General features: G+C 71.0%; 56 protein-coding genes and 2 pseudogenes (1 of these 58 only partly in view). 30 read left to right on the top strand and 28 right to left on the bottom strand.

Features of this window, described 5'->3' with window-relative positions; genetic code table 11:
* The first annotated feature begins 272 nt into the window (after positions 1 to 272).
* A complete protein-coding gene (locus ACZ5ON_RS19760) occupies positions 273 to 920 on the top strand; it encodes a phosphatase PAP2 family protein (protein ID WP_465593895.1) in 648 nt (215 codons plus the stop codon).
* 775 nt (positions 921 to 1695) lie between these two features.
* On the opposite strand, the gene ACZ5ON_RS19765 is transcribed toward ACZ5ON_RS19760, so the two are convergent.
* Both ACZ5ON_RS19765 and ACZ5ON_RS19770 read right to left on the bottom strand, forming a co-directional pair.
* Positions 1696 to 2178, bottom strand: a complete 483-nt coding sequence (locus ACZ5ON_RS19765) for an Hsp20/alpha crystallin family protein (RefSeq protein WP_465593898.1) — start codon at positions 2176 to 2178, stop codon at positions 1696 to 1698.
* Positions 2179 to 2450: 272 nt separating this feature from the next.
* On the bottom strand, positions 2451 to 2750 hold the full coding sequence (locus tag ACZ5ON_RS19770; RefSeq protein ID WP_465593901.1) for a DUF4193 family protein: 300 nt from the start codon (positions 2748 to 2750) through the stop codon (positions 2451 to 2453).
* A 1004-nt stretch (positions 2751 to 3754) separates the two neighbouring features.
* Here ACZ5ON_RS19770 and ACZ5ON_RS19775 point away from each other — a divergent pair.
* The 4 genes from ACZ5ON_RS19775 (at position 3755) to ACZ5ON_RS19790 (ending at position 6150) form a co-directional block, all read left to right on the top strand.
* Positions 3755 to 4603, top strand: a complete 849-nt coding sequence (locus ACZ5ON_RS19775) for a slipin family protein (RefSeq protein WP_465593903.1) — start codon at positions 3755 to 3757, stop codon at positions 4601 to 4603.
* Entirely contained in the window at positions 4600 to 4881 is a 282-nt protein-coding gene (locus tag ACZ5ON_RS19780; protein WP_465593906.1) for a dsRBD fold-containing protein, read from the top strand. Before ACZ5ON_RS19775 ends, ACZ5ON_RS19780 begins: the two co-directional genes overlap by 4 nt.
* 151 nt (positions 4882 to 5032) lie before the next feature.
* A complete protein-coding gene (locus ACZ5ON_RS19785) occupies positions 5033 to 5704 on the top strand; it encodes a helix-turn-helix domain-containing protein (protein WP_465594381.1) in 672 nt (223 codons plus the stop codon).
* Positions 5701 to 6150, top strand: coding sequence for a DUF1918 domain-containing protein (locus tag ACZ5ON_RS19790; RefSeq protein ID WP_465594384.1), 450 nt, complete (start codon positions 5701 to 5703; stop codon positions 6148 to 6150). Before ACZ5ON_RS19785 ends, ACZ5ON_RS19790 begins: the two co-directional genes overlap by 4 nt.
* Before the next feature lie 137 nt (positions 6151 to 6287).
* On the opposite strand, the pseudogene ACZ5ON_RS19795 reads toward ACZ5ON_RS19790, so the two are convergent.
* From ACZ5ON_RS19795 to ACZ5ON_RS19810, 4 genes and pseudogenes are all read right to left on the bottom strand, one after another.
* Positions 6288 to 6758 (bottom strand): annotated as a pseudogene (locus tag ACZ5ON_RS19795) (phosphoribosyltransferase); the annotation flags it as partial.
* On the bottom strand, positions 6668 to 6979 hold the full coding sequence (locus tag ACZ5ON_RS19800) for an RtcB family protein (RefSeq protein ID WP_465593909.1): 312 nt from the start codon (positions 6977 to 6979) through the stop codon (positions 6668 to 6670). The gene ACZ5ON_RS19800 and the pseudogene ACZ5ON_RS19795, both read right to left, overlap by 91 nt.
* A gap of 13 nt (positions 6980 to 6992) precedes the next feature.
* The gene (locus ACZ5ON_RS19805; RefSeq protein WP_465593912.1) at positions 6993 to 7439 is read right to left on the bottom strand and encodes an archease; all 447 of its coding nucleotides are present in this window, start codon (positions 7437 to 7439) and stop codon (positions 6993 to 6995) included.
* Between the two features lie 355 nt (positions 7440 to 7794).
* Positions 7795 to 7935 (bottom strand): hypothetical protein, encoded by a 141-nt coding sequence (locus ACZ5ON_RS19810; protein WP_465593915.1) that lies wholly within the window; start codon positions 7933 to 7935, stop codon positions 7795 to 7797.
* 111 nt (positions 7936 to 8046) lie between these two features.
* On the opposite strand from ACZ5ON_RS19810, the gene ACZ5ON_RS19815 reads away from it, so the two are divergent.
* The 5 genes from ACZ5ON_RS19815 (at position 8047) to ACZ5ON_RS19835 (ending at position 12003) form a co-directional block, all read left to right on the top strand.
* Positions 8047 to 8499, top strand: a complete 453-nt coding sequence (locus tag ACZ5ON_RS19815) for a universal stress protein (RefSeq protein ID WP_465593918.1) — start codon at positions 8047 to 8049, stop codon at positions 8497 to 8499.
* Between the two features lie 141 nt (positions 8500 to 8640).
* Positions 8641 to 9756: a baeRF2 domain-containing protein gene (locus tag ACZ5ON_RS19820; protein ID WP_465593921.1), complete on the top strand. Its 1116-nt coding sequence runs from the start codon at positions 8641 to 8643 to the stop codon at positions 9754 to 9756.
* A gap of 43 nt (positions 9757 to 9799) precedes the next feature.
* Complete coding sequence (locus ACZ5ON_RS19825; RefSeq protein WP_465593924.1) at positions 9800 to 10603, top strand: sigma 54 modulation/S30EA ribosomal C-terminal domain-containing protein; 804 nt, start codon at positions 9800 to 9802, stop codon at positions 10601 to 10603.
* Positions 10604 to 10631: 28 nt separating this feature from the next.
* A complete protein-coding gene (locus ACZ5ON_RS19830) occupies positions 10632 to 10868 on the top strand; it encodes a hypothetical protein (RefSeq protein WP_465593927.1) in 237 nt (78 codons plus the stop codon).
* A 37-nt stretch (positions 10869 to 10905) separates the two neighbouring features.
* Positions 10906 to 12003, top strand: a complete 1098-nt coding sequence (locus ACZ5ON_RS19835; protein WP_465593930.1) for a baeRF2 domain-containing protein — start codon at positions 10906 to 10908, stop codon at positions 12001 to 12003.
* A 432-nt stretch (positions 12004 to 12435) separates the two neighbouring features.
* Here ACZ5ON_RS19835 and ACZ5ON_RS19840 read toward each other — a convergent pair whose 3' ends face one another.
* On the bottom strand, positions 12436 to 12684 hold the full coding sequence (locus tag ACZ5ON_RS19840; RefSeq protein ID WP_465593933.1) for a hypothetical protein: 249 nt from the start codon (positions 12682 to 12684) through the stop codon (positions 12436 to 12438).
* Between the two features lie 130 nt (positions 12685 to 12814).
* Here ACZ5ON_RS19840 and ACZ5ON_RS19845 point away from each other — a divergent pair, with 130 nt between their 5' ends.
* The 8 genes from ACZ5ON_RS19845 (at position 12815) to ACZ5ON_RS19880 (ending at position 19924) form a co-directional block, all read left to right on the top strand.
* Complete coding sequence (locus ACZ5ON_RS19845; RefSeq protein ID WP_465593936.1) at positions 12815 to 13504, top strand: hypothetical protein; 690 nt, start codon at positions 12815 to 12817, stop codon at positions 13502 to 13504.
* Positions 13505 to 14001: 497 nt separating this feature from the next.
* Positions 14002 to 14325 (top strand): hypothetical protein, encoded by a 324-nt coding sequence (locus tag ACZ5ON_RS19850; RefSeq protein ID WP_465593938.1) that lies wholly within the window; start codon positions 14002 to 14004, stop codon positions 14323 to 14325.
* A complete protein-coding gene (locus tag ACZ5ON_RS19855) occupies positions 14322 to 15335 on the top strand; it encodes a 1-phosphofructokinase family hexose kinase (protein WP_465593941.1) in 1014 nt (337 codons plus the stop codon). The genes ACZ5ON_RS19850 and ACZ5ON_RS19855 overlap by 4 nt, the downstream gene beginning before the upstream one ends.
* A gap of 485 nt (positions 15336 to 15820) precedes the next feature.
* The gene (locus ACZ5ON_RS19860) at positions 15821 to 16273 is read left to right on the top strand and encodes a universal stress protein (RefSeq protein WP_465593944.1); all 453 of its coding nucleotides are present in this window, start codon (positions 15821 to 15823) and stop codon (positions 16271 to 16273) included.
* Between the two features lie 497 nt (positions 16274 to 16770).
* Positions 16771 to 17070 (top strand): hypothetical protein, encoded by a 300-nt coding sequence (locus tag ACZ5ON_RS19865; protein WP_465593947.1) that lies wholly within the window; start codon positions 16771 to 16773, stop codon positions 17068 to 17070.
* 228 nt (positions 17071 to 17298) lie between these two features.
* The gene (locus ACZ5ON_RS19870; RefSeq protein ID WP_465593950.1) at positions 17299 to 18168 is read left to right on the top strand and encodes a TNT domain-containing protein; all 870 of its coding nucleotides are present in this window, start codon (positions 17299 to 17301) and stop codon (positions 18166 to 18168) included.
* 50 nt (positions 18169 to 18218) lie between these two features.
* Entirely contained in the window at positions 18219 to 18626 is a 408-nt protein-coding gene (locus ACZ5ON_RS19875; RefSeq protein ID WP_465593953.1) for a hypothetical protein, read from the top strand.
* A 200-nt stretch (positions 18627 to 18826) separates the two neighbouring features.
* Positions 18827 to 19924, top strand: coding sequence for a hypothetical protein (locus ACZ5ON_RS19880; protein WP_465593956.1), 1098 nt, complete (start codon positions 18827 to 18829; stop codon positions 19922 to 19924).
* 360 nt (positions 19925 to 20284) lie between these two features.
* Here ACZ5ON_RS19880 and ACZ5ON_RS19885 read toward each other — a convergent pair whose 3' ends face one another.
* A complete protein-coding gene (locus ACZ5ON_RS19885; RefSeq protein ID WP_465593959.1) occupies positions 20285 to 20791 on the bottom strand; it encodes a YncE family protein in 507 nt (168 codons plus the stop codon).
* 689 nt (positions 20792 to 21480) lie between these two features.
* Here ACZ5ON_RS19885 and ACZ5ON_RS19890 point away from each other — a divergent pair.
* Complete coding sequence (locus ACZ5ON_RS19890; protein WP_465593962.1) at positions 21481 to 23217, top strand: methyltransferase; 1737 nt, start codon at positions 21481 to 21483, stop codon at positions 23215 to 23217.
* A gap of 144 nt (positions 23218 to 23361) precedes the next feature.
* Positions 23362 to 23520, top strand: a complete 159-nt coding sequence (locus ACZ5ON_RS19895) for a CbrC family protein (protein ID WP_465593965.1) — start codon at positions 23362 to 23364, stop codon at positions 23518 to 23520.
* A gap of 119 nt (positions 23521 to 23639) precedes the next feature.
* On the opposite strand, the pseudogene ACZ5ON_RS19900 reads toward ACZ5ON_RS19895, so the two are convergent.
* The 4 genes and pseudogenes from ACZ5ON_RS19900 to ACZ5ON_RS19915 form a co-directional block, all read right to left on the bottom strand.
* Positions 23640 to 23882 (bottom strand): annotated as a pseudogene (locus ACZ5ON_RS19900) (saccharopine dehydrogenase); the annotation flags it as partial.
* A complete protein-coding gene (locus tag ACZ5ON_RS19905; RefSeq protein ID WP_465593968.1) occupies positions 23867 to 25432 on the bottom strand; it encodes a hypothetical protein in 1566 nt (521 codons plus the stop codon). The gene ACZ5ON_RS19905 and the pseudogene ACZ5ON_RS19900, both read right to left, overlap by 16 nt.
* Before the next feature lie 276 nt (positions 25433 to 25708).
* Complete coding sequence (locus ACZ5ON_RS19910) at positions 25709 to 25900, bottom strand: hypothetical protein (protein ID WP_465593971.1); 192 nt, start codon at positions 25898 to 25900, stop codon at positions 25709 to 25711.
* 327 nt (positions 25901 to 26227) lie between these two features.
* Positions 26228 to 26830, bottom strand: a complete 603-nt coding sequence (locus ACZ5ON_RS19915; RefSeq protein ID WP_465593974.1) for a hypothetical protein — start codon at positions 26828 to 26830, stop codon at positions 26228 to 26230.
* A 320-nt stretch (positions 26831 to 27150) separates the two neighbouring features.
* Between ACZ5ON_RS19915 and ACZ5ON_RS19920 the strand changes: the two genes are divergently transcribed.
* A complete protein-coding gene (locus tag ACZ5ON_RS19920; protein ID WP_465593976.1) occupies positions 27151 to 27531 on the top strand; it encodes a VOC family protein in 381 nt (126 codons plus the stop codon).
* 563 nt (positions 27532 to 28094) lie between these two features.
* On the opposite strand, the gene ltrA is transcribed toward ACZ5ON_RS19920, so the two are convergent.
* From ltrA to ACZ5ON_RS19935, 3 genes are all read right to left on the bottom strand, one after another.
* On the bottom strand, positions 28095 to 29384 hold the full coding sequence (gene ltrA, locus ACZ5ON_RS19925) for a group II intron reverse transcriptase/maturase (protein ID WP_465593979.1): 1290 nt from the start codon (positions 29382 to 29384) through the stop codon (positions 28095 to 28097).
* A 763-nt stretch (positions 29385 to 30147) separates the two neighbouring features.
* A complete protein-coding gene (locus ACZ5ON_RS19930) occupies positions 30148 to 30597 on the bottom strand; it encodes a hypothetical protein (protein ID WP_465593982.1) in 450 nt (149 codons plus the stop codon).
* Between the two features lie 45 nt (positions 30598 to 30642).
* Positions 30643 to 32016 carry an erythromycin esterase family protein gene (locus ACZ5ON_RS19935; RefSeq protein ID WP_465593985.1) on the bottom strand — a complete coding sequence of 458 codons (1374 nt, stop codon included), beginning with the start codon at positions 32014 to 32016 and terminating at the stop codon, positions 30643 to 30645.
* A 77-nt stretch (positions 32017 to 32093) separates the two neighbouring features.
* Between ACZ5ON_RS19935 and ACZ5ON_RS19940 the strand changes: the two genes are divergently transcribed.
* Both ACZ5ON_RS19940 and ACZ5ON_RS19945 read left to right on the top strand, forming a co-directional pair.
* Positions 32094 to 32651, top strand: a complete 558-nt coding sequence (locus tag ACZ5ON_RS19940) for a helix-turn-helix domain-containing protein (RefSeq protein WP_465593988.1) — start codon at positions 32094 to 32096, stop codon at positions 32649 to 32651.
* A gap of 514 nt (positions 32652 to 33165) precedes the next feature.
* Positions 33166 to 34347, top strand: a complete 1182-nt coding sequence (locus ACZ5ON_RS19945) for a baeRF2 domain-containing protein (protein ID WP_465593991.1) — start codon at positions 33166 to 33168, stop codon at positions 34345 to 34347.
* 139 nt (positions 34348 to 34486) lie between these two features.
* On the opposite strand, the gene ACZ5ON_RS19950 is transcribed toward ACZ5ON_RS19945, so the two are convergent.
* Positions 34487 to 37207 carry a SpoIIE family protein phosphatase gene (locus tag ACZ5ON_RS19950; protein WP_465593994.1) on the bottom strand — a complete coding sequence of 907 codons (2721 nt, stop codon included), beginning with the start codon at positions 37205 to 37207 and terminating at the stop codon, positions 34487 to 34489.
* Positions 37208 to 37563: 356 nt separating this feature from the next.
* On the opposite strand from ACZ5ON_RS19950, the gene ACZ5ON_RS19955 reads away from it, so the two are divergent.
* Together ACZ5ON_RS19955 and ACZ5ON_RS19960 are read left to right on the top strand one after the other, a co-directional pair.
* Positions 37564 to 37743, top strand: a complete 180-nt coding sequence (locus tag ACZ5ON_RS19955; protein WP_465593997.1) for a hypothetical protein — start codon at positions 37564 to 37566, stop codon at positions 37741 to 37743.
* 59 nt (positions 37744 to 37802) lie between these two features.
* Complete coding sequence (locus ACZ5ON_RS19960; RefSeq protein WP_465594000.1) at positions 37803 to 38675, top strand: NAD-dependent epimerase/dehydratase family protein; 873 nt, start codon at positions 37803 to 37805, stop codon at positions 38673 to 38675.
* A 114-nt stretch (positions 38676 to 38789) separates the two neighbouring features.
* Here the strand turns inward: ACZ5ON_RS19960 and ACZ5ON_RS19965 are convergent, their stop codons facing one another.
* Both ACZ5ON_RS19965 and ACZ5ON_RS19970 read right to left on the bottom strand, forming a co-directional pair.
* Positions 38790 to 39605, bottom strand: coding sequence for an arylamine N-acetyltransferase family protein (locus tag ACZ5ON_RS19965; protein ID WP_465594003.1), 816 nt, complete (start codon positions 39603 to 39605; stop codon positions 38790 to 38792).
* 110 nt (positions 39606 to 39715) lie between these two features.
* Positions 39716 to 40351, bottom strand: a complete 636-nt coding sequence (locus ACZ5ON_RS19970; RefSeq protein ID WP_465594006.1) for an alpha-ketoglutarate-dependent dioxygenase AlkB — start codon at positions 40349 to 40351, stop codon at positions 39716 to 39718.
* 145 nt (positions 40352 to 40496) lie between these two features.
* Here ACZ5ON_RS19970 and ACZ5ON_RS19975 point away from each other — a divergent pair, with 145 nt between their 5' ends.
* Positions 40497 to 41549: a PP2C family protein-serine/threonine phosphatase gene (locus ACZ5ON_RS19975; RefSeq protein WP_465594008.1), complete on the top strand. Its 1053-nt coding sequence runs from the start codon at positions 40497 to 40499 to the stop codon at positions 41547 to 41549.
* Positions 41550 to 41652: 103 nt separating this feature from the next.
* On the opposite strand, the gene ACZ5ON_RS19980 is transcribed toward ACZ5ON_RS19975, so the two are convergent.
* The 3 genes from ACZ5ON_RS19980 to ACZ5ON_RS19990 form a co-directional block, all read right to left on the bottom strand.
* Positions 41653 to 42852, bottom strand: coding sequence for an aminotransferase class V-fold PLP-dependent enzyme (locus ACZ5ON_RS19980; protein WP_465594011.1), 1200 nt, complete (start codon positions 42850 to 42852; stop codon positions 41653 to 41655).
* Positions 42853 to 42940: 88 nt separating this feature from the next.
* Entirely contained in the window at positions 42941 to 43441 is a 501-nt protein-coding gene (locus ACZ5ON_RS19985; RefSeq protein WP_465594014.1) for a GNAT family N-acetyltransferase, read from the bottom strand.
* Positions 43438 to 43938 (bottom strand): VOC family protein, encoded by a 501-nt coding sequence (locus ACZ5ON_RS19990; RefSeq protein ID WP_465594016.1) that lies wholly within the window; start codon positions 43936 to 43938, stop codon positions 43438 to 43440. The genes ACZ5ON_RS19985 and ACZ5ON_RS19990 overlap by 4 nt, the downstream gene beginning before the upstream one ends.
* A 234-nt stretch (positions 43939 to 44172) precedes the next feature.
* Here ACZ5ON_RS19990 and ACZ5ON_RS19995 point away from each other — a divergent pair, with 234 nt between their 5' ends.
* On the top strand, positions 44173 to 44370 hold the full coding sequence (locus ACZ5ON_RS19995) for an antitoxin (RefSeq protein WP_465594018.1): 198 nt from the start codon (positions 44173 to 44175) through the stop codon (positions 44368 to 44370).
* 175 nt (positions 44371 to 44545) lie between these two features.
* Here ACZ5ON_RS19995 and sbnB read toward each other — a convergent pair whose 3' ends face one another.
* Positions 44546 to 45601 carry a 2,3-diaminopropionate biosynthesis protein SbnB gene (sbnB, locus tag ACZ5ON_RS20000; protein WP_465594020.1) on the bottom strand — a complete coding sequence of 352 codons (1056 nt, stop codon included), beginning with the start codon at positions 45599 to 45601 and terminating at the stop codon, positions 44546 to 44548.
* A gap of 595 nt (positions 45602 to 46196) precedes the next feature.
* Complete coding sequence (locus ACZ5ON_RS20005) at positions 46197 to 47216, bottom strand: bile acid:sodium symporter family protein (protein ID WP_465594022.1); 1020 nt, start codon at positions 47214 to 47216, stop codon at positions 46197 to 46199.
* Positions 47217 to 47311: 95 nt separating this feature from the next.
* Between ACZ5ON_RS20005 and ACZ5ON_RS20010 the strand changes: the two genes are divergently transcribed.
* Together ACZ5ON_RS20010 and qcrB are read left to right on the top strand one after the other, a co-directional pair.
* Positions 47312 to 48199, top strand: a complete 888-nt coding sequence (locus tag ACZ5ON_RS20010; RefSeq protein WP_465594025.1) for a LysR substrate-binding domain-containing protein — start codon at positions 47312 to 47314, stop codon at positions 48197 to 48199.
* 152 nt (positions 48200 to 48351) lie between these two features.
* Positions 48352 to 49953 (top strand): cytochrome bc1 complex cytochrome b subunit, encoded by a 1602-nt coding sequence (qcrB, locus tag ACZ5ON_RS20015; protein ID WP_465594028.1) that lies wholly within the window; start codon positions 48352 to 48354, stop codon positions 49951 to 49953.
* 4 nt (positions 49954 to 49957) lie between these two features.
* On the opposite strand, the gene ctaF is transcribed toward qcrB, so the two are convergent.
* The 4 genes from ctaF to ACZ5ON_RS20035 form a co-directional block, all read right to left on the bottom strand.
* Entirely contained in the window at positions 49958 to 50347 is a 390-nt protein-coding gene (gene ctaF, locus ACZ5ON_RS20020) for an aa3-type cytochrome oxidase subunit IV (protein WP_465594031.1), read from the bottom strand.
* Positions 50344 to 52044 carry an aa3-type cytochrome oxidase subunit I gene (gene ctaD / locus ACZ5ON_RS20025; protein WP_465594034.1) on the bottom strand — a complete coding sequence of 567 codons (1701 nt, stop codon included), beginning with the start codon at positions 52042 to 52044 and terminating at the stop codon, positions 50344 to 50346. Before ctaD ends, ctaF begins: the two co-directional genes overlap by 4 nt.
* Positions 52045 to 52630: 586 nt before the next feature.
* Entirely contained in the window at positions 52631 to 53143 is a 513-nt protein-coding gene (locus ACZ5ON_RS20030) for a CAP domain-containing protein (RefSeq protein ID WP_465594037.1), read from the bottom strand.
* A gap of 565 nt (positions 53144 to 53708) precedes the next feature.
* On the bottom strand, positions 53709 to 54227 hold the full coding sequence (locus tag ACZ5ON_RS20035; protein ID WP_465594040.1) for a hypothetical protein: 519 nt from the start codon (positions 54225 to 54227) through the stop codon (positions 53709 to 53711).
* 310 nt (positions 54228 to 54537) lie between these two features.
* Here ACZ5ON_RS20035 and ACZ5ON_RS20040 point away from each other — a divergent pair, with 310 nt between their 5' ends.
* Positions 54538 to 55428 (top strand): MBL fold metallo-hydrolase, encoded by an 891-nt coding sequence (locus ACZ5ON_RS20040; RefSeq protein WP_465594043.1) that lies wholly within the window; start codon positions 54538 to 54540, stop codon positions 55426 to 55428.
* Here the strand turns inward: ACZ5ON_RS20040 and ACZ5ON_RS20045 are convergent.
* Positions 55409 to 55668, bottom strand: the end of a protein-coding gene (locus tag ACZ5ON_RS20045) for a GntR family transcriptional regulator (RefSeq protein WP_465594046.1). 499 nt of this gene lie beyond the right edge of the window; 260 of the gene's 759 nt are visible here — the last part of the coding sequence; the start codon falls outside the window, past its right edge; the stop codon is at positions 55409 to 55411. The two genes, ACZ5ON_RS20040 and ACZ5ON_RS20045, sit on opposite strands and share 20 nt — an antisense overlap.

A 55668-nucleotide genomic window follows, 5' to 3' on the forward strand; every position in this document is an offset into this window, starting at 1 on the left:
TCAGCCACGTGATCATTGTGACCGCCCGGCCATGCCCAAGGCAGCAACCGGACGGCACGTCACAACGGGGCGAACGTTGCCTGATGCGGCACTAGTTGTAGAGGTACGGCTCGCCGCCGAGCCGCCATGCGCTCCCCGGGTGCGGGCGCCGAGCGGCGGCCGCCCACCGGGGGAACCTCCCGCACCACTCTGAGCCGCTGCGGCGGAGTGGCTGACGGCCGCGGTCCCACCCGGAGACAGCAGGCCCCGACCGTTCAGGAGAGACCCGCCTCATGACAGCAACCCCCCCGGCCCTGCTCGCCTTCGACGGCTCCGGCATCGACGGCTCGCTGTTCACCACTGTCACCGGCTTCGCGCGCGACACGAAGTGGCTCAACACGCCGATCGCCCTGTGGACCAATGCGGGCCTGGGCGTGTTCGCGATCCTCATGCTGATCGGCTGGTGGAACGCCCGCCGCCGCGATACTCGCACCATGACCCTCGCCCTGGCCGCCCCGGTGGCCGTCGCCTTCGCATTCGCCGTGGCCGAGGTCGCCAAGAAGCTGGTCGCCGAGGTCCGTCCGTGCTACTCGCTGCCGCACGACTTCTTCGTCGACTCCTGTCCCGTCCGCAGCGACTACGCCTTTCCCAGCGGCCACAGCACCACCGCCTTCGCCACGGTGGCGGCGCTGTGGCTGCTCGACCGACGCCTGTCGCTGATCGCCGCGGCATTCGCCCTCTTCGAGGGCTTCACCCGGGTCTACCTCGGCGACCACTACCCCCACGACGTCATCGGCGCCGTCATCCTTGCCCTGCCCGTCGCCTTCCTCACCAGCCGACTCCTCGGCCGCATCGCCGTCCCGCTCGTGGCACGCCTGCGCACCGGAGTTCTCGAACCGATCCTGACCGTCTCCCGCACTGGAGCCCACGCCGCACGCTGAACCAGGACGCGGCAACCACCGACAGCTTCACGGCACCCCAGGCGGGATCATTCGGTGCGCAGAGCGCCGGGAACGACCGGGGGGCGGGACGGGTGGAACGGCGCATGAGCGTGCGACACCGGCAAAGCCCCCGAAGCGCCACCCGCCAACCGACTCGGCCGACGAGGTCAGCATCTGCCCGGACTCGCCGCCGCCGGGCGGTTCGCCAACGACGAACTACTGTCGATCGTCAGACGCCGTGCGGCTGGCATGCGACCGTCCGGCCTGGTGGTCTGTGACTAGTCGCGCTCGATCCAGCCCGGCATCTCCGCCTGGGCCGGACTCGGCCCCATGCCCACGTAAAAACACCGGCCTTCGCCAGTACGGGGGGAGACTGGCGAAGGCCGGCGGGAACGCGCTGAGCTACTCAAAGCGCGCATGCCCGACCTTATTGCACCGACACGCGGCGGCCAGACATTACTGCCGAAAAGATGATCAATCGTGACCATGCCGACGAACACACTCGGGACGGGCGCCCGGGACAGCCCCTTGGGTGTGTCCTGGGCACCGCCGTGCGGTGGGCGCGTTAGGGGCGCCGCCGCTGGCAACAGCCGCTGCATGCATCGTTGACGCCATAGCGGACCAGTCAGCCCACTTGACCAGTCCTGACCGTGATGGGCACCGCTCTCCCGCCGCGAGGCGGTCGCCGTCGTCCGACGTCCTCCCGTCCGCGCACATGCCGCGCGCTGCGCAGGATGGGGCGGTCGGCCGTCCCACCCAACCCTGCGGCGGGACATCACGTTGTGGTGGTCACCTCGACATGCCGCGGCTTGGCGGCCTCGGCCTTCGGGACGGTCACTGTCAGCACACCGTCGGCCAGGCTCGCGCTGACGTCCTCGGCCTTCACCTCGGCGGGCAGCAGGGCCCGGTACTCGAAGCGCCCGGTGCGACGGGTACCGCGGCGCAGCACGCCCTCGCGTTCGCGCTCCTTGTACTCCCCGGTGATGCACAGCTCCCGTTCGCTGATCTCGACGTCGATGTCCTCGTTCCGGATGCCGGGCAGTTCGGCCTCGATCACATAGGCCGTGTCGGTCTCGCACAGGTCGGCCGACGGTGCCCAGAGCATCGGCCCGGCCATGGAGGGCCTGGCGGCGGCCGACTGCAGCAGCCTCTCCATGCGCTCGAACATGTCGTTGAACTCGGTGGCCATAGGTTCGGGCCAGGCGGGCAGCGCCCGCTCCAGCAGCCTGCCGGGCCGGTAGTGCACAGGCAGCGTCATCGCAACTCACCTCCGCGAAACAGCAGTCTCGGACTGCTTCCATGCTGCACACCCCGCGCTCCACCGGCGAGCCGAGCAGGACGCGCCCGAGTCGTGCTTCAGCGCCCGAGAGCGCGAACGACAGGCTTCGGCGGGTTTCCCGCCCGGCCGCCCACGCATGCGCACCCTGCTCGGGGCCGCGATCAGCGTACGCGGCGAGCTCTACCGCGACCTGTACCTGTCCGAGCACCCCGACCATCGGCCCTTGCGGGGGCCCGCCACCGCCAGGCCCGTCATGCCTGGCAGTCGCGGCAGACGAGCTGGCCGTCCGTGGTCCGGCCGACGAGCTGGCTGCGGTGGTGGACCATGAAGCAGACCGCGCAGACGAACTCGTCCGGCCTCGGCGGTTCGACCGGGACGGTGAGCTCCTCGTTGGAGAGATCCGCGCCGGGCAGCTCCACCGATTCGGGTTCCTCGGCCTCCTCGCCGGCTGCCCCAGGGAGCCGCTGCTCTCGACGGTCCTTGAGTTCTTCGAGGCTGTCCGTCTCCTCGTCCATATCGCTGCGGCGCGGGGCGTCGTAGTCGGTTGCCACGGGAACCTCCTCGGGGAGGGCGCAGGATCGGCGCGCCGCCGAAACGGGCTGCGGTGTCGACGGCACCTGATGGGACCGTTCTACCCGGGGCCGGGAAGAACTGCCTGCCCGGAGCAGTCGACTCGCAGCCCGGGTCCGCATCTTGCTCGGCTCGGTTTCCACGTTCACGCAGACCCGGCCGAAGTTACCGGGTTGCGGGCGTACTCGGGCCGCCGTTCCCATCCCGGAGGCTGGGACGGCACCTCGGGATGGAGGGAGTGTGCGTTCGGGTGAGGAGGAGGACGACGATGGCCGGTGAGCTGCTGCGCAGGCGCGCACTGGTGGCCCTCGTTCCCGGACCTGTTCGAGGACTTCCCCTTCGAGCTGCGCGTGTCCCCCGATGAGCAGTTTGCTGACCGTGAAAGCACCCCTGCCCGCGACGGAGACGAAGCAGCCACGCCCGTCGAGATAACCAGCGGCACCTGACGTCCCCGGCGCGACCCGATCGGAACGGACGATGGTGGACGCGGTTCACCGACGTCCGATTGCTCGCCGAGCCGGCCGGACGCCCTTGCGGCGGCGCGCGTAGGCCGGCCTGTGCCGGCTTGCACGAACTTGCCGTCCAGCGGCTGATCGCCACCCCCCACCGGCCGAGAACCTCCGTGCCTTCGCGGCAGAGCCGCCCCAACGGCGGCGTGGGGCCGGGTGCCCGGCCCCGGAGAATGCCTCGGGGCTGAACGCCGGGCCCGCTTGGCTTCCTCAGGACGGGTCTGGGAGGCGGGACCGTTCGCGGACAACGCAAGCCCCCCGGCTACCTCCTGCCGACCTCGTCGCGCACCCGCGCCGCCTTCCACGGTACGGATACAAGTGGCATATCAACACTGCTGGCCCATCCCTCTGCCTGTCCTCGGCCCGTTCGGCATTCGTGCCCGTCCGTCTCGCGGGTTGGGGCCGGTGGGCCCAAGCCCGCTCCGGCGGACCTGCCGCACGCTGAAGACACTCCCGAGTTGTAGAGGGTGGTTGGCATGCCGAATCTGGGAGTCGCGATCGTGCGACAGTACGAGCGGGGCGTGGTGTTCCGGCTCGGCCGACTGCGCGGAGTGCGCAACCCCGGGATCCGGTTCATGATCCCGCTGGCCGACCGGATGTGGAAGGTCAGCCTGCGGACGGTGACCATGCCGATCCCCTCCCAGCAGGTCATCACCCGGGACAACGTCTCCATCGGCGTCGCCGCGGTCGCCTACTTCCGCCGGGTCGACCCGGTGAAGTCCATCGTGGAGATCGAGGACGTCGCCAGCGCGATCGGTCAGATCGCCCAGACCACCGTCCGCAACGTGGTCGGCCAGTCCCTGCTCGACCGGGTGCTCACCGACACCGAAACCCTCAACCAACAGATCAAGGAGATCCTCGACGGCCTGACCCAGCAGTGGGGCGTGCTCGTCCTGCTGGTGGAACTGAAGGACATCGAGCTGCCGACCACCATGCAGCGGGCGATGGCCCGGCAGGCCGAGGCCGAACGCGAGAAGCGCGCCAAGATCATCGCCGCCGAGGGCGAGGCCCTCAGCGCGGACCGCCTCGCCGAGGCCGCCGACGTCATCGCCGACCACCCGATCGCCCTCCAACTGCGCAACCTGCAGATCCTGGCCGAGATCGCCGCCGAGAAGAACTCCACCATCGTCTTCCCCGCCCAGTTCCTCGAGAGTGCAAGGGCCCTGTCCCGCTTCGTCGACCAGGAGCGCCGGCCCACCAAAACCGCCGAGCCCGCACCCGTAGCGACGGCGGCCCCGGTCGGCGACCGCAGGCCGGACGCCGACCGGGCCTTCCCCCAGGACGACACCCTCACCGACCCGCTGAAAGGACAGGCCTGGACATGAGCACGAACACCACGGCCCGGAGGTTCCGTACCAAACGGTGGACCCTTCACCTGGACCTCTTCGAGGAGGACGACGTCACAAAGGTGCACGCCGTACTCGACACCGGCGACAACCGGTTGGAAAGCCGCACCACCGCCCACCGCAACCCGCACGACCCGCCCGTACCGGAGATCGGCGACGAGTACGCCGCCGGACGCGCCCTGGTCGACCTCGGAAACCAGCTGCTCCACGCCGGTACCACCGACGCCGCCGCCAACGAACCGCCCCTGCACGGCTGACCGCCCGGCCCGGTGACAGCGGCTGTCAGCTCGTCGTCACGCCCGTAGCCCGCAGTGAGTCGTCGCGCCCCTGGCCCGCCGTGACGAAGGAGATGGTCTTCATGAAGGAAACGAAAAGAAGGTCGAGCCTCCGCCCACCCAGCCCGGAGACCTGGGCAGGCGAGTCGCCGAGCGCAGGCAGCTGCTGGGACTCAGCCGCAAGGACGTGGCCGACCGGGCGGGCATGGCGGTCGGCTATGTGGAGTACGTGGAATCCTCGCCCAGTGCGCCCGATATCGTCACCCTCACCCGGCTCTCCGGAGCGCTCGGCACGTCCACCCGGGAACTGTTGGGCTGGGGAGTGGATGTGCCACCCGGCCGGGGGTCCTCGGCGGCGCATCCCGAACTGGAGGAGCTTCCGGCAGAGGAATGCTGGGCGAAGCTGGCGCCCGGCGGCATCGGCCGGGTGGCCCTGTCGACCGACAGCGGTCCCGTCGTACTGCCGGTCAACTACCGGATCCACGAGGGCACAGTCGTCTACCGCACCGGCGCCGGGAGCACCCCGGCAAACGCCGCCGATAACCGGGTGTGCTTCGAGGTGGACCACATCGACGAGGCCCTGCGCTCTGGATGGAGCGTCCTGGTCTCGGGCACGGCGGCCCGCATCGACGATACGGAAGCCATCGAGCAGCTGACGCCCCAGTGCGATCCGGACCCATGGGCGGGCGGTGAACGCAACCTGTGGATTGGGATCACACCCTCTGCCGTCACCGGCCGGACCATCCGTCTCCCGCAGGCACCGCCGCCCGCACGTGCGCCTCGAACACCCAGGAGTATGAGATGAAGGCCGCAGTCGGAGACCGGATCATCATAGAGGGCACCCGCCCCGGAACAGCACGTCGTGACGGAGAGATCGTCGCACTGCACCACGCCGACGGCAGCCCGCCGTACGATGTGCGCTGGTCGGACACGGGACATGTCTCGGTGTTCATCCCCGGCCCGACGCGCACGTCCACCACTAACCGCACCCGGGGACCGAGGAGACGTCCGCACGGGGAAAGCCGACCTACCACCACGATCCCCACCGCCCCCTGGGGGATGGCGAGTTGGCCGCCTAGCCGCACCGGTCCCGCTTGCACGTCGACTTCCGGGTCGGGGGCCGGCGGCGCGGCGGTCCGCTCCGGTCTCCGCGGGGCGGGGTCGGGCGGCACTGTGCCACCGGTCCGGGTGCCCGCCTGGTCGAGGCAGGCGATGACCTCGGCGTCGGTGGTCTGGGCGAAGTCCTCGTAGAACTGCCCGATCCTGAAGAACCCCCGTGGTGTTTCCAGTGCCAATAATTCGTCGGCGGTGTCCCCGAGCTCGCTGGTCCAGCCCGGGGGTGCGACGGGGACGGCGAGCACGACCCGGGCCGCGCCCTGGCCCCGGGCGATCAGGCAAGCTGCCCGGGCTGTCGACCCGGTGGCGACGCCGTTGTCGACGACCACCACCGTCCGGCCTCTGAGGTCGGTGCGTTGACGACCGCGTCGGTCTCGCCGCGCCCGGCGGTTCAGCTCTGTTCTCTCGCGCTCCTCGACCTGGGCCAGATCGTCCCGGGAGGTCCGCGTCGCGTGCATCACTTCCTCGTTGATGACGCGCACCCCGTCCCCACCGATGGCGCCCATGCCCAGCTCCGGCTGGAACGGCACGCCGAGTTTGCGGACCACGATCACGTCCAGCGGCGCGCCGAGCACGTTCGCCACCTCCGCCGCCACCGGCACCCCGCCGCGCGGAAGACCGAGGACCACCACGTCCTCACCCGCAAGATGCCTCAGCCGCGCGGCCAGCCGCCGCCCGGCGTCGATCCGGTCAACGAACCATGACCAGCCCTCCTCGGGACTGCGGAACTTGCCCGCGACCACCGCACGGGCACGCGGACATCGCGGAACACCGCCTCTGCGGGCGGCTCTGCCGACCGGATGTCGGCGGCGGCCACTCCGCCGATCGGGAAACCGTAACCCCAGTGCACGTAACGCACGGCGAGGGAGGCGCGGACGATACCGGGCAGGGTCGCCACATTGGCCACCTGTTCCAACGCCCTGTCGCCCGCCGCCTGCGGCAGCAACTCCTTCGAGGCGAACACCTGCGTGGTGTGCTCAGACGTCGAGGGTCACCTGGCAGGTCCAGCCGCTGGCGTCGCCCCACAGGTGCAGGTCGTTGAGTGAGACGGCCTTGGGCACCGCTCCGACCAGGGCGGCGGTGTCGGCGTCCGCCATGCGGAACCGGACCGACAGGCTGCGGCCGCCCGCCGTGTCCTGGATCGCTCCCATCCGCGTGTCCAGGGGGATCTCGCCGTCGGCGTCCATCCGGTAGATGACCTCCTCCAACACGGACACCAGCAGATCCTCGTCGCTCTTCGTCGTCACCGTGCACTCCCGGTCCCCGACCGGCCGGGCCTCGGAAGTGTCGGCGAAGCCGTCGACCACCGCGCGCACCGCCTCACCGATACAGCCCTCCACCGTCGGCGACCACGCCTCCACCCGCATGTCCGCCGTGTGCGGCACAGCCTGGTGGCCGCTACCGGAACGCTGCCGCCCAGTCACCAGCGATGAACCTCCCGCTCCGTCTGCCCCCGAAGGCCGCAGACACACCCCGCTCCTCCAGGCTCGACCCGCCCACCATCGCGGGCAACCCGGTCCCGAGCTGTATCCGATGCGCCTCGGCCCGGCACAACCGCTCGGGATGCGGATGCTCCAAACCCCGAATCAACTGCTTTGCCCCTTCAGTGGTTTCAGGGAAGGCGGCGTACGGCCCTGGTAGAACCTTCACCACGATGCGGCGCCGTCCGGAGCACTGCCGCTGGTCACGCTCCGGCTGCTGGGCGCCTCCACTGAGGGACGGCGATCGCTTCATCGGCGAGCGGTGGCGCTACCACGCGGTCGAACGGACCATGGGTTCTCAGGCCGGCACGGAGCCGAGCATCGGTGCGGCTCCTTCGACGGTCTCGACCACCCTGGTCTGCGATCCGGGCGCCGCCTGCGGGGCCTGCTCGACTGGCAGGCCGGAGGCGCGGCCCAGTAGTCCCGTCCATCCGATCACGAGAAGCCGCCTGGCAGGGCCGAGTGGCCCAGGCAAGGGAGGCGACCGGGCCTTGGACCGGGCCGGACCTGCTGGGCACGGTGGTGGTGTCGAAACGGAGCGAGGTACGACATGGGCAACGCGGCCGGATCAGAACACCGGATCGTGGTGGGCGTGGACGGCTCGGCGCTGTCGAAGCAGGCGCTTCGGTGGGCGATCGAGCAGGCCCGGCTCACCGGGGCCGTCGTGGACGCCGTGATCGCGTGGATCTATCCGACGGTCTACGGCTGGGCCATGACCAAGCGTGATCCGCAGCTCGACCACACGGCCGAGAACGTGCTGGCCGGCGCGGTGGAGGAGGCGGCCGGGCCGGAGCCGCCGGTGGAGATCCGGCAGAGCGCGGTGCCCGGCAACGCCGCCGCGGTGCTGCTGGAGCGGGCACACGGTGCGGACCTGCTGGTCCTGGGCAGCCGGGGCCTGGGCGGCTTCACCGGGGCCCTGCTCGGCTCGGTGAGCCAGCACTGCGTGCATCACGCGACCTGCCCGGTCGTCGTCGTCCACAAGAGCGCAGGCGAAGAGGCATGAGCTCGCAGCCGCCCTCCGCATCGAACAGCAGCCGTACGTGCCCGGGTTGGCAGCCAAGGTGGGCTTCGCACCAGTGCCGCCAGGGCCTGGTCCACCGAGATCGCCGATGTTCCTCCGTATCCCTCTTCGAGGAGGGCTCTCATGACCACCGGAACCGAGACCCGCTCCGAAGCCCTGCGAGAGCTGTTCACCGCGCCCGGCCCTTTCCTGTCGGTCTACTTCGACCTCGAAGCGCGTCCGGAGCTGGGCCTTGACGCGGCGGAACGCTGGCAGGCTCACCTCCGCGAGCTCGCCGCCCGAGGGGCCGGGGTCCACGACCTGGACGCCCTCACCCGGGTCTTCCTGTCCGCGCAGCCAGGCTCCGGCGTGCTGGCGGCCTTCGCCGCGGGCGGCGAGGTGCAGCATTCGGCCGTGCTGCCCGGCTGTGAGCAGGCCGATCTGGCTCTGCACGGGCCACTGCCGCATCTGCTGCCGCTGCTGGCCTGGCGCCAGGATCACCCGGCCCACGTGGTCGCCGTGGTCGACCGCACCGGCGCGGATCTGCGGCTCTACCCCACCGGGGCCACCGAAGGGACCGGCCGCACGGTCACCGGTCCGGACGACGAGATCGAGCGCAACCAGCCCGGCGGCATGTCCCAGATGCGCTACCAGCACCGGGCCGAGGACTCCTGGGAGCACAACGCCGTCAAGGTCGCGGAGGCACTCGGCACAGCGCTGGCCGAGGTGGACGCGCACGTGCTGATGCTGGCCGGCGATGTCCGCGCCCGGCAGTACCTCACCAAACACCTTCCCGCCTGGATCCGGCAGGACGTCTCGATCCACCCGGTCAGCGGCAGCCGCAGCCCGGACGGCGCCGCACCCGAGCGCATGGCCCAGGTCGACGCCGAAACCCACCGTGCCGGACAGGAGGAGACCACAACGCTGCTCCACACGTACGCCGAGCAGCTCTCCCCTCGGGGCCACGCCGTGGAGGGCATCTACGCCACTCTGCGCGCGCTCGGCGACGGCGCACTGCGCACCCTGCTGATCACCGACGACCCCGCCTCGCGCCGCACCGCCTGGTTCGGTCCCGGCCCCACCGACATCGCCGAACTCAGCACCGCGTTCTCCACCGGTACCGGCCCCCTCATCCAGGCGCCACTGGCCGATGTCGCCGTCCGCACCGCACTGCTCACCGGCGCGGAGGTGCGGGTGCTTGCACCCGGCACCCCCGGCACACCCGCCCAGGGCATCGGCGGCCTGACCCGCTACACGTGACCGCTCGCACCACGTCGAGCGGGCATGACAACGGAGAAGAACCATGGCGAACGAACCCGTAACCAGAGAAAAGCCCGAGATCCAGGTCGAGGCCCAGGGCGACCTGCCGCCCGGGACGGTGGAGCTCGCCCGCACCAAGGTGCTGGCCCTGCTCGACGAGGTCCGCGAACCCGTGCTGTTCGCCCGGATCCGCCTCACCCACACGCACAATCCCGCCACCGAGCGGCCCTGCCTCGCCCAGGCCAACCTCGACGTCAACGGACGCCCCGCCCGGGCCCACGTCGCCGCCGAGTCCATGACCGAGGCCGTCGACCTGCTCCGCGACCGCCTCGCCCTCCAGGTTTCCCGGCTGCGCCGCCACTGGGAAGCCCAGCGCGGAGGTATGCCAAAGGCCAGCGCGCACGAGTGGCGGCACGGAGAGGAACCCACGCACCGGCCCGGCTACTTCCCACGCCCGGTGGAGGAGCGCGAGGTCATCCGGCACAAGTCGTTCTCCCTGGCCCGCGAGACGCCCGACGAGGCCGCCTTCGAGATGGAGACCATGGACTACGGCTTCCACCTCTTCACCGACCTCACCACCGGCCAGGACAGCGTCCTCTACCGCACGGAACCGACCGGCTACCGGCTCGCCCAGGTCCACCCGCGTCCCGAACAGCTCGGAACCGTCGCCGTGCCACTGGCCATGAGCCCTGTCCCCGCACCCCTGATGAACCTGGCCGAGGCGAAGAAACGGCTGGATGCCACCGGCCTCCCCTTCGTCTTCTTCGCCAACGACGCCACCGGACGCGGCAACATCCTCTACCACCGCTACGACGGCCACTACGGACTGATCACCCCCGCCGAGTGACCCCGCGCTCTCCCCCCAGGAGCCGACAATGACCGAGCACACCACACAGCAGACACCGGCAACCGGTCTCCACCCTCCCGGCCGCGACCTCGAAAGCGCCGTCGAGCGCCTGGAAATGTTGGAAGCCCAGGTCCAGGCCCTCGGCCAGGCGATCCGCGCCCTCATCCAGGGCATGGAAGAGATCCCCGACCAGGAGCCCGACCCCGATCGCCCGGCCCGCGCCGCCCGCCTGGCCCACGAACTCCTGCTCTCCCAACGACTCTAGAACCCACCACCCGCCACCGGCCCCGAGGAGACCGACCATGCAACTGACCTTCCTCGGCCCACTGTACGCACGGCAGGGCCCCTACGCCTGCGCCTACGTCGACACCTCACGCGACCTGGACGACCCCGACCGGGCCATCGACCTGCGCCGCCGCCACCTCCAGGCCGAACTAGCCGCCCAGGGCGCCGACATGGCCACCACCGGCACCCTCACCCGCCTCATCGGAACCGACCGCGACCTGCCCGGTCGGCATGGCCAGGCCATCTTCGCCGCACACGGACGACTCGCCCTCGCCGAGGAACTGCCCAAACCTCCCGCCCAAGACACTGCCCGATACACGATGCTGCCCGACGCCATGCCCCTCGCCATACAGCACGCCCCGGACATCCCGTACGTGGCCGCTGCGGTGCACCGGGTCGCCCAGCCCCAAAGAGCTTCCGGGGAGGCCGAGTTCGAGGTGGACCTGCAGGCCGGGCGATGGCCCTCCGCCCGCGTGGCACCCGAGGACCGCGCCAGCCGACGGGTACCGGCCGACGAATGGCGGCAGGCCGCCACCGAGGTCGCCTTCCAACTCGCCGACCTGGCCGATCGCAGCAGTGCCGAGGCGATCGTGCTGTCCGGCGACCACTGGGCCCGCAACACCCTCGCCCGCGAGCTCCCCAAACACCTGCGGCAGCGGCTCGTCGGCATCGACAGCGACGGCTGGGACACCCAACCCGAACGCGCCCTACTGGAGGACGAACTCGACTACCTCTTCCGCGGCCGCCTGTCCACACACGACCACGCGTCCGTCGAGCGGTTCCTGGCCCGCCGCGCCCGCCGCAGCGGCGCCACCGAAGGGCTCGCGGACACCGTCGCCGCGCTGCGCCAGGGCCAGGCCGAAGCCGTCCTGATCAACGACCCGTTCGACCTGCACCAGCGCCTTTGGGTCGGCCTCACCCCCAAGCAGATCGGCCTGACCCAAGGAGAGATGCAGTACCTCGGCGTCGAACCCTCCTGGGAGGAACCGGCCGACGCCGCACTCATCCGCGCCATCGTCGGCACCGGCGCGGAACTCATCGTCATCGCCCGCGACGAACTGCCCCTCCCCGATGGCCTCGGCGCCCTCCTGCGCTACCCGCACACCACGACGTGAACCCGGGCGCAACACTCCGGCGAACACCGGAGTCACAAGCCGAACCGCAACCGCAGGTGTCGGTCCCGCAGTTGACTGCGGGACCGACTTCCCTTCCCCAGGCCGAACCTGCAAGGTGGGCTCCCTTCGCCGGCATTGCCCGGATCAGGTAATGGAGGTCGCCACCAGAGTCCCGCCGACCCCGCCGACCTCTCAGCCCGGCCGTCGAGGTCGGCCCCGAACAGCGCAGTCGGCCATTCAGCACCGCTCCGGCCGAGCTCCCTCGCTCGCCCTGCAGGCCAATTCCCACGCTACTCACGCCCCTTCCGCGTGCCAGGGCCGAACGGCCCTAGGGCCCGAACTACATGCCCCATGAGCTTGCTCCGCTTTGACGGACACCGTTGGTGTGGTGGTCAGGCCGCGAGACGATTCACGCCCTCCTCCATTACGCGATCACACCGACGGCTCCCCGCCGGACTCCGACTGCCCGGTGCCCGTGCTCCTCTCGGTCTCCGCGGCCGGGACGGCCCGAAGCTTGGCCTCCAACCGCTTCAGCTCCCGCTCCACGTCCCGGTCCGTGCTGATCCGCTCCAGCTCGACCTGCACGTCGTCCGGGCCGGCCGGGCCTGTGGCGTCCTCCAGGACGCCGCAGGCCATCAGCTCGTCAAGCGCCGCCGAGCGGGCCCGCAGCTGCTCCGTCAATGGTCCCGCCGACCTCTGCCCGATTCGAGCGCCAGCCGGGTGGACACGGCCGGGCGCCCCAGCCAGGTAGGCCGACCGGCCCTGCTCGCAACCTGCCCCGGAGCGGACCATGGGAGCGGAGGAGGCTCGAATGCACGAGACGATCGCACACAACCGCTTCCCCACGCGCCATCCCACCGGCCGGGCCAAACCCGGGCCCCCGCCCGATCCTCCGAAGCCCGCGCCGCCACCGGAGCCGGGTTGGCGGCGGTGGCTGCTGCCGGCCGCCCTGGTCCTGGAGGACCTGCTCGCCGTCCAACTCGGCGGCCGGGCGGCGGAGCTACTCGTCTTCGGCGAGGGTTCCAGCGGCGCGGCCAACGACCTGGCCAACGCCACCTCGGTCGCCACCCGCATGGTGCGCGAGTTCGGCCTGTCCTCCGCCCTGGGCCCGGTCGGGTACGCGGCCGGCACCGCCCAGTACCCCGGCGAGAGCCCTGAGGACCGGCTGCGTCGGCCGTACTCCGAACTGACCCAGCGCACGGTCGACGAAGAGGTGGCGAGACTGCTCAGGCAGGCCGAGCAACGGGCGCTCGACCTGCTGCGCGGACACCGCCGCCAACTGGACGAGCTGGCCGAGCTACTCGTCGCGGAGGAGACGGTGGACGGGAAGGTCGTGCTCGCCATCCTCGACGGAAGACCGCCACCCCTGGCACCCCGACAGCCGCTGGAACACGCCTCCCTGGAGCACATGCCGGTTCCGGAGCGGGACGCGGTCACGCCAGCCCAACACGCCGACAGACCCACCCGACAGGCGCTCGGCAGGCCCACCACAGGAGGGTGAGGAAGCACCCGCTGACGAACACCCCGACTGACCAGCGTCAGCCATCCGGCCCGGACCTGCCCGCCCGGGCCGGGTGGCCGTGGCGTACCGCGTGAGGCGCGGTGGGTTGGTCGCAGTGGTGGCGGCGCCGGTGACCTGCCGTCGGCCAGCAGCTGCGCCTGAATCCGGCCCGCATCCCCGGTCACCATGGCAGGATCGAGATCCACCCCGACCACTGTGGCGGTGTGCTCCGGCAGGACCTATCACGGTCTACCGCTACGGGACCCGCCCGGGCCAGGTGCTCACACTGGCCACTCCCGGGACGGCACCCGGCGCGGCGGTGGCGATCCACGAGGACTACAGCGAGGGCTGCAGCGGGCACGTGTGCGAGTTCTGACAACGGCCGCGAGCCACGTCGGCTTTCCACGGTCGCGTCAGCCGGCCCCTGAAGCTCCGCTCGCCGGACGAGTCCAGGCCGCTCAGGATGGAAGTGACCTGCTTCGCGAAGGTGAGCCGCGATGACCTACCGGTACGACACCGCCCCGGCAACGCAGCCACGGCATGCGCCGTACCGGTCGCTTCCAGTACCGGGCGGTCCTGCCGACCGGCGTCAAGGCCGAGACGTGGGGTCGGTCGCCCCCGGGACCGGCAGCCCGCCGGCACGCATCGGCAGCGTGGCGGACGTCCGGGTATCCATCGTCAACCTCACGCTGACCACCATCAACGTCACCGACGGTCTTCTGAAAGTCATGGCCGAGTACGACAACGAGTGGACTGGTGCCGAGCAGACGGGACGCCAGGCGATGGCTGTGGTGACAACGACCGCCGGGCCACTGCGATGAGCGTCGCCGGGGCACCGGGCAGCCCAGCGGCGGGGAGCGGCGGAAGAAACTCGCCCTCGGGGACTACGCCACCGATTCTCACCCTCACGATGAACCCCACAGTCGACATCTGCTGCGACGTCGACCACCTGGTGGACATCGGCAAGACCCGCGCCCGGGTCAGGTACGTGGCCGCCGGCGGCGGAGGGATCAACGTCGCCCGCGGTGTGGCGCGGTTCGGGGGACGGGCAAGGGCCGTCCACACCGCCGGCCAGGAGATCGGCCAGCGCCTGAACCGGCTACTGGACGAGGAGGGCATCGACCACCTCGCCCTCGGGATCGCAGGCGAAACCCGCGAAGCGTTCGTGCTGTTCGAGACCGAGTCACGCCGCAGCTATCACATCGTGCCGGGCGGCCCGCGACTCGACGACGACGAGGGACGGCGCTGTCTGGACCTGCTGGAGCGGGCGGCGGGCGCTCACCGGTACGTCGTGGCCAGTGGCAGTCTGCCCGGCGGCCTGCGCGACGACTTCTACACGGCCGTCGCCCGCCGGGTCAGGGAAGCCGGCTCCAGACTGGTGCTGGACACCTCGGGACCGGCCCTGCGCGAGTCGCTGCACGAGGCCGTCTTCCTGCGCAGATGCAACCGCAGCGAGGCCGCCTACCTCCTCGGCCGGGCCGTGCGGAGCTTCGACGACGCCCGCGCCGTCAACGAGCAGTTGCTCGCCGCGGGAGCATCCGAGATCGCCATCACCACCCTCGGGGAACTCGGCGCGCTGTGCTCGACCGGTCAGGGGCACACGGAGCTGCACGCGCCGCCACCGCCCGGAGAGCCCCTCAGCGACGCCGGGGCCGGGGACGCCATGATCGCCGCAATCGTCACCCGGCTGGCCGAAGGCGACGATCCGGTCGACGCCTGCGCGCTCGGGGTGGCCGCAGCTGCCGCATCGATGCTCACCCCCGGCATCGAACCGTTCGATCGGGAAGTGGCCGAGTACCTCCGTCCCGCAGTGCGGATCACCCGGCCTTGAGGCTGATGACCCGCGCCTGCCGGGACCCGTTCCGCCGCCGGGTACGCCGGCGTTCCACCCTCGATGATCTTCGCACGGGAGCGGCCGATCGCACTGCGTCCACCAGCCACGGCCCGGTTTGCCGTCCGACCCGACCAGGGGAACAGCCCCGCAAGGACCATCAGCGGGGGGAAGACCGGCAGGGTCGACAGGCCGAGCCACCGCGGCTCTGCTTGGCAGTGCATGCGGGCCTCCGTGCCCCATCGTCCCGGCGCCGCGGACACGATGGGCAGGGCCGGACGGCCCACCCGGCCGGGCACCCGGCGGTTCTGCCGGCTCCGCATGCGAACCGGGCGCGGGAGAACGATCCTGCAGGAGAACGGGCGTATCCCGGCGATGCCACCGCAGGCCCACGGCGTCTCGGCCCTGGGGAAGTCGGCGGTATGCGCCGATGTCGGTCAGCCGCCCGATCGGACGTCGTCGGCCTGATCAGAAGGGACGAGTCCATGGCTGAGGAACAGGCCCGCCAGGGGAAGATCGTTGTCGGGGTGGACGGCTCGGAGCAGTCCCGAAGGGCGCTGCGCTGGGCCGCACGACAGGCCGAACTCACGCACACCGTCGTGGAGGCGGTGATGGCTTGGCAGCCCCCGTTCTCCGGATGGGGCAGCGCCGAACCGGTCGACGAGGACGCACACCTGGCAGAGGAGGCCCGGAAGGCGCTGGCCGAGAACGTCGAGAAGGCACTGGGCTCCCGACCGCCGGTGCACGTCCGCCTCAGAGTCGAGGAGGGCACCCCGGCCTGGGTGCTGCTGGCCGCCGCCAAGGAGCAGGCGTCCCTGCTGGTCGTCGGCCACCGTGGAATCGGCGGCTTCGAGGGCGCCCTGCTGGGCTCCGTCGGACAGTACTGCGTGCAGCACGCCCCCTGCCCGGTCGTCGTGGTCCGTGGCACCGCAAGCTGACACGAGCACTCCGAGGCGGTGGCGGCAGGGCGGCCGAAGCGGTGTCAGCGCCTCATGAAACAGTCAGGCCAGCAGACTTTGCCGCTCTGATCATCAGAACTGACTACAACGATGAGGCGGCATGGCATGCGGTCGCAGCAGAAGTGACTCAGCCCTGTGGCACCGGCGGCGAATTCGAGGTCAGTGGACTGTGATTGGTCGTCAGTTTGCTGTCAGACTTTGAGGGCGGTCGCCGTCCGGCTGCTGTTCGTCGTCAGCACCGCCGCCCGGTTCGAGCCGGCATTCTCGGTGTGGATGCGCGCCGTCAGCGTTCACCTCATGGTGCGCACACGTACCGGATGCGGAAAGAAGCCCACCCCGGCGCCTCGTGACCCAGGCGGTGTGTACCGCCACGAGCCGGAGCGGAGCGCGGGTTTCACCCAGATGGCAGCACTCAGCTTGACGCCCTAGCATCGTAGTAGCGGTGTGCCGTAAGGCCGCGCGCTCGCGTTTCGAGCGTGCCGGCGGATTCGAGGTACGGCGTCGCGGGCGAATTCTCCGAACGCCCGAAGAAGGTTTCCAGGTGCCGGTCGGCAACCCAGTTCGCGCACATCATCGACATGGTCCCCACCGTGCTCGACGCACTCGGCATCGAGCCGCCCGACACCATCAGGGGCGTGGCCCAGTCCCCCATCCAGGGCGTCAGCTTCGCCCAAGCGCCTGGCCGCCAACATCAAGTGAGACGGCAGGCCTTCGGCGTCGCACCTGGCCTGGCCTCTCGGCAGGTCAGGACCTCGCTCAGAGGCGAGATCGAATGAGATAGGGCAACTGCCGCCGCGTCCACCACCCACACCGGGCAGCGCGGATGCCGACAGCGGCATCCCCCCATCGCAATCCGACCGAACTCATTCGGACGCAATTCCGGCACGCCTACTCGAACTCGTCGATCCATTTGGCTTCAGTGTTCTCGTCATTCCGGCTGTTCCGCGGTCGTTCCCCGGCGGCCGGGCGGCCTGGGCCGGACGCGAACTCCCGTAGGAGGTTCAGTGAGGTCGTCCAAATGGTGTGCCAGCTTCGCGGCTGCGGTCGGCCTGACCGGTTCCCTGACCATGGGCGTTTCCGTCTCCTCGGCCGCGCCCGCGGCCGACGACGGCAATCGGGCCGGTGCCCCCGGGCAGGCCCGGTCGGACGCGCCGGCACCTCAGCCGCTGGGATTGTCCGCGCCACGGGGACGCGGGCATGACGAGCCGTATGTGTGCAAGGGCCTGGTGCCGTACCCCATTCCCGAGGCCTACCGCTGGTACTACTTCTGCGGTGACTGGCGGCTCGGCCCCAAGCGGCTGCCGACCCATGGGGTACTGGGGCACATCCTCAAGGGGTACGACCGACTCGGCGGGCTCACCGCCGTGGAGTTCCTGGACCAGTGGTGGAACCCCGCCCTTGATTCGGGCCAGGGCGACTGGAACTATCCGCCGGACGACGGCTTCGAGCACAACGCCCAGGGCGACGTGCTCGCAGCACCGTTGCTGCTTCAGGCCGGCCAGAACCTGATGGTCGACCGGTTCGGCAACGAGGCGGGCCGGTTCCTCTCCCCGGCGGGCACGAAGTACGGGCAGCGGGCGATCCCGCCCTCCAGCCTCAACACCATCGACCCTCGCTACCCGTTCGACTACCACCTGTACCGGGTCGCGAAAGACGTCACCGTGTGCGCGGGGCCGGCCGCCCCGGCGTTCGAGCAACCGGGTGAAGGCATCCAGTACGTGACGTCGAGCAAGTTCTGCCCGAGCATCCCCCGCACCACCGTGGCCGACCTGGTGGCCAACGGCACCCTGGTGCGGGTACAGGCCACGAAGGAGAAGGCCGCTCAGACGGAGGAGATGGCCGCTCTGGAGGGAGTGAAGGCCACAACGCGCTGACCACCCCGTGACACCGGGCCCGGCGCCGTCCCTGATGGGAGACTGGTCCCATGGATCGGTTCCAGCTGCGCCGGGCCCTTCGCGCGGTCGGGGTCCCGGAGGCGTACTACGAGATCCCCGGCTGTCCTCACGACCCTCACACGGCCGATCGCTACTTCCTCGAAGAGCGTTCCGGGGTGTGGGTCGTCGGGGTCCATGAGCGCGGCAGGCGAGAGGTGTTCGAGCGGTTCGCAGACGAGGACCGGGCGTGCCGGTGGCTCTACGATCGCCTGATCAACAAGGGACCGTCCCCCGTCCCGGCCACGCCCGAGGAGATGGACGCGCTCCTACACGACAGCGACGGCATCCAGCAGCGGGCTCGCGAGCAATTCGAGCGAGCCCTTGCCGAGGCCCGTCGCCGGACCACCCAGAAGCCTGTCGCCGACGACAGCCGTACGGAGCCGCCGCCAAGGGGATGACCTGGCACCAGCCACGACGGCATCCGCGGTATCCGCCGACGGACGGCGTTGACCGATGACAGACCGGCCGCCCGGTCGCCGTCACCGGCGGTGGTCCAGGATCGGACCGATACCGGGGTCACCCGGCGATGTCCGCGGCTCCCCATAGGGTGGGGATGTCAGCCGTTCGTACCGTGCGTCATCTGTGGGTGGAAGAATCCGTGACCATCGCCGCTCGTCTCGTCACCACCATCGCCGCCCCTCTGGACCCGGCGTCAGCGGAAGCTCCGCGGGTGCTGCACTGGCCCGGCCGCAGGCTTCTCGTGCAGCGCGGTGACGCCGAAGTGGTGGCCATCGACCTGGACGCGCTCGGCATGGGTCGAGCGCCGGAGGCCCGCTTCCCAGCGCCCTGGCCGCGCCACTTCGGATCGGTGACGGTTTCGCCGGAGCGCGATACCGCAGTGTTCGCCGGTGCGCACGCGGTGCGATCGGTGGAGGCGACGGGTGCGACGCGGTGGGAGGTACGGCACGGCTGCTGGGGCGGCTGCTGCCCCTTGGTGCACCTGTCGTTCGACGAATACGCCCATGACGAGGACCACGCCCGCGCTGACAGCGGCTCGGTCGCGGTCAGCCCGGACGGCGGGCTCATCTGGGCGCACCTCCGCGGTCCGGTGGGCGGTGACCGGGACACGGAGGATGACAGGGAGCTGTGGGTGGTCCTGGACGCCAAGGACGGAAGTGTCCTGGGAGGTGCGGAGACCAGGACGGTGGGCTCCGGCTCCGAGCACACTCCGCACCCGGACCCCGGGCAGATGGGGCTCAGTGTCGGCGAGGGCGAAGAGGGGTCGCCCGTGCTGTGGGGCCGCTGGGACGGGGAGCAGCTGACTGCCGACCCCATCGACATCGAGCTGATCCTCCTTGCGGTGAGCCCCTCGGGCCGGCACCTCCTGACCGTTGACATCGGGCAGTGGTCTCTCTCCCTCCACCGGGTGGAGGACGGCTCGGTCCTTCGGGATCTTGACGCCGAGGACACCTTGCCGGCCCACCCGGGGAGCACCGGCGAGGACAGGGTGTACTGGGACTACGAGGCGGCCTTCGTGGACGAGGACACCATCGTCGCCGGGACCTCCGAGTACGACGCCCGGTACGGCAGGGCCCGCCACTGGCTGGTCGACGTGCGCGAGATGACCCTGCGTGGCGAGATCTGCTACCCCTTCCCGGTCTCCGGGCCTGCCCGTTCGGCTGGTGGCGGCACCTGGTACACGGTCTCCGCGGACGGGAGGTCGGTGCATCTATGGCAGCCGGCCGAGGAGAACTGACCGGATGACGCTGTGCGGCCTGCGGTAACGGCCCGGGAACGCACCGCCCTACGGTCCGCCCCGCGAGAGGTCGCCGCGCTCGCGAGCCTGAAGTGACCACCTGGCCAAGGCTGTTGTTCCGCACGAGGTACTTGGAGCAGGCCTCGGCCTCCCGCCAACCCCCAACCGCCAACCGCCAACCGCCAACCGCCATCGAACGGCTCCGCGCCAGCGAGTGGCGCCGGCGCGGAGTGATCGGTGGTGAAAGCGTCGGGCTGCGAACTCAGGCCGCCACGGCCGGATCGGGGAGCACCTCCCACCTCTGCCGGAACGTCGTCGGGGTCGTCGACTCCGCGGTGCGCGACTCGGTCCTCACGGGGGTCAGGCCGGGCGCGGGATGTAGGCCAGGCCGTGGGCGCCGGGCTCACCGAGCTTGGCGATGTCCAGCCGGGCCAGGCTCTGCAGCGTCTCCAGGTCGACGATGTCGACGGTGGACGAGACGACGCAGGCCACATGGGCGAGGCGGCCGTCGGGGGGCGAGGTGATGGTCAGCGGGAAGAGTCCCACCTCGACCTGGCCAAGCTGCTTGCGGGTGTCGGCGGAGAACACCGTGAGGCTGCCCGGCGCCTGGCGTCCGAGCGGGGACGCCGGGTCGGGCTCCATGCGCATTTCGCCCGCGAGCAGCATGCCCGTCGACGTCAGGTGCACCGGCAGGACGATGTTCTCCGTGGGCAGGGTGTCGACGACGGACGCGGTCGGGGCGTCGATGACCCGGATTCCGGTGGCCGGACGCTCCGCGGTGATGTCGGAGAGCGAACCGCCGTAGGGCGAGGCGACGAAGGCCTGCGTACCGTCGGCGGAGACGGCGAGCCCTTCACTGCCCGGCACCTCGACCTTCGCGGTGAGGACTCCCCGTTCGAGGTCGACGACCGAGACGAACGGCGCCTCCTTGTTGGTGGCGTAACCCGTCCTGCCCGCCGGGTCGATGGCGAACCAGTGCGGGCCGGGCGCGTCCGTGTCGATCCTGCCCAGCGGCCGGCGGGTCTGGCGGCCGCGGTCCTGGCCCCGTCAGGGCCGGAGGACGACAGCTCGCAGCGGAGCACAACGACATAGCGGCGAGGGCCGGGTGGCAGGTGTACGCCCCGACTGGAGGGAGTCACGGCCGAGTCAGGACGCTTCGGCCGACGGACGACTCGCCGACCAGTGCGGCGAGGCGGGGGACGCTGGGACTCGCCACAGGGCCCCCACGACCTGGTGGCGGGTGATGCCCGGGCGGGCGCTTCGGGGCAGCTCCGGGCCATCGCCGGAAACAGCGCGGCTCAGGCACCTATCCCGTCGGCCCGAACTTCGCTAGCCGATGGCGTTTTCCAGCCATCCACGTCCGGTTCAGTGGCGCAAAATGGCTGGAAGTGAGCGAGCGACACTGCGCGGCCGCCTACTGGATCTACTATCGGGGCGGGGGTCCTCCTGCCGCGCTCAGCCGTGCTCGGCAACCAGGTTTTTCTCACCAATTCGCTTGGATTGTCATGATGATGACGTGCAGTCACACACGTCTTCATCTGATCAGAGGAGTGGACGTGGATGTCCGGCAAGCATGGGCGGCCGAACTCGACCCGGCCGATCGGACGTTGATCGAGGAGTCCCTCGCCTTCGTGGCCGGCGCGGACACCGACGGCGTGCTGGCTGGCCTGGCGCCCGGGCTGACCGAGCGGCAGCGGGCCTCGGTGGCCGCGCACTGCGCGATGGCGCACGCGGCCGTTCTGGTCTTTCCGGCCTCGCTCGACCGGCTGATCGCCGGCTTCCGGTCCGCGGGCTTCTCAGTCGGCGAACCCGTGCCGAGCGTGGTGGTCCGGGACCGTCTCAGCCTCCGGTACGGTGTGTCGGCCGACGCGCTGGACGTTCGGATCGTGCATGTCCGCCGCCCGTCGACCGGCCACGGCCCGGGCTTCGTCGAGCTCTTCGCCCTGGAGGCGCCGGCGGGCTCGGAGTTCACCGGGATCGCCGCGCGCGAGCGCACCGAGCGGAACGAGTCCCATCTGGCGCTGGACGTCGGCGCACCGGACGACGTGGTGCTGGCAGGACTGAGCGGCCTGCTGACCGAGCACGGCGGGCTGACGGCCGACGGCGGCGGCTACAACGCCGTGGAGGACTGCACGGTGCTGTACTTCCGCAGTCCGGAAGCCACACACCCGGGCTCGGACCCCGACCGCTACCGCAGACTCGAGCTGCGCGTGCTCGGCCACCACCCCGGCGCGCTGGCCGCGCACACGGCGATCGCGACGGATGATCCGGCGAAGCGGCTGCTGGAGCTGATGACCGGGGCCTGGACGACACAGGCAATCGCGGTGGCCGCGGAGCTGGGCCTGGCTGACCACCTGCCGGGCCCGAGCAGCCCGGAAGTGCCTCGCCCGATCGGCGAGTTGGCCCAGCAGATCGGCGTCGCCCCGGACGGTCTCACCCGTCTGCTGCGCTATCTGACCGCCGCGGAGCTGGTCACTCCCACCACGGACTCCTACCGGCTCACCGCGCTGGGCGAACTACTGCGGCGGGATGCCCGGCACTCGCTGCGCCCGCTGGCGCTGCTGTACGGCGGACCGTTCTACCAGTCCTTCGGCGCGCTGGCCCACGCCGTGCGCACCGGGCAGGAGGCGTTCGCGACGATCTTCGGCCAGGGCCATTTCGACTACTTCGCCGAACATCCCGCCCTGGCAACGCTGTTCGACAGCGCGATGGCCGCCAGCGCGAAGATGTTCGAGCCGGTCCCCGGGCTCGTCGACCTCTCCGACGCCCGCGTCGTCGTGGACGTCGGCGGCGGCAACGGCGAGCTGCTCAGCCGGTTCCTCGCCCACACGCCGCACCTGCGCGGTGTCCTCTTCGAGCGCGCCCATGTACTGGAGCGCGCCCGACGGCGCCTGGCCGACGACGGGCACGCCGACCGCTGCGACCTCGTGGCCGGTGACTTCACCCAGGGCGTGCCACCAGGCGGCGACGTCTACCTGCTCTCGCGGATTCTGCACGACTGGGATGACGAGCAGTGCCTGGCGATCCTGCGCCGGTGCGCGGCCGGCATCCCTGAGGACGCCCGACTGCTGATCGTGGAACGCCTGTTGCCCACCGACGGGACGTCATCGCTGGCGGCGGCCTGGGACCTGCACATGCTCTGCAACGTGGGCGGGCGGGAGCGGACCGCGGAGCACTACGCACGGCTGTTGTCGGCAGCGGGCTTCGACCTGGTCACGATCTCCGGCCTGCCGCTGGACGGCAGCCTCCTGCACGCCCGCAGGCGCCGTTCGGACCAGGCCGCCCTGGTCTGACGATCGGTCGGGGAAGATCGGTCGCGGCCCGGAGTGCGGAGCGAGGAGGGTGATCGTCCCGATCGACGCGGTCAACCCGCTCACCCACAACTCGGCACTGGGTGGACAAATCGGCGCAGGTGCACCCCCTCTGAGGTGCGCCCCGTGCGCACGACACTCGGGTCCTGGCCCGCGCCGCAGGCCGAGCAGTTCCTCAAGGCATTGACCAAGGACGGCCAGCCAACCGCCTACCTCTTCCAGTGCCGAGTCTGCGGCAGCCACCTCGCCCACTCGGACGCCACGTTGGTCCACGCAACGGGTTGAACGACTCGGTCAGTGCGTTCGCCCGGTTCAGCGACGGCTGACGCATCCCGGCATCGACGGAGCCGGTGGCCAACGACCATGCCGGCGTGCCCCGTCCCGGCGGTCGCGAGGTCTGCCCGCTACGCATGCAGTTCCAGGGAGATGTGCGAGGACAGCGCGCGGAGGAAGTCGGGCGCGTCGAAGATCTCGCCGGCGGAGGCGACACCGGTCGACCTGGTCCGTCCCGTGAGGATGCGGTCGACCGCTTCCCCCACGAGCGGCGCGGTGACGGCGTAGATGTCCTGGCCCCTTGCCACGGCGCGGCGTTCAGTGCCGCCGGAGCGCACGACGACGTCGACGAGGAAGGTCAGGAGCCCGCGCCCGGGAGGCTGCTGCCCATATCGAGTCGAGCCCCTCCTGACGCGACCGGTGCGCACCGGGTGGGCTCCACGGCGCAGTCGGCCCAGTGGGCGGGGTCGGTCGCCCCGCCCAGGTCGTACTCCACCAGCTGCTTCAGCTGGCGCGGCAGCGACTCGACCGTGAACGGCCGGCCGTGATCGTCCGCCTTCTCGCTGAGCCTCTTCCCGTCGGCGGTCAGGTAGTCGACCTGGAACCGCCAGGAGCAGAGCTGCCCCTCGACGCCGCCGACCTGAAGCTCGATGTCCCCGGGCGTGGTGGACTGGCCGAGGTCGAGCGTGTGGTGGGCGAAGTAGTCCGCGCTGATGGCCTCACCATGGTCGTCCAGCTCCACCGCCGGAGTCCCGGGCGGATCGGCCAGCGACAGGAAGACGCCCGGCACGGGTTCCTGGCCCGCCGGCGGGGAGTACACGGAGCTGATGGCGGTGCTGGGCCTGCAGGAGATGTCGGTGACGCCGATGTTCTCGATGGTCACGGACGAGGAGCGGTCCGTGGTGAAGTGCAGCCGGTAGGTCTCGCCGCCCACCATGCCCTCGTCGCCGGTCTCCCGCTTCAGGAGCGCCTTCAGCCCGGGGTCCTTCGTGTGGACATCGACGCCGGGCACGTCGGCCGAAGGCAGCAGCCGGGGGTGCAGCTCCGCCAGGTACGACTGCACGGCGGCGAGGTCATCCGACTTGAACGGCGCGAGCGCGTTCTCCTCCGCCTTCGTCAGCTCCTGGTCCAGCGCGAAGGCCCACCTGCTGACCCGACGCTGGTCCGGGCCCTCCACCATCACCTGGAACGGGACGGTCCGGGCGTCGACCGCTTTCTCCCCCTGACGCTGGGCCGCCACGTTCTCCGCCGCCGTCCGGTCGCCGTACCACCGGTAGCCCACGATCGCGGCCGCCACGATCGCCAGCGCGAGGACGGTGCCCCCGGCAGCGCGGGCGGGCGTGATCCGGCGGCCGGGGCCGCTGCCGGGGCCGTTGTAGTAGGTGACCGGCGCATTGATGTCCCGGCCGGCCCGGTAGCGGATGGTGACGGCGTGCGCCCGGAGCCGGTCCGCTTCCTGCCGTAACGCCCACAGCTCCGTGAGCTGCTCCCCGTGCCCGGCCAGCATCGCCTCGGCCCGCGCCAGGTCCGCGGCCACCGCCTCCAGCCGCTGCTGCACCTCGGCGGCGGCACGGTCGTCCCGGACGCCCTCGAGTTCGCTCCGCAGCTGCGCCAGCGCGTCCGCCACCCACGCGAGCGGCCGCGCGGCGTGCGCGGCTCGCGCCAGGGGCGTCAGCTCCGCCCGGGCCTCGGCTTCTTGGCCCAGCTGCTCGGCGACCAGCGCGAGGAACGCCGTGGTGAACCGGCCCGGGTCGGTGATCCGCAACTTGCCACCGAGGTACTTGCTGTACTTCTCCTCCGTCCAGCCGAGCCGCCCGGCCTGGTCCTTCTGCAGCAGCCCGGCCTCCTTCAGACGTACGGACCAGCGCTTCAACGCCGCCGCCAGGATGCGGTCCGCCTCGGACACGCTGTCGTTCTGCTGCACGGATCACTCCCAGGAGTTCGAGTTGCCCCAGCTTCGACAACTCTTGCCCCTGCCCGCAACTCCCCTGCTCAAGTTTTCTCTTGACCATGAGTCAGCAATCACAGCACCGTCGAACCGCACTGCTTCAGGCCGCCGGAGCCGTTCCCGTCCTCACCTCGGCGCCCTGGTGGTGCGTCACCCTCGTCCTCCTGTGCACCACCCTGCTCGGCCTGGCGGCCGCGCTCTTCCCGCAGGACAGCGCGGACCGCCGCGCGGTGCTCCAGGGCTGGACCGAGCTCAGGACACGGCGCGCAGGTGGCGCGGCCGAGCCGCCTCCAGGGCCTCCTGCAGCTGGTCGCGGGCCATCGAGGAGCGGCCGGACAGCTCCTGTTCGGTCGCCATTCGGTACAGCTCGGCCTTCGTGAGCTTCCCGAGGTCCGGCTCGGCCACCTCGGGGGCCTTGGTCGCGCTCAGGCTGCGCTGGAGCACGAATTTGTTCGTTCACGTGGCATCCGCTGGCCCGGCCGGCTTGGCGGGGGCCAGGGGTCACTGAGCGAACCTGACCGCGCCGACCGCCACCGAGTCCGCCGACCGGACTGCGGCCACCTGACCTCGTACGGCCGCCGCCGCGCCATGCTTCGGTGGCAGTTGACCGCCCACTCCGAGCCGTACGCCGGCAGCGTGCACCCTGGCGGCTCCGCTACGCGGAGCACGAACTCCACCGCCTGGTCCGGCTATTGCTCCCCGGTGCGGGCAGCCATCATGGGCAGCCGTCACACGGTTGTCCTGCAACCCTGGCGCCCGCACCTTGAGCGGTCACGCTGCGAGCGCTTCTCGCCGGGCGGCCCGGACGTCGAGGGCGTACTGGACGGCCAGGCAACCGAGCGTCCAGACGGTGAGCAGGAGAAGGCCGCTGGTCAGGTGCGCGGAGTGGTAGTAGCCGGCGCCGCGCAGTGCCCGTACGGCGGCGGCCGGAGGCATGACCTGCGACAGCGGGGACAGCCACGGCGGCAGGTAGGAGGGCGGCAGGATGCCCCCGGAGGTGGCGTTGCCGAGGATCAGCAGCACCACCGACGCCACCGGCATGCCGATCGGGCCGCATGTTCGCAGCAGCACTCCGGCCGCTACCGCGGTCGCCATGGCCAACAGGCCCGCGATCAGGGCCACGGTGGTGAACGCGGCGGGCAGGGCGCGCAGGGCTTGGTGGCCGATGAGCGCCACCATGACGCCGCTCGCGGTCGCGAAGAGCACGGTGGAGGCCACCCGGGCGGCCAGCGGCAGGCGCGGGGCGATCCGGTAGGAGGCCACCGAGAACAGGAAGCCGGCCAGCACCACGCCGAAGGAGACGTAGAAGACCGACACTGCCGCCCCCTCCCCCACCTCCCACCCCAGCAGGCCACCGCGCTGGCCACGCGACACCTCGGCGTCTTCCTCGACGGGCTACGCCCGGAGCACACCCGCACCCTGCCACCGCCCCCCACCCACGAGGAGATGGCAGCCCACCTCGCCCTCGAGAACGGGTCAGCCGACACCCCGACCCAACCCTGCCCAGCAGTCATGCCCACTGCGCGGCCTACGGTCCTCACCCGGCGGCCCGGCCGGGCGAGGTGAGGACCCCGAAAACCCTTCGCACCTGCTCGCCTCGCCCGGTACGGTCTCGGGCGTGTTCCCACTGCGGGGAGCCCAAGGGCTCCGCGCAGCCGCCCCGGCAGCTCCCACGCTGAGAGTAGGTTTCGTCAATGGCGTGTCGTATCAGTGAGCTCGTGCTCGGTTGCCGCGACCCCGAGGTGCTGGCGCGGTTCTGGTGCGAGGTCCTGGACTTCGTAGTGCTCGATCGCGAAGAGGACGGCAGCCTCGAGATCGGGCCGCGCGAAGGGTTCGGCGGCCCGCAGCCGACGATCATCCTCAGCCGCAGGGACGAGCCGGAACAGGGGAAGCCCCGGCTGCACATCGACGTCAACGCCACCGACCGCGATCAGGACGCCGAGCTCGAACGTCTCCTGGAGCTCGGGGCGCGCCCGGCCGACATCGGCCAGACCGGCGAGGAGCCCTGGCACGTTCTTGCCGACCCCGAGGGCAATGAGTTCTGCCTGCTCAGGGCCCGCCTCAACCCGCTCTGACGGCTCCGTGTCCCCGGTGCGGCCCCAGCCAGCGCCTCTCTTGTGGATCTTGCCGGGGCGTCCATGCGGCCTTTGACGCCCAGCGGGAAAACGCGTGTCTGAGATCGCCCTCGTCCGCCGAGGCTGGATCGGCCCGATGACGTTCTCACCGCGCGGCGTCAGTCGGACCGGCCGTGGCGGGCAATCGCTGTCCTGACCTCCGTGCACTGCGGTGGCCCAGGTGAAGATGCCCGCGATGAGGAGTCCGGCCCGAAGGACGGTGACGGTCTTCTCGTAGCGGCTGGCCAGGCCGCGCCAGTTCTTCGGGCGGTTGATGCACCGTTCGACGTGCGCTGCTCGTAGGTCTCGCGGTCGAAGCCGGGCGGGCGACCGCCGTTGCGGCCCTTGAGCTTGCGGTTGGCGATCCGGTCGGCTGGTTGCGGGATCACCGCGCGGATGCCGCGTCGATCCCCCATTGGTAGTCAGGGGCGCGGTGTCCTTGCGGACCCGTTTCCCCATTCCCCCTTTCAATCCGTACGTGCGGTTTTCCCGCATACGGCTTACCGATGATCTTCCTGACATGGTTACGCCGCCTTCGGATAGCGGATCGTGCCACGCAAACGGTGCAGGCCGAGCCCGTTGAACCACTCTTCCGTCCACACAGCAACCTGACCAGCCCTCAGGTTACGGCCCCGCTTCTTGATCATGAGCCTGCGGAGTCGCCACGTGACATAGCGGTCAATCTGGATGAACTTCTGGGCGGCGTTCCCGGTTCGGAAGTAGGCACCCCAGCCGCGCAGGATCGGATTCAACTCCGCGATCACGTCGCGGACATCCATTCCCGACCGGCGGCGGTCGGTCCGTTCCCGGACCTTGTCCCGGAGTCGCTTCATCGCCGCTTGCGACGGCCAACGATGCAGGTAGAACCGCACCCTGCGGTACTTCTCCCACATCCTGCCCGAGAAGCGGGCTCTGAAGTGGCAGCCGAGGAAGTCGAGTCCTTCCCGGCCCTCTCTGAGGTCGACCACCTTCGTCTTGTCCGGGTGCAGCTCCAGCCCGAGCGAGCCGAGGATCTCCCCGACCGCCGCCAAGGCCGCCCTGGCGTTGCTCACCGATCGGCACAGGACGACTCCGTCGTCCGCGTACCGGACCAGTTCGCCGACACCGCGCTCAGCGAGCTCGGTGTCCAGGACGTGCAGGTAGATGTTGGCCAGCAAGGGCGAGATCACCCCGCCCTGGGGCGTCCCGGCGACCGTCCGCCGAAGCTCCCCGTCCACCATCACACCCGCCTGGAGCCACAGCCACAGCGGCTTGAGCACCCTTCGGTCCGACACCCGACGCCCCACCTCCGCGAGCAGTCGACCGTGGTCGATCTCGCCGAAGAAGTTCCGGATGTCGAACTCCACGACAACACAACGGCCTTCGATGAAACCCGTCCGAAGACGCTCCATCGCCTGCGTCGCCGACCGCTTCGGCCGGTATCCGTATGAGGACGGGGAGAACCCCGCCTCGAACACCGGCTCAAGGACGATCTTCGCCGCCTGCTGGGCCACTCTGTCGCGCACTGTCGGGATGCCCAACGGCCGCTTGCCGCCCTGTGGTTTCGGGATGTCCACGCGCCTGGCCGGCGCGGGACGGTACGTGCCTGAGCGAAGAGCTTGCTGGAGTTCGCCGAGCATCCGCCGAACCCCATACTCCTTCTCCACGAACTCCAGGGTGACCCGATCCACCCCGGCGCTCCCTCTGTTGGCCCGGACCCGCTCCCATGCCTCCCACAGGACGTCACCCCTGTGGAGACGGTCATACAGGGCATGGAAACGCCGCTCCGGAGACTGCTTGGCCGCAGTCCATAGCACGCGTTGAAGCTTTCGCACTTTCAGGACGGACGCACGCCCGTCCACTACGGCAGGACTGTCCCCGCCGGGGTGGTTGACCAGACTCTCTCTCCGGCCATGCCCTCGCGCTTACCTCCGCTGCGAACGTGATCAAAGTTGGGGCCCTTCCCTCCCGGCGCGTTGTGTTGCACGCCGATCAGCGGTACTACGACCCCATCGGACTCCCGCTGCCCTCCGGACGACTTCACCATCGGCTTATACGTCCGGTCTCTTGCCCGACGAAAGGCGTGGTCAGACGGGTCTCTCCTGTTCCGGTCCAGACTGTGCACACGTGCCGCCCTCCGTACCCCGGGAGAACCCTGAGGGCTGACCCCGGAACAGGCCCCCAGGACATGGCCTTCGCCCTGATATGAGGGGCTCGGCTTCTCCGCTGTAGATCTGACGAGGCTGCAAGGTTCGCTTGATGCTACGGCCCGCGTGCTTGCTTCCTCCAAAGGCTGGCTTTTGACATCCCGCTCAGCCCGCCGCGTCTCCACGACGAACCGGGACCTGCTACCGGGCACTCCGGTGCCTACCCGGACGGGACTTCCACCCGTGAGCCTGGACCAGCTTTCAGGACGCAACATCGACTGATCGTATGTCTACTGATGATCCTCATCCTCTGGAACGGTCGGCATGAGGTCGCCGAGTAGGGAGCCGACGTGGCTCTGATTCAGGGGAGCGAGCGGGCGACGCTGGGGGATCCGGGCCGCCGTCTCCAGCGTCTGACTCCCGCCCTGGGCAACACTCCAAAGGGCCCGGCTCAGCTGCCGGTTGGAGCCGGACGCAGGTCGTCCTGGTCCTTCACCGCCGTCGTCTGCTCGCCGTCGACCACGTAGGAGACCACGCCGCTCCAGCGGCCGTCGGCACTCCGCCGCCACTCGGTGAGCAGGCCGCGCACCCACTGCCGTCCCACCCGTACCAGGCACGGTCTGGTGTCAGCCGTGGGACGGTAGCCGGGGAAGCAGCGGATGCACGCGCCCCGCCCGCGTGCCATGGCGTCCGCGACCGGGACGCGTTCCGGGGTGTGGACCTCACGTCCGAAGCGCGCGGCCCGCCGCTGGCCGTCGTGCAGTGCTTCGCACGACTCGGAGCGGTGGAAGACCGACCCGCCCCGGGTCGTGTAGACCGACGCGCACAGCCCACGCGGTACCGGCTTGCAATGGCCGCACTGGCCCACTATCAGGTCGTGATCACAACGCTCGTCAGCCATGAGTGCATGGTCCCGTCGATGCGGCAGCCTGGCAATGACATTCCGTCAGAGGCGCTCGGCCTGACCGCAGCGGCCGGGTCCGGTGTGCCACTCGCGCTGCCAATGGGCGAAGGCCTGCTGAACATCGCCGGGCGCGTGGGCAAGTGCGCCCTGGTCGGGTTCGGCCGGGGTGACGTGCGGCAGGTGGACGATGGCGTCGTAGGCGTCCAGCGGGCTCTGGTCGGAATAGAAGGTGCCGATGCCGGCACGCTGCTGGGAGGCGGCTCGTACGGTCGCGGTGTCGGCCGGGGACAGCCGCCTCAGATCGGTCGCGAAGGGTCCGTCGTGGCTGGCGGCCATGAGCGCGTCGAGGCTGCCGGACCGGGGCGGTTCCATCCGGGTGAAGAGGGTGCCGGTGTAGAAGTCGGGCCCGTTGTTGAGGATCTGGCCGGTCCCCGAGGTGGTGCCGATGACCCGGTAGTCGGTGCCCAGCCGGTCGGCCAGGTGCATGCCCATCGGCGTGATCGGGGACAGCCCGGGAAGAGTTCCCGGCCGGCGTTGGACGTGGCCGTTGTGGGCGGCCAGTACGATCCGGTCCTGCCTGCTCAGTATCCAGTCGACCGTGTCCGCGATCGTAGCGTCGCGGTAGAGCATCATCCCCTGCCGGTCCCCGCGCGCCATCCCGCGGAACATCGCATCCAGGGTGACCGTGACGTGCAGCGAACGCAGCGCACGCTCGTAGGCGTCCTCGGTGGTCCGCCGCAGGTACTCCAGGCGCCTGCCGGCCATCCGCGCGGTGAGATCGGCGAGGCCCGCCGTCAGCGCGTCCCGGCTCCCGCGCGTGAGGTTCCCGTAGGCGGCGATGGCCGCGGGCGCCGCGAACGCGGACGCGGCCGCGAAGGCCGAGGCTGTCTCCCGGACGTCCGGATCGATCTCGACCTCGGGATCGGCCTGCGCGAGGTAGGCGGACACGGCGTCAAGACCGGGCAACAGGGAGACCATCGAGCCGGGCAGGTCGATCCCGTGGAAGCCCACGGGGTGCGCGGAGGTGCGGTTGTGCTCCCGCATCCACTCCAGGTGGGCGCGCATCTGCGACCACAGCCCCATCAGGGACGTCATTCCGTCCGCCATGACCCGGCCGAGCCGGTCCCCACCCCCTCGGACCCAGTCGTCGACCAGCCGGCCCTCGACGAATCCGGTCTCCATCGCGTAGGCGCCGAACCCGTGCCGTTCGACCAGATGGCGCAGTAAGCGGTGGCGGAGCTGGAAGAACTCGCGGTTGTAGTGAGCGCTTTCGCCGATCGCCACCACCCGTGCGTCGCCGATCACTTCGTCCAGCCATGAAAGGTCGTCCAGCGGTCCATTCGGATCGAGCGTGGTCAGCGGGATCACCGCCCCACCGCTCAGTCGGACGGGTGCCACCGAAGGCCGCCTGCTCACTCCCGGCTCCTTGTCGCTCGGAGGAAGGTCTGCATTTCCATTTTTGGGAACGGTACCAGATATGGGATCGTTTCAGGGTGACCTCGCTCGACCTCCTCCTCCACCCCGTCCGGCTGCGCGTCGTGCACGCCTTCTCCGGCGACCGGACCCGCACCACGTCCGAGCTGTGCGCACACCTGCCCGATGTCCCCAAGACCACGCTGTACCGCCACGTCGGTCTGCTGGTCGAGGCGGGCGTGCTCGACGTCGCGGCCGAACAGCGCGTGCACGGCGCGGTGGAACGCCACTACCGGCTGCACCGGGACCGCACGGCGATCGACGCCGACAGGGCTGCGTCGATGTCCCTGGACGACCACCGCCGCGGGTTCGCCGCCGCCATGGCGGCCCTGCTCGCCGAGTTCGGCGGCTACCTCGACCGGGACGGAGCCGACCCGACGGACGACCAGGTCGGCTACCGGCAGGGCGTCCTGTGGCTCAGCCAGGACGAACTCACCGACATGATCGACGCACTCCGCGAGGTCCTCGTGGCACGGGCGGCCAACGCACCTGCGCCCGGCCGCAGCCCCCACCTGGTGAGCGCGATCTTCTTCCCGATCGAGGAGCCACCGCTGCCCGAGGCAGACGGCGGCCCGTGAGCCGATCCACGGCCCGGCCGAGCACCGGCTCCGCACTCCCGCACCGTGCCGTCGCGGTGCTCTCGTCGTACCGTCGGTAGTGCGCCCTGCCCAGGACGTCGAACCGACGTCGCCAGTCCGAGGCCGCCATTGCCCGTGCCGTGCGCAGACCGTCCGCGAACAGCTTCCGGGCTCGGCGGTCGCCGTCTTCACGCGGATCCGCACCGCGCACACCACCAACAGCACAGCAGCGACAGCACCAGCAGCCGGTGGAGCGGCGCGGGTTGGTCCCGCAACCCGACTCCGGCCCCTGAAAGGGAAGTTGGCCCTGCTCGGCCGACAACCTGGCAGGCCGGCCACCCCGGTGGGCCGCTTCCCGCTCCCCGCCACCGGCCGCCCGTCCACCGGCCCGACCAGCCCCCGGACGGCTCCCCTGGTCCGACCACCGGCCCGCGCGCCGACGGCCGTACCGGGCAGCCGCGGTCCGCGACCGGGTAGCCGCCCGGCGGCGAACCCCCGGGCATTGGAGGAGATCATGGAACTCGCCTTTCTCAGCCCGCTGCTCGCGGGTCCGCTGCCGGAGCGGGCCAAGCCCTGGGCGTCCGTCTACCTGGACACTTCCCGGGCGACCGAGGACGCGGTGAAGCAGCAGGAACTGCGCCGCCGCGCAGTCGCCAGGCAGCTCGCCGACCAGGGCGCGGACGAGCCCACCCGGGCCGCCGTGGACGGCACGCTCGCCGCCGCACCCGTCTCCGGGTCCCCGGCCGGACGGGCCCTGTTCGCCACCGAAGGCTCGGTGGTGCTGGATGTTCCGCTGGAGGCCGCCCCGGCGATGCCGGAGGCCACCTGGTCCGCGCTACCGCATCTGGCCCCGCTGCTCACGCTGCGCGGTGAGGACACCGCCTGCCTGGTCGCCCTGATCGACCGCACCGGTGCCGATCTGGAGCTGCGCGACGGGCGGGCGAACGGCCAGTCCCGGGCGCGGGTCAGGCTCGGCAGCGCGGAGGGCGAGCAGTGGCAGGACCGCGGGCACCGCTCGGTTCCGGCCGACCGCTACGGCTGGCACTACGAGCAGCGGCTCCAGGACACCTGGGACCAGACCGCCCAGGTCATCGCCGACGAGCTCACCCGGCGCTGGCCGGACAGTGGTGCCCAGCTGCTGGTGCTGGCCGGGGACGCCCGGGAGCGCCGGGCCGTGCACAACCGGCTGCCCGACTGGCTGCGGCCGCACGCCGTGGAGGTCGACGCCGGTGCCAGGACGGCCGGAGCCTCGTCCGAGGCGCTCGACCGGCGGATCGCCGAGGCCAAGACCGCGTACCGGACGGAGCGGCTGGACGATGCCCTGGACCAGTTCCACGCCGGGCGCGGCCGACCGGGTGAACACGGTGCATCCGGCCCGGACAGCAGCCCGGGACCGGCCGCCGAGGGCATCCCGGCGGTCCTGGACGCCGCCCGCCGCCACCAGGTGGCCACCCTGTTGCTCGACGAGTCAGCGGGCGACCCCGGCCGCCAGGTCTGGGTCGGTCCCGGCCCCGACCAGCTGGCCAGCAGGCGCACCGACGCCCACGCCCTCGGCGTCGCGCGACCTCAGCCGGCCCGGGCCGACGACGCCCTGCTGCGCGCCGCGGCGGCCGCCGGTGCCGAGGCGGTCCTCGTCCCCACGGACGCCGGCGGTCCGGCTGGCGGGGTGGGCGCGGTGTTGCGCTGGAGCGACTGACCGGGCCCGCCTCGTACCGATCGGCCCCGGTCTCCGGCGGGAGCGGGCGGGAGCGGCTACTCCCGCGGGAGACCGGGGCTGCCGACGGCCGGGCGCCATGTGGCGCTCTGCGGTGGACGTGGCCCGGCCCACCCCTCGCTCAGTCCTGGCGGTCCGGAGCGTCCGGGGCCAGCGACTGCTCGGTCCAGATGACCTTGCCGCGGGCCGTGTAACGGGTGCCCCAGCGGTTGGCGAACTGGGCGACCAGGAACAGCCCGCGGCCGCCCTCGTCCGTGCTGGAGGCATGGCGCAGATGCGGCGAGGTGCTGCTGGCGTCGGCGACCTCGCAGGTCAGGTAGCGGTCGCAGATCAGCCGGACGGTGATGGGCTGGGCGCCGTAGCGGATGGCGTTGGTGATCAGCTCGCTGAGGATCAGCTCCGTGGTGAAGGCGATCTCGTCCAGACCCCAGCCGGTCAGCCGGCTGGCGCACTCGGTGCGGATCCGGGAGACGGCGGCGGGATCGGCGGGGACCTGCCACTCGGCGACCTGACGCTCGGCCAGCAGCCGGGTGCGGGCCACCAGCAGCGCGATGTCGTCGCCCGGGTGCGGGGGCAGTGCGGTGGCCAGTACGGCCTCGCAGGTCTCCTCCGGGGTGCGGCCGGGGCCGGCCACGGTGGTGCGCAGCAGTTGCATCCCGATGTCGAGGTCCCGGTGGCGGCTGTGGACGAGTCCGTTGGTGTACAGGACGATCCGGCTGTCCTGGGGTAGCCGGAGTTCGGTCGCCTCGAAGGGCAGGGCTGCCGTGCCGAGCGGCGGATTGCCGGGCACGTCGGGGAAGACGGCGGTGCCGTCCGGTTGGACGATCAGCGGCGGGGGATGTCCGGCCCGGGCCACGGTGCACACGCCCGAGACTGGGTCGTAGATCGCGTACAGGCAGGTGGCCCCGGTGACCGTGCCGCCGTCGCTCTCCACCGTCTTGTCCTGGTCGATGGTGGCGACCAGTTCGTCGAGGTGGCCCAGCAGTTCGTCGGGGGCCATGTCCAGGGTCGAGAAGTTGTGGATCGCGGTCCGCAGCCGGCCCATGGTGGCCGCGGCGTGCAGCCCGTGGCCGACGACGTCACCGACCACCAGGGCCACCCGTGCCCCGGGCAGCGCGATGATGTCGAACCAGTCGCCGCCGACTCCGGCCTGGGCCGGCAGGTACCGGTGGGCAACCTCCAGCGCGTTCTGCTCCGGCAGGCGCCGGGGCAGCAGGCTGCGCTGCAGGGTGACGGCGACGGCGTGTTCGCGGGTGTACCTGCGGGCGTTGTCGATGCAGACCGCCGCGCCGGCGACCAGTTCCTCGGCGAGGGAGAGGTCGTCGTCGGTGAACGGCTCCGGGGTGGCGGCGCCGCGCCAGAAGATGGCCATGCCCAGGGTGACGCCACGCGCCCGCATCGGCGCGGTGATCTGCGAGTGGAGGCCGCGGCGGAGGATCTCCTCGGACCGCTCCTCGTCCTGGGCCCGCCAGGCGCGGTCGGCCCTCAGGTCCGTCACCATGCTCGCCCGGCCGCTCTCCAGGTTCCGCGTCTGCGCGGCCCCCGGGATCCACTCGATGCTCTCGCCCAAGCCGTAGAGCGGCCAGTTCCCCTCGATGCCCCCGGCGGCCACCCGGCGCATCACCGTCAGCAGGTCCGTGCCCGGCTCCTCCCCGGCCAGTACCGGGTCCAGCAGGTCGACCGTGGCGATGTCCGCGAACCGCGGGACGGCCACCTCGGCCAGTTCCTCGGCCGTGCGCACGATGTCCAGGGTGGTGCCGATCCGCTTGCCCGCCTGGTACAGCAGGCGCAGCCGCTCCCGCGCCACCTGCGCGAGTCCGGCGACGGCCCGCAGTTCGGTGGTGTCGCGCAGGGTCGCCACCGATCCCAGCGGCCCGCCGTAGATCGCGGTCGGCCGGTGGTTGACCGCGATCAGCCGCTCGCCGACGGGGAAGACCTCGTCCTCGGCGGCCCGCCCGGAGAGCAGCAGTTCGGTGAGGGCCGGGTCCAGGTCCAGGGTGGAGAGGTGCTGGTGCTCCGGGGCCGGGGGAAGACCGAGCAGCCGCTTCGCCTCTTCGTTGGCGAGGAGCAGCCGCCCGTCCTGGTCGATGATGAGCACTCCCTCGCGGACGGCGTGCAGCACCGCGTCGTGGTGCTCGAACATCCGGGTGATCCCGGTCGGGCCCAGGCCGCGGGTCTGGCGGCGTAGCCGCCGGCTCATCTGCGTGGCGCCGCTCACGGCCAGTGCCAGGGCCAGGGCGGCGGCGGCGAGCAGCAGCAGCGGCAGTCTGTGGTCGACCGTGCTCGTCACGTTCCCGGTCCGGATCCCGGCGCTGACCATCCCGACCAGCCTCCCGGTCGGATCGGTGACCGGGACGATGGCCCGGACCGCCTCCCCCAGAGGTCCCCGGTAGGTCTCGGTGACGGCCTGCCCGGCGGCCGCCCGCGCGAGGTCGCCGTCGGCGCGCTTGCCGATCAGGCCCGGCACGGGGTCGGTGTAGCGGATGCCGTCGGGTGACAGTACCGAGACGAAGTCGACCCCGGACTCTCTCCGCGCCGGCTCCGCGAAGGGCTGCAGCACCGCCGTAGGATCGGTGCTGCGCAGCGCGGGCACCATCCCCGGCGCGTGCGCGAAGGCCTCGGCGGCGGCGAGCGAGCGGTCGGTGGCGTCGCGTCGCGTGTCCTTCCCGATCTGGATCACCAGGGCGGTGGTGGCCGCTGCCGCCAGCAGCAGCACCGCCGCCAACTGCCACAGCAGCACCCGGCCGGCGACGCCCCCGGCCCCGAACCGTGACCGCCGATTCGCTCTCTCCGGCGCCTTCCGCCCGGTTGCCGGGTCCTGCCCGCTACCGCCGTCTCGCATGCTGGACTTCCCACCTTCGTTGATGGAACGTCAGAACTACAGCACACGATCAAGTCCGGGCCCCGGAGGCCGGACAGGACACGGGTGACGGCCGCCGGCTCCGACTGGAGTTCCTCCGCACCCGGCGGCCGGCCGCAATCACGGGATGTCGCGCACAGGAGTCCGACGGCCCCCGGGGCGGGGCTGACCAACCGCAGAATCAGCCGAGGGGGAGGTCGAAGAGCCGACCAGGAAACCGCATATCAGGCAACTACGCAACCTGGCCCCACCCGATCGGGTGATCTGAGGAATCGACCTGTCACTGGCCGGGCAGACGGCATCCGACGACATGCCTTCACGTCTCTCGGGAGGATGCCATGACCGTGATGATCCTGCTGACCGTACCCCTGGTCGTCGCCGCCGGGCTCACCTTCACCCGGATCGGCCTGCCTCCTGCCCGCCATCGCCGAACCCAGCCGAGCCGCCCGAGTCCCGGACGAATGGCCCAGCCGACCTCCGTGCGATTGGCCCAGTTGGAGGGCGAGGCCCGGGTCTAGCCTTGGCTCCGTCCGCAGGTCCGCGGACGGCTGAACCGAGCAGTGGAACGGAACTCCCCATGCGTGTCTTCGTAGCGGGCGCCACCGGCGCCGTCGGCCGACTCCTCGTCCCCCTGCTACTGGCGGCCGGGCACGAGGTCACCGGCACCTCTCGCTCGGAGTCCGGGACGGAGCGGATCCGTCGCCAGGGTGCGGCGGCCGCGCGGGTCGACGTGTTCGACGCCGAAGGGCTGCATCGCACGGTGGCCGCGGCAGCCCCCGAGGTGGTGATCCACCAACTGACCGATCTCACGGACGCTGACGGCGCCGCCAACGGCCGACTCCGCCGTGAGGGCACCCGCAACCTGGTGGACGCGGCCAGGGCCGCCGGGGTGCCGAGGATCGTCGCCCAGTCCATCTGCTGGGCCTACGCCCCCGGAGAGGGGCCCGCCGACGAGTCGGTACCGCTCGACGACGACGCACGGCAGCCACGGGCCGGGATGGTGGCCGCCGTCCGGGCGCTGGAGGAGACGGCCACCGAGATGGACGCCGCGGTGGTGCTGCGCTACGGCGTCCTCTACGGTCCGGGCACCTGGTACGCACCCGGCGGTGCCGTCGCCGCGGCGCTGGCCGACGACCCGGACGCGCGGTTCCTGGGGAGCATCGAGGCGGACGACTCGGTGAGCTCCTTCGTCCACGTCGCGGACGCCGCCAGGGCGGCGGTCGCCGCCCTGGACTGGCCGGCCGGGCCGGTCAACATCGTCGACGACGAGCCCGCACGGGCCCGCGACTGGCTCCCGGTACTGGCGCGGACGCTCGGGGTTCCCGCACCCGAGGCCGCTGCCGGGCGGCAGGACTGGGCCCGTGGTGCGGCGGGCGGCCTGGCCCGCTCGCGTGGCTGGCGCCCCGAGCGGACCAGCTGGCGGACCGGCTTCGCGGACCAAGGCGTCTGACCCGCCCGCACCGGATCACCGCGGCTCCCCGCCCGCACCCGGTCTCGTCGGCGAGCCGCGCTCGCCGCTGGTCCGCGCCCACCGTGCGGCGGGCGCGGACCAGCGGCGCCGTGCTCACGGCAGCTTGGTCCCCTCCGGGAGGACGATTCCGAACTCGGCCTCCAGCACCAGCAACACCTCGTCCGCGTCGGCCAGTTCGCGCTCCTCACGCTCCCCTCCGGTCCGGGTCTCCAGCAGCTTCCGTCCGCTCAGTTGGAGGTGCCGGCCGGGCAGGGTGCGGCAGGCGTACACCTCCTTGGTGAAGGGCGAGCGCGGGTTGGTCCCGATGTGCCAGTTGATGACCTCGAAGTCCGGTGCCTCGTAGGGCTCCAGGGTGAAGGCGTACTGGTCGGCCCAGGAACCGTCCGGCCGGCCCTGCTGGAGCACCCAGGTCGGCAGCGGTCCGCGCCGCTCCACGTCGAACACCAGCCGGTGGCGCCGCCCGTCCGCATCGAACTCCTCGTCCGCGACCAGCGGCACCGGCTCCATCAGCGCGCCACTGGAGCCGAAGCCGACGTCCGCGAGGTAGCGGCCCTCGTGTCCGGGGATCTCCACCAGCAGCATCATGTGCGTGCGCGGCCGGACGGCCCCGGGCGACGCCCCGACCAGGACCCGGGCGCAGAGCAGGGTGACGCCGAAGCCGAGGGACTCCAGTACGGCGGCGAGCAGCGTGTTGTGCTCGTAGCAGTAACCGCCGCGGGTACCGCGCACCAGCTTGGCCTGCAGGTCGTCGAGGTCCAGCGAGGGAGCCGTCCCCAGCAGGGGGTCGAGGTTCTCGAACGGGATGCCGTACAGGTGCGCGCGGTGGATCGACCGCAGGGTTTCGACGATGGGCCGGCGCTCTCCGGTCCAGGCGGTACGGGCGAAGTAGTCGTCGAGATCAAGAGCCATGCGACCGACGATACGCGGTGGCCGCAGGCGGGTTCCCCCGGGGTACTGGCCGTCCATCTGCGCTGATGGTAGGTGTTTTGGGCGGGATCGACCATCGGCCCCGGTGCCGGTCAGCCGACGTTGTGCGGGCGGAACTGGATGCTGATCCGCGGGCCCGCGCCGCGGGCGGTCTTGGGGACGGCGTGCTCCCAGGTGCGCTGGCAGCTGCCGCCCATCACGACGAGGTCGCCGTGGCCCAGCGGCAGGCGCAGATGGGGTGCGTCGCCGTACCGGGGGCGGAGCACGAGGGCTCGGGGCTCGCCGACCGAGAGGATGGCGACCATGGTGTCGTGGGTGTTACCGCGCCCCAGACGGTCGCCGTGCCAGGCGACGCCGTCCCGTCCGTCCCGGTAGAAGCAGAGTCCGGCGGTGGTGAACGGCTCGCCGAGTTCCTCTGCGTAGTGGGCGCTGAGCGCTTCGCGGGCCGCGCCCAGGACGGGGTGCGGCAGCGGCTCACCCTCCCGGTAGTACGCCAGCAGCCGGGGCACGCTGACCACGTTGTCGTACATCTTCCGGCGTTCGGCGCGCCAGGGGACGTGGGTCGCCAGGTGTTCGAACAACGCGTCCGAGCCGGTCAGCCAGCCCGGCAGCAGGTCGACCCAGGCGCCGTGGGACAGCTCGGTGCGGCGCAGCACGGCGAGGTCCCCCAGCCGCAGCGGCGCGGCCTCGGCGGAGTCGAACAGCGATGTCTGGAGGTGGACGCTCACGCGTCCAGGCTACGCCATGTATCGAACATTTGATCGGATACGTGTTGGTCGGAAGGTGGGACGGCCGGGCAAGGTGCAGGGTGGAGACGTGAGAGTACGGCAGCCTCGCGCGCAGCCCCGCCGGCCGAGCCCGACCGGGCTGCTCATGCTGATCCCGCTCGCTTTCATCGTGGCGATCTCCTCGATCGACATCGCCTCGCCTCCCTACGTCCACCTCGGGCCGCTGCTCGTGGTCGCGCCGGCGATCACGGCCTCCTTCGCCGGCGCCCGGCTCACCGCCCTGATCGGGTTCACCGCCGTGGTGGCACAGGTGGTGATCGGGATCTTCCACGGCGGCCTGGGCACCACCAACCACGAGGCCCAGGTCGCGGCGCTGCTGGTGGTCTCGGCCGTGATCGTCTTCTACTGCCGGGTGCGCGAGCGGCACGGACGGGAGCTGACGCATGTCCGGTCGGTGTCCGAGGCCGTCCAGGAGGTGCTGCTTAGACCGCTGCCGCCGCGACTCGGCCCGCTCCGGGTCGCGGCGGCGTACCTGGCGGCCGAGGACGAAGCCCATGTCGGCGGCGACCTCTACGCCGCCACCAGGGTCGGCCACGGCACCCGGCTGATCATCGGGGACGTCCGGGGCAAGGGCCTGGCCGCCGTCGGCGACTCCGCCCACCTGCTCGGCGCCTTCCGCGAACTGGCCCACCACTACCGGGACCTGCCGGCGCTCGCCTCCGCCCTGGAGGAGAGCTTCTGCCGCCATCTGGCGGAGGCCGCGCTGACCGACGAGAAGCACGGGGAGCATACCGAGCGGTTCGTGACCGCGCTGCTGCTCGACATCCCCGACGCCTCCCCGGTGGTCAGGACGACGGTCTGCGGCCATCCGCCGCCACTGCTGATGCACGGCGGCTTGGTCGACATCCTCCACCCCCGGGAACCGGCGCCCCCGCTGGGGATGTGCGGGCTGCGGGACATCCGGTACCCCGTGGAGACGTTCGCCTTCGAATCCGGCGACACCATTCTGCTGTACACCGACGGCATCACCGAGGCGCGGGACCGCTCCCGCGCCTTCTACCCCCTCACCGACCGGGTCACCGCCTGGTCCACGGCCGACCCGTCCGACCTGCTCCGGCACATCCGGCACGACCTGACCGACCACGTCGGCGGGCGACTGCGGGACGACGCGGCGCTGATCGCCCTCAGGCGGACCTGAGCGGGCACGGGTGACCTGGGGGCCGATCGGGGCGGGCCCGAGCGCGCGGTCCGGCGAGATCACCGGGGACGTCGCGGAACCGCGCACGCTCAGGGGCGCGTGATCACGTCCGGGCGCTCTGGGCAGCGTGCGGCCCCGGCAGTGCCCCGCAGAGCCGGTCGAGCTCGTCCTCGGTGTTGTAGTAGTGGACCGACGCGCGAACCACTGAGGTCAGGTTCCGGGCCTCGAAGTCCCAGCGGGCGGAGTCCGTGATCGAGACCGAGACGTTGATCCCCTGCTCCCGGAGGTCCTGGGCGATCCGGTGGCTGTCCCGGCCCTCGACGGTGAAGGTCACGATGCCGCACTGGCGCGCTCCCCGGTCGTGGACGCTCACCCCGGGCAGGGCGCGCAGGCGCCGGCGCAGTACGTCGGCGAGCCGGGTGATGCGCTCCTCGATCGCGTCCAGGCCGAGCTCCAGGGCGTAGTCGGCGGCGACCCCCAGACCGATCTTCCCGGCGTAGAAGGTCTCCCAGCTCTCGAACCGGCGGGCGTCGTCGCGGATCCGGTAGGTGTCGGGCGAGGTCCAGGTCGCGGCGTGCAGGTCCAGGAAGGGCGGCTCCAGCCGGGTCCGGACGCGCGGTGAGCAGTAGAGGAAGCCGGTGCCGCGCGGTCCGCGCAGGAACTTGCGGCCGGTCGCGCTGAGCAGGTCGCAGCCGACCTCGGTCACGTCCACCGGGAACTGGCCGACGGACTGGCAGGCGTCCAGCAGATAGATCGCCCCGGCCTCCCGGGCGACCCTGCCGATCTCGGCGGCGGGATTGACCAGGCCACCCTGGGTGGGCACATGGGTGACCGCGACGAGTCTCACCCGTTCGTCGATCATCTCCCGCAGCGCCTGGACATCCGTCTGGCCGCTGTCGTCGTCCGGTACGACCTCGACCTGGACTCCGTGCCGACGGGCGGTCTGGAGGAAGGCGATGACGTTGCTGGCGTACTCGGCGCGGGCGGTCAGGATCCGGTCGCCCGGTGCCCACGGGAGCGAGTAGAAGGCCATGTCCCAGGCGCGGGTGGCATTCTCCACCACCGCGATGTCCTCCCGGCCGGCGCCCACCAGCCGGGCCAGCGCGTCGTAGGTGTGCTCGATCCGGTCGGCCTCGGCACCGGCGGCCTCGTAACCCCCGATCTCCTCCTCCAGCCGCAGGTGCCGCAGTACCGCGTCCACCACCGGACGCGGCTGCAGAGCGGCCCCGGCGTTGTTCAGATGGACGACTCGTGCGCAGCCCACCGTGTCCCGACGCACCCGCTCCAGATCGATCCGTTCCACCGGCCCGGCCCCTTTCGTGATCGTCGCGCTCCGTCTCCATGCAACGTGCCGGGACCGGGCGATGTCCCCGGTTCGCAGGGACCCGGCGTCACGCTCCGGGACGGCCGGCGGCCAGCCGGTAGACCTGCCGCGAACCGCCTTCCGGGCCCGGTTCGGCGGCCTCGGCGGGGGCGAACCCGAGCCGCTCGTAGAAGACCCGTGCCCCGCTGGTCACGACCCCAGGATGATCCGCCCCGAAGGTGACCACGTCCACGCTGCCCACCGGGGACCCGATCCGGCGCAGCGCCTCCGCCATCAGCGCGCGTCCGACGCCCTGCCTGCGCGCATGCTCCGCGACCACCAGCCAGTGGACGTGGTGGACGGGGGCCTGCCCGCCGAACAGCAGCCCGCCGAGCAGACCGGGCCTGCTGGGTGCACCGTCCCCGCCGTCGGCGGGGACGGCGACCAGGGCCGTCGCCCGGCCGGTGTGCTTGCGTACGGCGCGGTGGAAGCCGCTCTCCCCCACCATCGGGCCGAACCAGTGCTCGACCTGGGCCGCCAGGTCGAGGAAGCCGGTGAAGTCCCGCTCCTGGGCGTCTCTGATGATCATTCCGTCAGTCTGCCAGCGCCTGGGCGCTGTCCGGACCGTGCCTCGGCCGGCGGCGCCCACAGCCTGCGCACCGTCTCGAACACCTTCTGGTTGTGCGAGATCTCGATCACGTTCCCGTCCGGGTCCCGCAGCGCGCAGACGTACCCCACCCACTCGGACACGTCCTGCGGCTCCCAGTGCAGGCAGCCGAGTTCCCTGGCCCGCTCGGCGATCAGGTCCACCTCGGCACGGCTGGGCACCTCGATGCCCAGGTGGGCGAAGGGGGTGAGCAGGCCGAGCTGCTTGCCGCTGTCCCGGTCGAAGGCCACCAGCACCAGCACGAAGGGTGTCTCGTACTGGCCGGGATTGGACAGCCAGGCGCTGCGGCCCGCGTCGTCCGCGAACCGGGACACCACCACGAGCGGCGTCAGCGAGGTGTAGAAGTCGATCGCCCGGTCGAGATCACCGACCGGCAGTGCGACGTGCGTCCAGCGGGCCTGCTGCAGTTGGTCGTTCATGCGGCTCCCTCTTCCCCGCCTGATCTGCTGACGATTCTGACGGAAAATCAGGAGCTCCGGCGTCACGCGTCGCCCGAGGACGATCCGGGTTCGGGCGGGCAGAGGCCGGGGGCCGGCCCCGACCGTACCGGATGGCCGGATCCGTGACGGGCACCGGTGCCGGACCGATCGGCGTGCGGACTTCGGGCCGAGCGGCGACGCTGGAGAGGGGGAGTCTCGGCGAGGAGGACGCCCATGTCTGTGATGATGGACAAGCTCAGGCAGATGTTGAAGGGCCACGAGGAGCAGGCCACGAGAGGCATCGACAAGGCAGGGGACTTCTTCGACGAGAAGACCCACGGCAGGTACAGCAGCCAGGTCCACTCGACCCAGGACAAGCTGAAGGAGCAGCTGGGCGTGAACCGTCCACCGGACGAACCGCCCCAGCAGTGACCCACGGCGGCTACCGCTTGGCGGGTCGCGTGCAGACCACGGTTTCCTGCCGTCCGCCCTGTCAGGCCGACCGGGCGGACCGAGCCTTCCCGTGCTCCGCCCGCCCGGTCCACGTACAGGTCTTCGACGTTGAAGTCCTGTCGAGCGGTGACTATCGGCAAGGTGCCCACCCGAATCACGCATGCTCGCCACTCGCCTTGTCGTCCCCGAACCGGCTGACCTCGTGGAAGAAGTCGTCGATGACCGTCAGTTCGCCGCGCTCGCGCACCGTCTCGTAGACGTGCTTGCTCACCGCGAGGTCGAGCACGCCGAGCCCGAAGGGCGAGAACACCACGGGCCGGTCGGCCGGCGGGCGCAGCCGGCCCGCCACCACGTCGTAGAGCGTGCCGTCGATGAAGTCCCGGTGCCCAACGGCCTGTTCCGCCAGGTGCGGGGAGGTGTCCGCCTTCAGGCAGTGCTCGATGTCGTCGACCACGTTGGCCGAGTTCAGGATGATCTCCGGTGCCAGGTCGCGCAGCGAGACGTGCAGCACCACCGGGTTGTGCGAGAACCAGTCGACCTCGCTGACGTGCGGGGTGCCGGCGATCGTCGCGAACACCACCAGGTCGCTGCCGCGGATCAGCTCCTCGGCGCTCTCGTGCACGGTGATCCGGCCCGTGGCGCCGGAGCGCTCCAGGTAGGAGCGGAAGCCGTTCGCGTGCTCCACGCTGAGGTCGTGCACCCCCACCTCGTCGAACGACCAGCCCGCGCCGAGCAGGTAGGTGTGGATGTAGCGGGCGATGAAGCCGACGCCGAAGAAGCCGATGCGGCGCGGGCGGCCGCGCTCGCGGGTCAGCACGTCGGCGGCCAGCGCGGCGGAGGCGGCGGTGCGCGCGGCGCTGATGATCGAGCTCTCCATGCAGGCGATCGGGTAGCCGGTCTCCCGGTCGTTGAGCACGACCACCGCCGAGGCGCGCGGGATCCCGGCGTTGACGTTCTCCGGGAAGCTGGAGATCCACTTGATCCCGTCGACCTGGGTGCGGCCACCGATGGAGGCCGGCAGGGCGATGATCCGCGCGGTCGGCCGGTCGGGGAAGCGCAGGAAGTAGGAGGGCGGGTTCACCGTGTCACCCTCGCCGTGCACCCGGTAGGCCTCCTCGATGAGCTGGATGACCTGGTCCTCCTGCCCACTGAGCACCTGGTGCACCTGCGAGCCGGGGATGACGGCGAAGGAGGGAATCTGGGGGTTCATGAGGAAGCGCGGTTCCATTCTCAGAAGGTCGGTGTGTGCGGGTGCTGGTCTGAACAGCTGCCGTGCCCCAGAACAATGCCCAACGCCGCGCCCTCGACTCACTGGAACTGAAACAGCGTTTTGACGCCGACCTGGCCAGCATCGACGGCCTGGAGGGCCTCGACGCCTCGGTCGGCGTGGAGACCAGCCCGGCGGGGCCCTGGGAGATCCAGGAGGCCGACGACACCACCTTGGTGAACAACTCGCGCTACTCCCCTACCCCGGTGCGCACAATTCGTCAGGCGATCGAGGCTGCTGGCGTCGAACAGACCGAGGTCTCATTCATTGACTTCGGTTCAGGCGAAGGACGAGCACTCTTGGTCGCCACCGAGTACCCGTTCAAGAAGGTCATCGGGGTGGAGTTCTCCCAGGAGCTCTGCGCCACCGCACGGACGAACATCGAGCGTTTTCGCGCCGCAGCGGGTCGACGCGGTGAGCCCACCGTCTTCACCCAGAGCCTCGCCGACTGCGGGGACTTCTTCCCGGGGATGGCGCCGGTCCCGCTCGCCGACGTCGCGCAGGCCTACGTCCGTTCCGTCGAGGGTGCGCTGCCCGGTCAGGTCTTCGTGCCCCGACCGCCGACCGCGACCGGGGTCGGGTCGGGGGCCGGCAGCTCCTCGGCGCCCCAGCGGCGGGCGAGGACCGCGCACACCATCAGCTGGATCTGGTGGAAGAGCATCAGCGGCAGTGCCATCAGGGCCGCCGAGCCGGGGAAGAGCACCGAGGCCATCGGCAGCCCGGCGGCCAGGCTCTTCTTGGAGCCGCAGAAGACCAGGGCGATCCGGTCTCCGCGCCCGAATCCGAGCCTGCGGCCGAGCAGCGCGGTGCAGCACAGCACCAGTGCCAGCAGCACCGCCTCCACCACCAGCAGCACGGCCAGCCTGGGCAGCGGCAGTTGGCTCCAGATGCCGCCGACCATGCCCGCGCTGAAAGCGCTGTAGACCACCAGCAGGATCGAGCCGCGGTCCACCAGGCCGAGCACCCGGCGGTGGCGGCCCATCCAGGCGGCGATCCAGCGACGCAGCAACTGCCCGGCCAGGAAGGGCAGTAGCAGCTGCTCGACGATGCCGAGCACCGAGTGGGCGGCGATCTGGCCCTGGCTGCTCAGCAGCGCGGCGGCGAGCAGGGGTGTGAGCACGATGCCGACGAGGCTGGAGAAGGTCGCGCTGCAGACGGCGGCGGCGGCGTTGCCGCGCGCGATGGAGGTGAAGGCTATCGAGGACTGGACGGTGGACGGGAGCAGGGTGAGGAAGAGCAGTCCCTGGTAGAGCTCCGGGGAGAGCAGGCCGGGAACGAGCCCCCGGCAGGCCAGTCCGAGCAGCGGGAAGAGGACGTAGGTGACGGCGAGCACGGTGCCGTGCAGGCGCCACTGCTTCAGGCCGTCGAGGGCTTCCCGGGTGGACAGCCGCGCGCCGTAGAGGAAGAAGAGCAGGGCGACCGCCCCGTCGGCGGCGTCCGACACGGCCGTGGCGACCGCTGCCCGGGCGGGGAGCAGCGCGGCCAGGGCGACGGTGCCGAGCAGGGCGGCCAGGTAGGGGTCGAAGGGCAGGCGGCGTGGCACTTTGGGGAAGGGCATGGTGCCCAGCCTGGTCCCGGGCCGGGTGATTGTGAATCCCGCTCACAGCGCTCACTGCCATCACACAATATGATGACCAGGGTTACGCTCATCAGGTGTTCGATCCGATCCAGCTGAGGTCCTTCCTGGCGGTCGCGCAGACCGGCGGGTTCACCCGCGCCGCCCAGCGGCTGGGGCTGCGCCAGTCGACGGTCAGCCAGCACATCCGGCGGCTGGAGGAGGGTACCGGCCGGCGGCTGTTCCGGCGCGACACCCACTCCGTCGAGCTCACCGCCGAGGGCGAGGCCATGGTGGGCTTCGCCCGGTCGATCCTGGACGCCAACGAGCAGGCCTACGCGTACTTCGCCCGCAGCCCGGCCCGGGGCCGGGTTCGGTTCGGGGCGTCCGAGGACTTCGTGTACACCGAGCTGCCTCAGGTCCTGCGCACCTTCCGGCGGGGCAACCCAGGGGTGGACCTGGAGCTCACGGTCGGCCTCAGCAGTTTCCTCTACGAGCAACTGGCCGACGGTAGGCTCGACTTGGTGCTCGCCAAACGTCCCTCCGAAAGCTCCGACGGGCGGCTGCTGTGGCGGGACCGCCTGGTCTGGATCGGGGCCGAGGACTTCGCACCCGAGCCGGGGCAGCCCGTACCGCTGATCGTCTATCCGCCGCCGAGCATCACCCGGGCCCGTGCCCTGGAGGCCCTCGACCGGGACGGACGGCCATGGCGGATCGCATGCACCAGCACCAGCCTGTCCGGGGTACGGGCGGCGGCACTGGCCGGTCTCGGCGTGATGGCCCACGCCAGGGGCCTGATCCCACCCGGTCTGCGTGAGCTGCCGCCACAGCCGGAGCTGCCGGACCTCGGCGGAACCGAGTTCGTGCTCACCTCCGGACGCAGGACCGCCCTAGGACCCGTGCGTTCGCTCGCCGACGCCTTGCTCGCGGGCGGCGACCGACTGCAGCACGTCCCGCGCGGGGCGCCGGGAGGCCGCCGGGACTGAACCCCGGTGCGAGCACCCGTCCGACCGGCCGCCGGTCCGCGGGAGCTCCGGGCAATCGGGTGAAGGCCGCGCTGCGGAGCGCGTCCGTCCGGGAACGGCCGGGGCTTCACGGTATGGCTGTGCGGGACGGTCGCTCGTGGACGGGAGTCGTGATGGCGCGGTGGTGGAACAGGTCCGGGATCGGCGGACGTACCCGCGAGGCCGTCCGGCGCTCGGCCGTGGCACTCGACGGCCGGGCCCCGCTGTTCGACGGACTCAGGGGCCTGTTGAGGAAGATCTTCCCGGACCACTGGTCCTTCCTGCTGGGCGAGCTGGCGCTGTACAGCTTCGTGGTGCTCCTGCTCACCGGGGTCTTCCTGACGGCGTACTTCCAGCCGTCGATGGCCGAGACCGTGTACAACGGTCCGTACGCGCCGCTGCGCGGGGTGCTGGTCAGCGAGGCGTACTCCTCCACGCTGGCGATCAGCTTCGAGGTGCGCGGCGGGCTGCTGATCCGTCAGATCCACCACTGGGCCGCGCTGGTCTTCACCTCGGCGATCGGTGTCCACCTGCTGCGGATCTTCTTCACGGGTGCGTTCCGCCGCCCGAGGGAGGTCAACTGGCTGGTCGGGCTGACGCTCTTCCAGCTCTCCCTGCTGGAGGGCTTCGCCGGCTACTCGCTGCCCGACGACCTGCTGTCCGGCACCGGCCTGCGCACCGCGCAGGGGTTCATCCTGTCCGTCCCGCTGGTCGGCACCTGGCTGAGCTATCTGCTGTTCGGCGGCGACTTCCCCGGTCAGAGCCTCATCCCGCGCCTGTACACCACGCACATCCTGCTGCTGCCGGGAGCGCTGGCGGGCCTGATCACGCTGCACCTGTTGTTGGTGTTCGCCCTCGGGCACACCCAGTGGGCCGGGCCGGGCCACAGCAACCGCAACGTGGTCGGCAAACCGCTCTACCCGCTGTTCCTGGTGAAGACCAACGGCCTGTTGGCGATGGTCTTCGGCGTCCTGGCGCTGGTCTCGGCGATCGGCCAGATCAACCCGGTCTGGCGGTACGGCCCCTACCGTCCCGACCAGGCCTCGACCGACGCCCAGCCCGACTGGTACATGGGGTTCATCGAGGGCGCGCTGCGGCTGATGCCGGGCGCGGAGACCCGCCTGTGGGGCCACAGCATCCCCTGGAACCCGCTGATCCCGGCCGTGCTCTTCCCGCTGGGCTTCTTCGTGGCGCTGTACGCCTACCCCTTCCTGGAGCGCTGGGTCACCGGCGACCTGGGCCCGCAACACCTGTGCGACCGTCCGCGCAACCAGCCCACCCGCACCGGTATCGGCGTGGCCGGATTCTCGTTCTACGTGATCCTGCTGCTGGCGGGTGCGCAGGACGTCATCGCCCGTACCTTCGCCGTCTCGGTGGAGGGTCTGGACCGCGTGCTGCGGGCGCTGGTGTTCGTGGTCCCGGTCGTGGCCTTCTGGGTGACCAAGCGGGTGTGCCTGGGGCTGCAACAGGTGGACCGCGAGCGGCTGGCGGAGGGTGAGGAGAGCGGGTTCGTCCGCGCGTCGGTCGAGGGCGGATTCCACGAGGGCTCACACTCGCTCGCCGACCGGCGACGGTTCACCCTGGCGGCCCGTACCGTCCCGCGTCCGCTGCCCCGCCCCGCAGCCGGAGCCTCTCGGCTCGCCCGGCTCAGGGCGGCGCTCAGCTCCTGGTACTACCGGGACCGGGTCGACTTCCCCGAGCCCCGGGAGGACACGGTGCCCTCCGAGCGGCCGTGAGCCCTCACGGCCGGCGCTGACCGTACTGGAAGACGAAGCCCACCGCCGCGGGGATCAGCACGCCGAACCCGATCAGCACCAGCCACAGGCCGAACACCACGCCGAGCCCGAAGAGTGCCGCCCCCAGGGCACAGAGCACCGGGAAGAGGCTGTGCGGCGCGAAGAAGTCGAGCGGCCCCGCCCCATCGGCGATCGGGATGTCGGTACGGTCCTGGAGGCGGTCGCCGCGCTTGGTGTGCTGGGTCCAGCAGAACAGCGCCACCAGGCCGGACATCAGGAAGGACACGGTCAGTGCGACCGTCCCGGCCGGCTCGGCCGCCAGCCAGCCGTACATCGCGCCGGTGACACCGAAGAACGCGGCGACCCCGGCGAACAGATACCCCTCGACTCTCATCGGCGTTCGCTCTCCCCTTGGGCCTCCAGCGCCTCCATCACCTCGCGCGAGTACTCGGGGTGGTTGAGGTCGAAGGCCGGAGCCTCCGAGCGGATCCTGGGCAGGGCGTGGAAGTTGTGCCGCGGCGGCGGGCAGGAGGTCGCCCACTCCAGCGAGCGGCCGAAGCCCCAGGGGTCGTCGACCGCGACCCGTCCCGCGTGTCTCATGGTGTGCCAGACGTTGTACAGGAACGGCAGGGTGGACAGCCCCAGCGCGAACGAACCGATGGAGGAGATCGCGTTGAGGGTGGTGAAGCCCTCGGTGGGCAGGTAGTCCGCGTACCGGCGCGGCATGCCCTGCGCGCCGAGCCAGTGCTGGACCAGGAAGGTGACCTGGAAGGACGGGAACAGCAGCCAGAAGTGCAGCTTCCCGTACCGCTCGTCCAGCATCCGGCCGGTCATCTTCGGCCACCAGAAGTAGAAGCCGGCGAAGGTCGCGAAGACCACCGTGCCGAACAGCACGTAGTGCAGGTGGGCCACGATGAAGTAGCTGTCGGACACGTGGAAGTCGATCGGCGGGGAGGCGATCAGCACTCCGGTGAGACCGCCCAGCAGGAAGGTCACCAGGAAGCCGACCGAGAACAGCATCGGTGCCTCGAAGGAGAGCGAGCCGTAGCGCATCGTGCCGACCCAGTTGAAGAACTTCACCCCGGTCGGTACCGCGATCAGCAGCGAGGTTGCCGAGAAGAACGGCAGCAGCACCTGCCCGGTGACGAACATGTGGTGCGCCCAGACCACCGCGGAGAGGCCGGTGATGGTGATGGTGGCGGCGATCAGCCCGTAGTAGCCGAAGATCGGCTTGCGGGAGAACACCGGGATGATCTCCGAGACGATCCCGAAGAACGGCAGCGCCACGATGTACACCTCGGGGTGTCCGAAGAACCAGAACAGGTGCTGCCAGAGGATCGCGCCGCCGTTGGCGGGGTCGAAGACGTGCGCCCCGAACTTGCGGTCCGCCTCCAGGCCGAGCAGGGCGGCGGTCAGCACCGGGAACGCCAGCAGCGCCAGGATCGAGGTGAACAGCACGTTCCAGGTGAAGATCGGCATCCGGAACAGGGTCATCCCCGGCGCCCGCAGGCACACGATGGTGGAGATGAAGTTGACCGAGCCGAGGATGGTGCTCAGACCGGCCACCACCAGGCCCATGGCCCAGAGGTCCCCGCCGGCGCCCGGGCTGCGGACCGGACCGTTCAGCGGGGCATAGGCGAACCAGCCGAACGAGGCCGCGCCGTTGCTGGTGAGGAATCCGCTCACCACGATCAGCCCGCCGAACAGGAAGACCCAGTAGGTGAAGGCGTTCAGCCGGGGGAAGGCGACGTCCGGCGCCCCGATCTGCAGCGGCATCACGGCGTTGGCGAATCCCGTGAAGGTCGGTGTCGCGAACAGCAGCAGCATCACCGTGCCGTGGATGGTGAACAGCTGGTTGTACCGGTCCCGGCTGAGCAACTGCATTCCCGGCTGCAGGAGTTCGGCGCGCATCAGCATCGCCAGCACGCCCCCGAAGAGGAAGAACCCGAACGAGGTCAGCAGGTACATGTTCCCGATGGTCTTGTGGTCGGTGGTGCGCAGCCAGCCCAGGACCACGGCTCCGGTCCGTACCGCCGGCCGCACCGGCGCATCCGCGCCGCCGCCCGGCCGGGCGTCCAGCTGTTCGGTCATCCCAGTGCCTCTCTGCTGACGGGTGATCAGCTGCATCCCACCGACGGGTCGGGGCGCACCTATCGAAGCATCAAAAGAGCGTCGTGGCGCGCAGCCGACCTCCTGCGCGTTGCGTTCGACCGGGACCGTCCTGCCCGGGCCCGGCGGCGGCCCCGTGGCGTGAGTGCGGGCGCAACCCGCTGGCATGGCGAGCCGGTTCCGGCCACCGGGCGGTGGTTCACTGCCCGGTGATCCCCGTCAGCGCACCGTCCTGCCCGCAGGAGTCCCGATGACCTCCGACCGCACCGCCTCCCGCCTCCGCCGGGCCCGTCACCACCGGGGCGCGTCGACCGCGAGCGTGGCCGTCGCCTTCTGGGCGGTGATGGTCGGCACCACCATCCCCACCCCGCTCTGTCCGGACCACGAGGTGGCCTTCGGTCTCTCCGCGGCCGGCTCGCCACAACTGGTCGCCACTCGGTGCGCACTGCAGTGGCGTGCGGGAGACCGCCGGGCCCCTTCTGGCGGGTCCCGGCGGCGTATTGGTGAGTACGGACAATGGACGGTGATGGCGTCGACAGCGACGACCCGGTCAGCGTCCAGGGGTGGATCAGGGCGCGTACCGGCACACCGTGATGCCGCTCGCCGCGCCGCAGCCGATCCTGTGGTAGCTAGCGTTGATCATGTTGTAGTAGTGGCCCCAGGTCTGGTACCCGGCGCTGTTGGGGTTGTCACGGTTGGGATCGGCTTCGTAGGCGCTCTTCTCGCTCGCCCACTGCCCCGTGGCCTGGCTCGGTCCAGCGCTCGAGATGTTCTCAGCGCTGTTGCTGATCGGGCCGTGGTGCAGCGAGCCGCCCGCCGTGGATGCCGGGTTGTCAGCCCAGGCCTGCGCCTCGGCGGCAAGCCCGCCGTCCCAGGTCAGACCTGGCCGGCCGGCCTGTGCGCGCACGCTGTTGGTCTCGGAGACGATGGCTTGTTGGTCACCGGCGCTGATTGCGGCGGGGAGCCCCGCCGAATGGGAGACGGTAGCGGTGGCAACCGTCGCCAGCATCATGCCTCCGGTCATCAGCGCCGTTACGAGGAGGTTCGCGGCGCGATGGTGTACCCGAGTGGGATTTCTCATTGCGACCCCCCTGGTCGCACAGAAAACAGCAGCAAGTGCCGGCGCGGACCACGGCCGTCACGGAAGCGGGCCGCACGCCTGGCTCATGCGATGGCCAGGATGCCATCGGCGACAAATCGGCCTGCTCGGCGGCCACATGACCGCCGTCAGTAGGACCAGCGTATGTCCAGGACGTCCTCGCGGCGACCGAAGAAACCGCTGAGACGTCTCTGTGCGGTCGGTGATCGGGGCCCTGCCCTTCGTAGCCCTGAATGCCGCCGCTCCGGCCAACTTACGTTCGCTGTCGGCGAGTTCTATGAATTCGTTGCGGTTTCAAGTCAGGTTCTTCCGCGAATCGGACGCTGCCGCCTCCGACTGTTTCGCACTGCGTCCGGCACTGGAGCGCCTCCGCACGCCCGGCCCGCGTCAACCTCATGCAGGTGCCCGCATACCTGCAAGTCGCCTTTCCTGGACCAAGAGTTGGTCAAACCCGCTCACTGCCGAGATGTGCTCCGACGTCGGCTTGGCGCGCGATCTGCTCCTGTTGTTCCTCGCCCCCGCGACATCAAGTAGTCCTGTTCGAAGCTCACTTGTTCCGACGCGACTGTTCGTGCCGGATGGCGGCGAGGACCACGGCGACCGCCGCACCGGCCAGGGACAGCGCCAGGCCGGGGTTCACGAACGAGGGGACGAACTCGATGCTGTACCCGTCACTCCAGGTACAGCTGGAGCTCAGCGGCAACAGGCTGTCCCTGGGAAGCACCTCGGACCCCGCCGGGTCGCCGTACCGGGCCAGGCCGCACACCCGCGCCTCGTCCTCGACCCGCCGATAGCCCTTCAGCAGCCCGAAGGCGTACAGCGCGGCCGCGGCGGCGAGACAGCTCACCGCGGCCTCCCGCCAGGTGCTCGTGGGAGTCGTGGCCCGCAGGCTGCCGCGCCGCACCACGGCGGCGCACAGGTGCACCAGCAGAGCGGCGGCGGCCGCGGCCAGGAACAGGGCGGTGAGCAGGGTCAGGCCGGGGCTCTGGCCGGTCTCCTCGGCCAGCGTGCGGAGGTCGCCGAGGGCGCGGTTCACGGCTACGCGCTCCCGGTGACGGAGTTCCACTTCTTAATGATCACGTAAAGCGGTATACGCCAGCAGGGATTCCGCGTCAACCGAGCACATCCGTCGCCGCCTTGACCACCCGCCGGACGGAGCCTCCGCTCCGGCTTCCGGCCCGGCCCGGCGCTCCCCCAGCCCGATCCGGAACGGCGCGCCCCGGACGTTCCCACCACAAGTGGCAGGAGAACCAGCAGCAGAGCAGCGTGGTGCCCCAAGTACAAGGTCCGTCCCCCCTTCCGGTTTCCCTCCGGCACGGGGTACTCCTGAAATCGAGCGACAGGTTGTCGGACATACCGCGGAAGGGAGCGCCACCATGGGTGAGGTGCGATCACAGGACGGCTGGCAGGTGGACGGCCGCTGCACGAACTGCGACGTCGCGCGGCAGTTGGCCCCGGGGCTGATCGGCGAGGTCGACGGGCGCTCGGTCGTCCTGCGCCAGCCGCAGGACGAGTCCGAGGTCCGGCTGCTCCAGGCCGCCGCGCACGCCTGCCCCACCAGGTCGGTCCACCCGCCGGGCCGACGGCCCCTGGCCGCGGCGGACGACCCGTTCCCGCTGGCGCTGGACGACGGCGTGCTGCTGTGCGGACACAACTCCAGGCAGACCGCGGGAGCCAACTCGTACCTGCTGCGCCGCCCAGGCGGCACCACGATGATGGTGGACACGCCGCGCTGGAGCGCCTCGCTCGCGGCGCGTTACGAAGCGCTGGGCCCAGTCACGGACGTACTGCTCACCCATCGCGACCATGCCGCGCACGGGCGCCGATACGCCGACCGTTTCGGCGCCCGGCTCTGGATCCACGAGGGCGACCTGGACGCCGCACCGGACGCCGACCGCGTGCTCCGCGGCACCGACCCGGTGGAGATCGCCGGAGGAGTGACCGCCCAGCCCTTCCCCGGGCACACCCGGGGCAGCGTGCTCTACCTCGCGGACGGGCGGTACTGCTTCAGCGGTGACAGCTTCTACTGGTCCCGCACCACCGGGGACATCGAGGTCGCCGAGAGCGTCACCTGGTACTCGATCCGGGAGCTGGCCTCCTCACTGGCCCGGACCGCCGACCGGCTGCGCTTCGAGTGGCTGCTCCCCGGTCACGGCGACCGCCGCCGGCTCCCCGCCCACGACATGGCACTGCGGCTCACCGGACTCGCCGCGCGCACCAGCGGCCTCCAGCCCCGGCCGGTCGACTTCACCGCCGTTCGCTGGTAGCCACCGCGGGGCCGGGCCCGGAGGCGGCTCCGGGCCCGGCCGCCCGCATGGCGGTCACGATCACCCTCCGCGCGTCGTCCAGGTATCGGGTCAGTTCCACCTCGACGTCGTCGCTCTCACCGGACTCCAGCAGCCCCGCGAGGATCTGGTTGCGGCGCAGGAACGGCTCGTGCAGGCCGTGCGCCGTGGGCACCGCGCCGAACGCCAGGCGGAGTTCGGCCAGCAGCCGGGACATGCAGT

The organism is Kitasatospora sp. NPDC032150 (assembly GCF_055579945.1).

Bases quoted from the DNA above. Each gene is read 5' to 3' on its own strand.
- ACZ5ON_RS19820 (WP_465593921.1), top strand. From the start codon at position 8,641: ATGACCACCGGAACCGAGACCCGCTCCGAAGCCCTGCGAGAGCTGTTC.
- sbnB (WP_465594020.1), bottom strand. From the start codon at position 45,601: ATGAACCCCCAGATTCCCTCCTTCGCCGTCATCCCCGGCTCGCAGGTG.
- ACZ5ON_RS19790 (WP_465594384.1), top strand. From the start codon at position 5,701: ATGAAGGCCGCAGTCGGAGACCGGATCATCATAGAGGGCACCCGCCCC.
- ACZ5ON_RS19860 (WP_465593944.1), top strand. From the start codon at position 15,821: ATGGCTGAGGAACAGGCCCGCCAGGGGAAGATCGTTGTCGGGGTGGAC.
- ACZ5ON_RS19955 (WP_465593997.1), top strand. From the start codon at position 37,564: ATGACCGTGATGATCCTGCTGACCGTACCCCTGGTCGTCGCCGCCGGG.
- ctaF (WP_465594031.1), bottom strand. From the start codon at position 50,347: ATGAGAGTCGAGGGGTATCTGTTCGCCGGGGTCGCCGCGTTCTTCGGT.
- ACZ5ON_RS19930 (WP_465593982.1), bottom strand. From the start codon at position 30,597: ATGGCTGACGAGCGTTGTGATCACGACCTGATAGTGGGCCAGTGCGGC.
- ACZ5ON_RS19965 (WP_465594003.1), bottom strand. From the start codon at position 39,605: ATGGCTCTTGATCTCGACGACTACTTCGCCCGTACCGCCTGGACCGGA.
- ctaD (WP_465594034.1), bottom strand. From the start codon at position 52,044: ATGACCGAACAGCTGGACGCCCGGCCGGGCGGCGGCGCGGATGCGCCG.
- ACZ5ON_RS19835 (WP_465593930.1), top strand. From the start codon at position 10,906: ATGCAACTGACCTTCCTCGGCCCACTGTACGCACGGCAGGGCCCCTAC.
- ACZ5ON_RS19780 (WP_465593906.1), top strand. From the start codon at position 4,600: ATGAGCACGAACACCACGGCCCGGAGGTTCCGTACCAAACGGTGGACC.
- ACZ5ON_RS19950 (WP_465593994.1), bottom strand. From the start codon at position 37,207: ATGCGAGACGGCGGTAGCGGGCAGGACCCGGCAACCGGGCGGAAGGCG.
- ACZ5ON_RS19775 (WP_465593903.1), top strand. From the start codon at position 3,755: ATGCCGAATCTGGGAGTCGCGATCGTGCGACAGTACGAGCGGGGCGTG.
- ACZ5ON_RS20030 (WP_465594037.1), bottom strand. From the start codon at position 53,143: ATGAGAAATCCCACTCGGGTACACCATCGCGCCGCGAACCTCCTCGTA.
- ACZ5ON_RS19830 (WP_465593927.1), top strand. From the start codon at position 10,632: ATGACCGAGCACACCACACAGCAGACACCGGCAACCGGTCTCCACCCT.
- ACZ5ON_RS19985 (WP_465594014.1), bottom strand. From the start codon at position 43,441: ATGATCATCAGAGACGCCCAGGAGCGGGACTTCACCGGCTTCCTCGAC.
- ACZ5ON_RS20005 (WP_465594022.1), bottom strand. From the start codon at position 47,216: ATGCCCTTCCCCAAAGTGCCACGCCGCCTGCCCTTCGACCCCTACCTG.
- ACZ5ON_RS20040 (WP_465594043.1), top strand. From the start codon at position 54,538: ATGGGTGAGGTGCGATCACAGGACGGCTGGCAGGTGGACGGCCGCTGC.
- ACZ5ON_RS19995 (WP_465594018.1), top strand. From the start codon at position 44,173: ATGTCTGTGATGATGGACAAGCTCAGGCAGATGTTGAAGGGCCACGAG.
- ACZ5ON_RS19875 (WP_465593953.1), top strand. From the start codon at position 18,219: ATGGATCGGTTCCAGCTGCGCCGGGCCCTTCGCGCGGTCGGGGTCCCG.
- ACZ5ON_RS19815 (WP_465593918.1), top strand. From the start codon at position 8,047: ATGGGCAACGCGGCCGGATCAGAACACCGGATCGTGGTGGGCGTGGAC.
- ACZ5ON_RS19760 (WP_465593895.1), top strand. From the start codon at position 273: ATGACAGCAACCCCCCCGGCCCTGCTCGCCTTCGACGGCTCCGGCATC.
- ACZ5ON_RS19990 (WP_465594016.1), bottom strand. From the start codon at position 43,938: ATGAACGACCAACTGCAGCAGGCCCGCTGGACGCACGTCGCACTGCCG.
- ACZ5ON_RS19765 (WP_465593898.1), bottom strand. From the start codon at position 2,178: ATGACGCTGCCTGTGCACTACCGGCCCGGCAGGCTGCTGGAGCGGGCG.
- ACZ5ON_RS19920 (WP_465593976.1), top strand. From the start codon at position 27,151: ATGGCGTGTCGTATCAGTGAGCTCGTGCTCGGTTGCCGCGACCCCGAG.
- ACZ5ON_RS19960 (WP_465594000.1), top strand. From the start codon at position 37,803: ATGCGTGTCTTCGTAGCGGGCGCCACCGGCGCCGTCGGCCGACTCCTC.
- ACZ5ON_RS19975 (WP_465594008.1), top strand. From the start codon at position 40,497: ATGCTGATCCCGCTCGCTTTCATCGTGGCGATCTCCTCGATCGACATC.
- ACZ5ON_RS19845 (WP_465593936.1), top strand. From the start codon at position 12,815: ATGCACGAGACGATCGCACACAACCGCTTCCCCACGCGCCATCCCACC.
- qcrB (WP_465594028.1), top strand. From the start codon at position 48,352: ATGGCGCGGTGGTGGAACAGGTCCGGGATCGGCGGACGTACCCGCGAG.
- ACZ5ON_RS19855 (WP_465593941.1), top strand. From the start codon at position 14,322: ATGAGCGTCGCCGGGGCACCGGGCAGCCCAGCGGCGGGGAGCGGCGGA.
- ACZ5ON_RS19850 (WP_465593938.1), top strand. From the start codon at position 14,002: ATGACCTACCGGTACGACACCGCCCCGGCAACGCAGCCACGGCATGCG.
- ACZ5ON_RS19825 (WP_465593924.1), top strand. From the start codon at position 9,800: ATGGCGAACGAACCCGTAACCAGAGAAAAGCCCGAGATCCAGGTCGAG.
- ACZ5ON_RS19945 (WP_465593991.1), top strand. From the start codon at position 33,166: ATGGAACTCGCCTTTCTCAGCCCGCTGCTCGCGGGTCCGCTGCCGGAG.